Raw genomic sequence first — 57,671 nt, forward strand, 5'->3', positions numbered from 1 at the left:
CCTGGTGCACGCGGTCGCCAGGACCGGTGGGCATCTCGGACCCAATCTGGGGGTGGTGGAACTCACCGTCGCACTCCACCGGGTCTTCGAGTCACCGGTCGACCGCATCCTGTGGGACACAGGCCATCAGAGCTACGTGCACAAACTTCTGACGGGACGTCAGGACTTCTCCAAGCTGCGCGGCAAGGGCGGCCTGTCCGGCTATCCCTCGCGCGAGGAGTCCGAGCACGACGTCATCGAGAACAGCCACGCGTCCACCGCGCTCGGCTGGGCCGACGGGCTCGCCAAGGCCCGCCAGGTGCTGGGAGAGAAGGGGCACGTCGTCGCGGTCATCGGCGACGGCGCACTCACCGGCGGGATGGCCTGGGAGGCGCTCAACAACATCGCGGCGGCCAAGGACCGGCCCCTGATCATCGTCGTCAACGACAACGAACGCTCCTACTCACCCACCATCGGCGGCCTCGCCAACCATCTCGCGACCCTGCGCACGACGGACAGCTACGAGCAGGTGCTGGCCTGGGGCAAGGACGTACTGCTGCGCACCCCCCTCATCGGCAACACCCTCTACGAGTCGCTGCACGGCGCGAAGAAGGGGTTCAAGGACGCGTTCAATCCGCAGGGCATGTTCGAGGACCTGGGGCTGAAGTACGTCGGCCCGATCGACGGGCACGACATCGGGGCGGTGGAGTCCGCGCTCCGGCGCGCGAAGCGCTTCCACGGGCCCGTGCTCGTCCACTGTCTGACGGAGAAAGGGCGCGGCTACGAGCCCGCGCGCTCGCACGAGGAGGACCACTTCCACACCGTCGGGGTGATGGACCCGCTCACCTGCGAGCCGCTCGCGCCCTCCAACGGGCCTTCCTGGACCTCGGTGTTCGGCGACGAGATCGTGAAGATCGGGGAGGAACGGGACGACGTCGTCGCGATCACCGCGGCCATGCTGCATCCCGTGGGCCTCGGCAAGTTCGCCGAGCGGTTCCCCGACCGGGTGTGGGACGTCGGGATCGCCGAGCAGCACGCGGCCGTGTCGGCGGCGGGGCTGGCAACGGGAGGCCTGCATCCCGTCGTCGCCGTGTACGCCACCTTCCTCAACCGTGCCTTCGACCAGCTGCTGATGGACGTCGCGCTGCACCGGTGCGGGGTGACGTTCGTGCTGGACCGTGCCGGTGTCACGGGAGTCGACGGGGCGTCGCACAACGGGATGTGGGACCTGTCCATCCTCCAGGTCGTGCCCGGCCTGAGGATCGCCGCACCGCGTGACGCCGACCAGCTCCGCGCCCAGCTGCGGGAGGCGGTGGCCGTCGACGACGCGCCCACGCTGATCCGGTTCCCCAAGGAGTCGGTGGGACCGGCGATCGAGGCGGTCGGCCATGTGGGCGGGATGCATGTGCTGCACCGGTCCGAGGAGGCCGCCGACGTACTGCTGGTGGCCGTCGGAGTGATGGCGCCGGTGTGTCTGCAGGCCGCCGAACTGCTGGAAGCACGCGGCATCAACTGCACGGTCGTGGACCCGCGTTGGGTCAAGCCCGTCGATCCCGCGCTGCCGGGACTGGCCGCCGGGCACCGCATGGTGGCCGTCGTCGAGGACAACAGCCGCGCGTCCGGGGTAGGAGCCGCCGTGGCGCTCGCGCTCGGTGACGCCGAAGTCGACGTACCCGTAAGGCGGTTCGGGATCCCGGAGCAGTTCCTCGCGCACGCCAGGCGCGGCGAGCTGCTCGCCGACATCGGCCTCACACCCGTCGAGGTCGCCGGACGGATCAGCGCCGGACTGGCCGCCAAGCAAGAGCTGTCCCAGGGGAAGTCCAAGGGGAAGTCCGAGGAGAAACAGGAATGACAACCGCTGAACCCGGGTCGCCGTCGGGGGAGTTCGACCTCGGCGCGCTGCTGGCCGAGCGCGGCGCCGAACGCTACGAGCTGCACAGCAGGCATCTCAACCACCAGCTCCCGCGCATGCTGCACACCATTGGCTTCGACAAGGTCTACGAGCGGGCCGAGGGCGCGTACTTCTGGGACTCCGACGGTGACGACTATCTCGACATGCTCGCCGGGTTCGGGGTGATGGGACTCGGCCGCCATCACCCCGTGGTCCGCAAGGCGCTGCACGACGTCCTCGACGCGCAGCTCGCCGATCTCACCCGCTTCGACTGCCAGCCGCTGCCCGGGCTGCTCGCGGAGCGGCTCCTCACCCACAGTCCGCACCTGGACCGGGTGTTCTTCGGCAACAGCGGCACGGAGGCGGTGGAGACCGCGCTCAAGTTCGCCCGGTACGCCACCGGGAAACCGCGCGTCCTGTACTGCGCGCACGCCTTCCACGGCCTGACCACCGGGTCCCTCTCCGTCAACGGCGAGGACGGCTTCCGGGACGGCTTCGCCCCGCTGCTGCCCGACACGGCCGTACCCCTCGGTGATCTCGACGCCCTGGCGCGGGAGTTGAAGAAGGGCGACGTGGCCGCCCTGATCGTCGAGCCGATCCAGGGCAAGGGTGTGCACGAGGCGCCCCCCGGATATCTGCGTGCCGCCCAGGAGTTGCTGCACAGGCACAAGGCGCTGCTCATCGCGGACGAGGTGCAGACCGGTCTCGGGCGCACCGGCGACTTCTACGCCTACCAGCACGAGGACGGCGTAGAGCCCGACCTGGTGTGCGTGGCGAAGGCGCTGTCGGGTGGATACGTGCCCGTGGGGGCCACGATCGGCAAGGAGTGGATCTTCAAGAAGGTGTACTCGTCGATCGACCGCGTCCTCGTGCACTCGGCCAGCTTCGGGGGCAACGCCCAGGCCATGGCGGCGGGCCTCGCCGTGCTGTCGGTCATGGAGAACGAGCAGATCGTCGCCAATGCCCGGGCCACGGGAGACCAGTTGAGGACCCGGCTGGCGGCGCTCGTCGACAAGTACGAGCTGCTGGCCGACGTGCGAGGTCGGGGCCTGATGATCGGCATCGAGTTCGGGAAGCCCAAGTCGCTGAAGCTGCGCGGCCGTTGGACGATGCTTCAGGCCGCCCGCAAGGGCTTGTTCGCCCAGATGGTCGTCGTTCCGCTGCTGCAACGGCACCGGATCCTGACCCAGGTCTCCGGCGATCACCTGGAGGTGATCAAACTGATTCCGCCGCTGGTCGTGGGTGAGCGGGAGGTGGACCGTTTCGTGGACGCCTTCACCGCCGTGATGGACGACGCGCACAGCGGGAGCGGGCTGATGTGGGACTTCGGGAAGACGCTGGTCAAGCAGGCGGTGGCCAACAGGTAGGGGAGCGGAGAGGGCGAGGTCCTCGCCCGTTTTGCCTCTGAGGCAAGAGATTTGCCTCAGAGGCAATCCTGCGGCTGAATGGAGGCATGAGCCTTCCCGAAGAGTCCGGGCCGGTCGAGAACCTGCCCGACGTCGCTCCGCGGCTTCGGGCGCTGCGCCGCCGGGCCTCCCTCACGCTGGAGGCCGCGGCCCGGTCCGCCGGGTTGTCGCCCGCCCATCTCTCCCGCCTGGAGACCGGGCAACGCCAGCCTTCCCTGCCGATGCTGCTCGGGCTCGCCCGCATTTACGGTACGACAGTCTCCGAACTGCTCGGTGAGACCGTCGCCGACCGGGACGCCGTCCTACGCGCCGCCGACATGGAGCCGACGGCTGCGGGCGGCTGGTCCTACTGGCAGGCCGGTGCGTCCGGGCGCGGAATGCAGGCCCTGCGCGTCCATGTGCCGCACGGGGCGCAGGGCGACATCGTGCGCGTCCACCCCGGCGAGGAATGGCTGTACGTCCTCAAGGGGCGGCTGCGGCTGCGCCTGGGGGACACCGCGCACGTCCTCGCACCCGGCGACAGCGCGCACTTCGACTCGCTGACACCGCACCGCCTCGCCGCCGACGGCCGCGACGGCACCGACCTGCTGTTCGTCCACACCCTGCTGCAGAGCCCCACCGCCGGCCTCTGTATCGGCCCGACCACTGGAGTGACGCCATGACCGACATGGAGGACAAGTTCCCCCGGGCCCTGTGGGTCCGACTGATCATCTACATCGCCGTCGGGCACCTCTTCGCGGGCTTCATCTACCTGCTGTTCGAGGTGGGCGCGAAGCAGTAGCGGTCGTGGACGGCGGGTTCGGCCTCAGTCGAGGAACCGCTCCCGCAGCTGCTCCCGCATCTCGGGGGTGACGCCCAGTCCCTGCTCCAGATAGCTGTCGACGCCGCCCCAGGTCTCCTCGACGGTCTCCATGGCTGACGTCAGATACTCGGGGCGGGTACCGAAGAGCGGGTTGAGCAGATCCAGGACCTCGGGGCTGTAGGCCTTGGCCGCGGAGCCCTTGCGACGCACCCGGTAGCGGCGGTGCTGTGCGTTCGACTCCATGTAGTCGGCCACGATGGCGTCGCGCTCCACCCCGACGGCGAGCAGCGTCACCGCGATGGACAGGCCCGCGCGGTCCTTGCCTGCCGCACAGTGCATCAGGGCCGGGACGCTGTCCTGCGCCAGCGCGTGGAGCATCCGGGAGTGCTCGGCCGTGCGGTCCCGGACGATCTCCCGGTAGGAGTTGATCATCCGCTGCTCGGCCTTGCCGTCGGCCAGGAGGCTGCGCAGTTCGTCGAGATCGCCGTCCCGGACCATCTTCCAGAACTCCGCGCCGTCCGCTGGGTCGGAGAGGGGGATGTTCACGTTGCGCACGCCCGGCAGCTCGACGTCCGGCCCCTCCAGCCCGATGTCCGCCGCGTTGCGGAAGTCGAAGATCGTGTGCAGCCCGAGAGAGCCGAGAAACGCCGCGTCCTCGTCGGTCGCGTGAGCGAGATGACCGCTGCGGAACAGCCGTCCGTGCGCCACGCGACGGCCGTCCACCGTCGGCAGTCCGCCCACGTCACGAAAGTTTCGTACGCCGCCCAGTTCAGGCTCGGTCGACGGGACCTGCTGCGTCACGAGGGCTCCCCTCCCACACCGCCCCGCGGACGCTGCTCGTCGACGGGCGCGCTTCGACGATACGACATCGGTGAACAGGCCAATGAGTTTTCCACAGGCGTTGCCGTCCGGGGCCGTGGCGCTGATGATGTTGATGATTGAGCGTGCCTGTTCGGATCTGTGGGGACATGATGCTGGAAATTGCCGGGACCGGTCGTACATGGCTTCTGTCGGGGCCCACCAGTAGTTACGCCGTTCATCTCACCGAGGACGACGAGCTGCTGCACCTGCACTGGGGCCCGCGGATCGCCCTCGCCGACGCGGAGGCGCTCGCCGTCCGTCCGCTGCCGGACTACTGGCCCTTCGAGGCTCCGCTCGACGGTCACGAGGAGTACCCGGTCGAGGGCGGCCCCCGGTTCGCACGGCCCGCGCTGTCCGTGCGGACCGACGAACGCCGGGGCACCGAGTGGCGCTTCGAGGCGTACGAGACCGGGGACGGCGACGAGGGCGACGAACTGCGGCTGCGGTTCCGTGACGCGGGGCTCGCGATCACCCTTCACTACCGGATGCGCCACGACGTGGTGGAGCGCTGGGTGACGTTCACCCATGACGGGCAGGACGGAACCGGCCCGCTGGAGCTGCTCCGCGCGGACTCCGCCACCTGGACGCTCCCCGAGCGCGACGGCTGGCGCCTCTCCCAGCTCCACGGCCGCTGGGCCGCCGAGTCCCGGCTCGTGAGGACGGACCTCACCTACGGTGAGAAGGTCATCGGCAGCCGGCGCGGTCACACCGGGCACCAGCACCTGCCCTGGGTGGCGCTCGACACCGACGCGACCGAGGAGCGCGGCGAGGTGTACGCGTGCGCGCTCGGCTGGTCCGGCTCCTGGCGGATCGCCGTCGCCCAACTGCCCGACGCGCGCGTGCAGATCACCGGCGGCGCCGGATACGACGACTCGGGCCTGCTGCGCCTGGCAGCGGGCGAGTCCTTCACCACGCCCGTCTTCGCGGGGCTGTGGACCGACGCCGGGCACGGCGGGGCGAGCCGGGCGTGGCACGCGTACCAGCGCGCGTTCGTCGTCCCGGACGCGGACCGGGACCGGCCCGTGCTCTACAACTCCTGGGAGGCCACGGAGTTCGACATCTCCGAGGAGCAGCAGGGGACGCTGGCCCGGCGGGCCGCCGCGATGGGCGTCGAACTGTTCGTCGTGGACGACAGCTGGTTCGGGGCCCGGACCAGCGACCGGGCCGGTCTCGGCGACTGGACGCCCAACCCGGACCGCTTCCCGGCGGGCCTGGCGCCGCTCGCCGAGTACGTGCACGCCCTGGGGATGCAGTTCGGCATCTGGGTCGAGCCCGAGATGGTCAACCCGGACAGCGACCTGTACCGCGCACACCCCGACTGGGTGCAGTTCCAGTCTGGACGAAAGCGGACGGAGTTCCGCAATCAGCTCGTACTGAACCTCGCGCGCGAGGATGTCCGCGAGTACCTCTGGGAACAGCTCGACGGGATGCTCTCCAGCGCCCCGATCGACTATGTGAAGTGGGACTTCAACCGCTGCTTCACCGACGCCGGCTGGCCGGGCGAGGACTACCCGCAGCGCCTGTGGGTCGACCACGTGCACGGGCTGTACGCCCTGCTGGACCGGCTGCGGGCTGCCCACCCGAACGTCGCCTTCGAGTCCTGCTCGGGCGGCGGCGGCCGGATCGACCTCGGTGTCCTCGCCCGTACGGACCAGGTGTGGACCTCCGACAACACCGACCCGCTGGACCGCCTCGCCATCCAGGAGGGCTTCAGCCAGATCCATCCGGCGCGGGTCATGGCCGCCTGGGTCACGGACAGCCCGAACACCCAGCTCAACGGCCGGGTCAGCTCGTTGCGGTTCAGGTTCGTGAGCGCGATGGCAGGGGTGCTCGGTGTCGGCGGCGACCTCACGAAGTGGGCGGAGGGGGAGCTGGCCGAGGCCGGGGAGTGGGTTGGGCTCTACAAGGAGATCCGGCCCGTCGTGCAGCGCGGTGACCTCTACCGGCTGCGGCGGCCGACCGGCGGGCTGAGCGCGGTGCAGTACGTGCTCGGGGACGAGACCGTCGTCCTCGCCTGGCTCCAGGCGCAGCATTACGGCGAGCCGGTGCCGGCGCTGCGGTTGCGCGGACTTGACCCGGCGGCGGCGTATGAATGCCGTGAAACGGGTGAAATTCATCGAGGTGCCGTGCTCCTGCATCGCGGCCTGCGGACCGGCTTGAAGGGTGACCTCGATGCGGCAGTTTTCCGGCTGCGTCGCATCTGATCCTTCTGTCCGTTATGGCGCCTTCATTCCAACTCGCTGGGAAATGGGGGTTGCTGTGAATCCGACGCGTGAGCAGCGTCATATCCGTGACCCTGAGTCGCCGTCATGTTCACGTAATTTCGGTGTGTTTCAAGGGAGTTTCACGGGTTGATGGATCCTGAATTCACGGACAGTGACCGGGAATTCTGGGGAGGATCACAGGAAATCCGTACACAGGGAACTTGAGGCTTGTTCCGGTGCGTCCTGGTCGCTTACGTTCGCCACCAATCCGGACGGACGCCCAATCCTGCCGCCGCCCGGAGCCCGCATCTAACACCCGAAAACGGCAGGAGCGGGGGACCCACAGGTAGAACGCCTGTTCCGGTCTCTGGAACAGGCTTGGGGTTAAGTCACGCTCAGGCGTGGCCGGACATCTCCAGTCCGCACCCGACAGCTCACCCCGCAGGCGACGGAGAAGGAATTCGCCATGCCCGCGAAGGGTAAGCACCGCCGTCCGAAGTCCCAGCGATTCACCCGCTCGATAGCCGTCGCCGGAACCGGCGGAGCGGCTCTCGCCCTGCCGTTGCTGGGAGCCACCGGCGCCCACGCGGCCACGGCGGAGTCCGCGACTCAGTCCGTGTCGTCGCTTTCGGAAACAGCCAAGTCCGTAACGTCCGATTCCGTTTCCGCGAAGACGGTAAAAGCCGAAAAGGCCGCCTCCGCCGCCAAGAAGGCGAGCGTCAGGACCTACGCGGTCCAGGCCGGCGACTACCTCTCGAAGATCGCGCAGGAGCAGAGCGTCAGCGGTGGCTGGCAGGAGCTCTACTCGGACAACCGCACCGCCATCGGCGCCGACCCGAGCCTGATCCACCCCGGTCTGAAGCTGACGATCGGCAAGAAGGCCGCGTCGACCTCGTCGCCTTCCTCGTCGTCCGCGAAGAAGTCCTCGTCCTCCTCGAAGTCCACGCGGACCGAGACGTCCAAGCCGGCCGCCGAGAGCGCGACGGCCGAGACCTCGACGACGACCGAGGCCGCCGACACCGGCAGCTCGAGCAGCGCCAGTGGCTTCACACTCCCCGTGTCCGGTGCCACCATCGGCACCGGTTACCGGGTGGCGGGCAGCATGTGGTCCAGCGGCTACCACACGGGCGTCGACTTCGTCGTCCCGACGGGCACCTCCCTCAAGGCCGTCGGTGCCGGCACCGTCGTCTCCGCCGGCTGGGGCGGTGCGTACGGCAACCAGGTCGTCATCCAGCTCGCCGACGGCTATTACGCCCAGTACGCCCACCTCTCCCAGCTCTCCGTCTCGGCCGGCCAGAGCGTGACGGAGGGGCAGCAGATCGGCTTCTCCGGTGCCACTGGCAACGTGACCGGACCGCACCTGCACTTCGAGATCCGCACCACCCCGGACTACGGCTCCGACGTGGACCCGGTCGCGTACCTCCGCTCGAAGGGTGTCGCTGTCGGCTGACACGCGCACGATGAGGTGGTCCGCGAGTCGCGTCCTCCCGTTATTCCGGGTTGACCAACACTTGACGAGTGGCTTATCTCACCGCGAGTCAACCCCTTCCTACGGTCGCGTAGCTCACATCGGAAGGTGAATCATGGGCCGATGTGGCAGACGATTCGAAGAATGACAGCAGAGCAGTGATCGGGTCGTACGTGGCGGTGGGGGACAGCTTCACCGAGGGCGTCGGCGACCCCGGTCCGGACGGCTCGTTCGTCGGCTGGGCCGACCGGTTCGCGGTACTGCTCGCGGACCGGCGCCCCGAGGGCGACTTCGACTACACGAACCTCGCGGTACGCGGGAAGCTGCTCGACCACATCGTGGCCGAGCAGCTTCCGCGCGCCAGGGAGCAGGCGCCGGACCTGGTCTCCTTCTGCGCGGGCGGCAACGACATCATCCGGCCCGGCAGCGACCCGGACGAGGTCGCCGAGCGCTTCGAGCGAGCGGTGATCGGGCTCACCTCGGCGGTCGGCACGGTCATGGTGACGACCGGCTTCGACACCCGCAACGTCCCGGTGCTGAAGCACATGCGCGGCAAGATCGCCATGTACAACGGACATCTCCGGGCCATCGCCGACCGGTACGGCTGTCCCGTGCTCGACCTGTGGTCCCTGAAGACCATCCAGGACCGCAGGGCCTGGGACGGCGACCGGCTGCATCTCTCGCCCGAGGGGCACACGCGCGTGGCGTTGCGCGCGGGACAGGTCCTCGGCCTGGAAATCCCGGCCGACCCGGACCAGCCCTGGCCCCAGTTGCCTCCGCGGGGCACCTTCGAGATCCGCCGCGACAACGTCCACTGGGCCCGCGAGTACCTGGTCCCGTGGATCGGCCGACGCCTGCGCGGTGAGTCGTCGGGCGACCATGTGACGGCCAAGGGGAGCCTGTCACCGGTCGACATCAAGAGCCGGATCGACTGGGTCGCGTGAGTCGAGCACGGGGCCCGATCACTTTTCAGCGCCGGGTGGGCATCCTCAGCCCGTCCGGCGCTTGAGGACGAGGCCGTCCAGGCCGAAGCGGGGGTCTGGGGGCGGCAGCCCCCGGCAACGCCCACACCAACTCACCCACCCGACGTCAACGCCGCCCGCTCCAACCCCAGTTCCCCAGCCAACGCAGCGTCCACCCACTGCTCGGCCCGCGCCCGCGGCACCCCGTCGTACGCCGTCATCTGGACGGCCAGGCCGTCCAGGAGTGCTGTGAGCCGCAGCGCCGTGCCGGTGGGGTCGGGGCACTCGAACTCGCCCGCGGCCACTCCCTCCGCGATGACCTCAATGATCGCGGCCTTCCAGCGCCGGTCCAGGTCACCGGCGACCTCCCGCAGCGCGGGGTCGCGCAGGGACACCGCCCAGCCCTCGATCCACAGTCGCCAGCCCTTGGCCTGACCTGTCGGCGCGTACCAGCGCACGGCGGACCGCAGTCGGCGCAGCGCCGGGGATCTGCGCCCGAGGAGCTTGCCCAGGTGGGTGAGGTCGGCCTCGGCCGCGTACCGGAACGCGGCGGCGACCAGCTTCTCCTTGGTCGAGAAGTGGTACAGCACCAGTGCGTTGCTCACCCCGAGGACGGCGGCCACGTCGGCGATCCTGACCGCCGCGACGCCCCGTACCTCGATCTGCCCGATGGCGGCCCGCAACAACTCCTCGCGCCGCTCGGCCACGCTCAACCGAACCCTTGCCACGCGGCCACACTATTCCGTCACCGGACACGATGGCGGGGCAGCCCCGTCAATCCCAGCGAATTCCCGTCAATACGGCCGGTTCGCGAACGACGGCACCCGTAGCCGGACACCGTCACCGGTACCACCCGAACCGCTCCGCGATCACCGGCAGCCGGTCCTCGACGATCGCGTGCGCCGCCGCCCGCGGAGTCGTCCCGTCGGCCTCCGCCCGTGCGAGCACCTGGCCGATCAGGGCCCGCATCGAGCGCCGGGTGTACGCGAACGCCTCCTCCGCGTCCGCGCCGATGTCCCCGAACAGCGTCCACCACCACCAGGCGTTCGTCCCGGAGTTGACGACCACGTCCGGCAGGACGACGATGCCGCGCGCGGCGAGCAGTTCCTCGGCCTCCGGCAGCACGGGCATGTTGGCGGCCTCGACGATCCAACGCGCGGTGATCCTCGCCTGGTTCCCGGTGTCGACGGAGTACGAGACCGCCGCCGGCACCAGTACCTCCGCCGCCATGGACAGCCAGGCGTCGCCCGGCAGTTCGCGGTCGTCGGCGCGCAGCACCGCGCGGTCCACGGTGCCGTACGTGTCCCGGGCCGCGAGCAGCGCCTCGATGTCGAGGCCCGCCGGGTTGGCGATCGTGCCCTTGATGTCGGCGACGGCCACCACCGTGAGCCCCGCGCGGGTGAGGAAGCGTGCCGTGGCCCCGCCCATCGTGCCGAGCCCCTGTACGGCGACCCGGGTCCCGGCGTACGGCACCGAGGCCCGGTCGAGCGCCGCGAGCACGGACTCCGCGACCCCGCAGCCGCCGACCAGCTCGTCGAGCCCGATGCCGTCCACCTCGACCGCGAACGCGTCCGCGAGCCGCGCGCGGGCCACCGTCTCGTCGTCCAGCAGCGGATAGACGGCCTGGATCGACGAGACCAGCCCGGCCTCAGAAGCGGCCCGGTCGACGACGTCCTGGCTGAGGCCCAGATCCTCGCCCGTGGTCCAGACGCTCTCGACGTACGGCCGCATCGCGCGCAGGTAGCGCACCAGCAGGCCGTACGCCGCCGGGTCCTGGGGGTCGCAGTCGACGCCGCCCTTGGCGCCGCCCAGCGGGATGTAGCGGCCCTCGGGGTTGTAGTGGAGGGCTTCCTTCATGGTCATGCCACGGGCCAGCCCGGCGACCTCGTCCAGGGTGCAGCCCGCGCGCATCCGCAGCCCGCCGCTGGACACGCCCCGCACCAGTCTGTCCACGACGAGGAAGCCCTGGCGGCCGGTGAGGTGATCGGTCCAGGTGAGGGAGAGCAGGGGAGCGCCCTGGAGGGTTGTCATGCGGGGAATATACTGACTCGTCGTTCAGTTGTGTGCTGCCGTGGGGCATCGGCCCCACACGTACCGCCCACCGTTCCGAACTTTGGTCTTTCCTTGGAATGACCCGGCCGACACACGCACGACGCCGGACTGTCGGAGGGGGCGACCATAATGGAATGTCTGACCGACTCCACCTGGAGGTACCGTGACCGGATTCCCTTCTCCGAACGCAGGGCTGCGCGCGCTGCGGCCCGCGGCCTTCGGTGCGGACCCGAGTGGGGAGCGCCTGGCGCGGATCCGTAGATCGCCGCACTTCGCGGACGGTGTCTTCCAGAATCCGCCGGGTACCCCGCGGCCCGACGGCGCCATGCTCGAGTTCGCCAAGTCCTCCCTGCGCAAGGAGGACCGGGTCCGTCGCGCTCCGGCCGGGACCGTGCCGGTGCACGCCACGACGCTCGCCGACCTGGCGAAGCCCCCGGTCAGCGGTCTGCGGCTGACCTGGATGGGTCACTCCAGCGTGCTCACCGAGATCGACGGGCAGCGTGTGCTCTTCGACCCCGTCTGGGGTGAGCGCTGTTCGCCGTTCGCCTTCGCCGGGCCCAAGCGGCTGCATCCGGTGCCCCTGCCGCTGGCGGCGCTCGGTCCGGTCGACGTCGTCGTCATCTCGCACGACCACTACGACCACCTGGACATGCCCACGATCAAAGTGCTGGCCGGCACGGACACGCTGTTCGCGGTACCGCTCGGTGTCGGCGCCCATCTGGAGCGCTGGGGCGTCCCGGCCGACCGGCTGCGCGAGCTGGACTGGCACGAGGCGACGAAGGTCGGCGGCCTGACCCTGACCGCCACCCCCGCCCGCCACTTCTGCGGCCGCGGCCTGCGAAACACCCAGCACACCCTGTGGGCCTCCTGGGTCGTCGCCGGTGCGGAGCACCGCGTCTACCACAGCGGCGACACGGGGTACTTCGAGGGCTTCCGGGACATCGGCGCCGACCACGGTCCGTTCGACGCCACGATGATCCAGATCGGGGCCTACAGCGAGTTCTGGCCCAAGAACCACACGGATTCTATGCCGTTGCCGGGGGCGTGGCCGGACATTCACATGTCGCCGGCCCAGGGGGTGCAGGCCCACCTTGACCTGCAAGGGCACAAGCCGCACGGGGTGATGCTGCCGATCCACTGGGGTACGTTCAAGCTTGCCGCGCATGCCTGGGCGGAGCCGGGCGAGTGGACGAAGGATGCCGCCGAGGATGCCGGGCAAGCGGTGGCGGCTCCGCGGCCCGGTGAACCCTTCGAGCCGGCTGGGAAGCTTCCCGTTGATCCGTGGTGGCGGGCGGTGTCCGCGCCCATCGCGCACCCGTGGCGCCGTCCGAAGGGCTCGACTGCTGTGCCGGCCGTCCAGGATGAACTTGACCTGGCGGGCGAGCTCTGACCCGGGCATGGATGATCTTGCAGAACTGGCGCGGATGTTGGGTGACATGCCGCGTCAGGAGCGGGAGCGTATGTTGAGGGCCGTCGACGGCCCCTCGCGCAAGGAGCGCCCGGAGATGCCGCAGCAATTCAGGCCGTTACCCACCTCGCGAGGCTCGTCGCGAGTTGCGGTCCGTATCCGAATCGTCGGCTCCTGATCTACGAGCACGTGAGTTCAACGCGTAGCCCGGGTGGGGTGCGATGTGTTTCCGATGACGCGTCATGTTGAGTGCGTCGCGATTCTGGCGCTGGCGGCCAAGGGCGCCTGAACTGCTGTTTTCTTTGTGCCTGCCGATTCCGGGCGGGTTGGGCCGACCTGTTTTCGTGGGTGCATGACGTCGATGACGTTGCGAGACCGGGATGGGTCACTGACCTGCGGCTTCGTGGGGCGGTGCGCGCGAGGACGGACGCGTTGCCATCACTTCGAGGGGCAGGCTGCAACGGCCCTGACGCTGCTTCCAACGCGGCGTCAGGTTTGGCGGTCTGTACCTGTCTGGGATGGCCGAAGTCCCGGAGTCGGGTGCCGACTGCTCCTGAGCTGCGGGCGCTGCCCGCCCGCGTCTCGGAGCTGGGGCGCGGTGGCCGTGTGGAGGGCCTACTTGCCCGATCTCGCTGCGGGACGGCGTGGACTCCTTCCTGGCAGAGCGGGAGCGCGTGCCGTCCCGTCGAGCCCTCGGGAGGTCGGTGCGAGGGCGACAGGACTTTCGGGGTGTGGAACAGGCTTCGACCGCCACCGCCACCGCCACCGCCACCGCCACCGCCACCGCCACCGCCACCGCCACCGCCACCGCCACCGCCAAGGCGAAGACGCTGACTGCGATCGGCGAGGCGGACAGCGTCCATGAAAGCGGACTCGACACCGTGGGCCAAGGCGGCGCCTTCCGACGGGAGCGGATCCAGGTGGCGTCGACGTGATGCGTGGTGGGGCGTAGGAGGCCCCCAGGTTGCCCACCGCGTACACGACCCCAAGGCAACGGAACGGTCAACGGAAATAGGCAAGCCTGTGGGTTGTCCCGTGGCTTGGTAAAGGGAGCGCACAGGTCTTCACAAGGGATCTTGTGGCTTTCTTCACGCTGCGCTTACAACTTGTTTCCGCAGCCTGCGTGATCACGGGGATGACCTGACGCACCGGCTGGTCCTGTTCCGTAGCGGTGCGTTGGTAGGGGTCGGTGGGGTGGGGTGCGTCCGCTGTCGCGGTGGCGTGTGTGGCTGGCTGTGGTGCCGTTGCTGGTGGCTTTCTGGGCTCAGGAGGGTGGGGCGGCCTTCGCGGCGACGCGTCCGTCCGTTTCGCTGGGCGCCGGACTGGGGCAGGTGTGGAAGTGGCTGTCGGGTTCGGATGGTGCTGGGCCGCGGTCGAAGACCGGCTCGGCGCACGACGTGCGGGTGGCGAAGGCCGGCAAGGGACAACCCTCGGGGAAGGCGCCGGGCAAGGGCAAGGGGCAGTTGGCCGCTTGGAAGGCGCCGACTGATCAAGCCAAGCAGGAACGTTCCGGCAGCGCATCCGTGGGCTTCAACGCGAAGACGAGCAAGCGCGTGGCCGCGAAGTCCGGTGCGCAGTTCGACTACTTCCAGAACGCTGACGGGTCCTTCACCCGGAGGATGTCGCAGTCCAGGATCAACTACCGGGATTCCTCAGGCACTTGGAAGTCCATCGACTCCACCGTCACGAAGAGTGCCGACGGCCGTTGGCACGAGAAGGCGAATTCCCTCGGTGTGTCCTTTGCGTCTTCCACGGCGACGGACGGCTCCGTACGGCAGTCCGCGCTGCGGGGGAGCGGTGCGGGTTCGGTCGTGCCCGCCGCCCTGACCTGGAAGACCGCCTCCGCTCTCCAGGTGGACGACGTTGACGACCCGACAGCCACTCCCAGCCCCACGGTCAGCTCCGGGACCTCCGCTCAGAATGACTTGGCGACTCTGACCATCTCCGATTCCGAGTCGGTGTCCTGGTCGCTGGCCGGGGCGAACGCCGTGACCGGCACAGCCGCCGGCTCAGGCGTCGAGTACGACGGCGTCCTGACCGACACGAACCTCGTTCTCGAGCCGACCGTGAACGGTGTGAAGGAGTCCCTGGTCCTGGCCTCGGCGAACGCGCCGACCGGCTGGGTCTTCCCGATGTCCCTGAAGGGCCTCACGCTGACCACGGCGTCCGACGGCACCGTGGAACTGGTCGATGCTGGCGGGACAGTCATGGCTTCCCTTCCGCAGCCCTTCGCCCGCGACTCCTTTGTCGACCCGGCAACCGGTGAGTCCCACGACAACTGGGCCATGACGTACAGCGTCACCGAGGTCGACGGCACCCCTGCGGTGAAGATGTCGCTGGACCCCTCCTGGCTCGCCGACCCGTCGATCCAGTTTCCGGTGACGGTGGACCCGACGATGACGGTGTCGACCGCCGGCCAGACCCTCACGACCTACGCGTACTACCCGAACACCGCCGACTACTCGTCCGACACGATCATGCGCGTCGGCACCCCGGACGGCGGCGCCCACATCGGCCAGGCGTTCATGAAGTTCCTCGGGCTGCCGGACACCGACGGATACCACATCACCGACGCTGACCTGCACCTGTTCGACGTGTGGGCGTACACGTGCAATGCCTCCACGTCGTACAGCGTGTACCCGATCACGGAGCAGTGGTGGGTGACCGGCCAGAAGTCCTGGTCGGACCGGCCCGCGACGGCCGCGGCCATAGGTACCTGGGCGGGCACGGTGTCCGACACGGTGTGCGGCAACACCTCGGTGTCCACCGGCACAGGTCAGTGGCAGACCACTGACCTGGACACGGACTACTTCCAGGAGATCGCCCTGGGCCAGACCAGCAACTACGGCCTGTCCGTGTTCACTTCGCCGACCGTTTCCTCCCAGTGGAAGAAGTTCGACTCCTCCCAGGTCGACTCGCACGCCCCGTACGTCACGGTGACCTACGCCAAGAACTCCGCCCCGGACATCGAACACACCTATCCCAAGGCCAACTTCACCTCGCCCTCCCTGCGCCCGCAGCTTCAGGTCAAGGCCGTCGACCCGGACTCCTGGCCCACCACGCCGCTGAAGTACGACTTCGCGGTGTACTCCTCGGCGGGCAAGCAGATCGACACCTCCGGCTGGCAGACGTCCGCCAAGTGGACAGTTCCGTCAGGCGACTTGGAGTGGTCGACGTCGTACTACTGGACGGTCGCGGCCTACGACGGCTGGTCGACGACCACGAGCAGCAGCCAGCCCCTGTCGACGCTGGTCGCGCAGCCGCTGATCGCCTCACGGCTGGCGCAGAACGGCGGACACGGCTACGACGAGGAGGCCGGCAACTACACCACCTCCACCACCGACGCCTCCGTCTCGACCGTCGGCCCCTCCTTGGACGTGACACGCTCCTACAACTCCCTGGACACCAGCACCGCGGGCGCCTTCGGCGCGGGCTGGTCGGCCCTGACCGACATGCGGGCGGTGATGGACGACGACGGTTCGAAAAACGTGGTCGTCATCGACGACGGGGGACAGCAGCAGCGTTGGGGGTATTCGTCCTCCGGCTACACCTCGCCGACCGGCACCTACGGCACCTTCAAGGCGCTCACGTCCGGCTATTCGCTGACCGAGACCTCAGGCACGACGTACACGTTCGGCACCGCGGGTGGCACCAACATCTGGCTGCTGTCGCAGATCAAGACACACGCCGGGCTGACCGAGACACTCACCTACGACACCTCGCACCGGCTCTCCACCATCAAGAACGACGTCTCCAAACGCACCCTGAACTTCACCTGGACCAAGCCTTCCAGCGCCACCCATTACCACGTCCACACGGTCACCACCGATGCCGCCACAAGCGGCGACACCTCAACTGCGGCTTTGTGGACCTATGGCTACACGGGCGATCGGCTGACCTCCGTGTGCCCGCCCGCCACCGCCAGTGCGTCGACCGCGTCGACGTCCTGCTACGCCTACACCTACATCGCGGGCTCCAACTACTCCTCGGCCGCGCTGGACGCCGGCCCCCGCGGCTACTGGCGCCTTGACGACGCATCCGGCAGCGCCACCGCCGCCTCCTCGGTTCTGGCCAACGAGCAGACGGATGCGGGCAGTTACAAGAACGCCACCCTGGCCAGCACCACTGGCCCGCTCACCGGCTCGACGGCAACCGCCCTGACCCTCGCCGGCACGGGCTACGCGAAGGTCCCCGCCGGGCTGCTGCACGCCAGCACTACCCGCGCACTGTCCCTGTGGTTCAAGACGTCCAAGAAGGGCGTCCTGATCGGTGACCAGTCCAAGGCGGTCACCGGCACGACCGCCACCGGCAGTTGGACACCGGTCCTCTACGTGGGCTCGGACGGCAAGCTGCACGGCCACTGGTGGAGTGTGAGCGGTTCGGGCAGCGCCGACTGCGGCTCCACCGGCACGGTCACCGACAGCACGTGGCACCACGCCGTCCTCAGCTCCGACGGCAGCACACAGACCCTCTACCTGGACGGAACCAAGCAGGACACCTTCGCCGGCACCCCGGACGACCAGGACAACGCCTACACCTACGTCGGCGCCGGCTTCGCCGACTCCTGGCTCGACTCGCCCGGCGACGTCAGCTACTTCACCGGCTCCATCTCCGACGTCTCCTTCTACAGCCACCCGATCACCGCCTCCCAGGTCGACGACCTGTACGCCGACGGCACCACCAGCGCGGCCCTGCTCACCAAGGCGGCGAGCCCCGCCGGGCGCACCACCGCAGCCGTCTCTTACGACACCGACGCCGACCGTCTGACGCAGGTCACCGACGAGAAGGGCGGCACCTGGAAGCTCGGCACGCCTGCAGTGGCCGGCTCCAGCGCGGTCTACCGGGGCACGGTGCTCGGCGCCGACCCGGCCGGTTACTGGCAGTTGGGCGACGACAACGACGACGGGACGGCCACGTACGCGGCCGACGAGGTCAACGGCGGCGACGGTACGTACAACAACGTCACCCTCGGCGTCAGCGGGCCCTTCAGCGCCAAGGACAGCACCGCGAACACCGCCGCCTCCTTCGACGGCTCCAGCTCCTACGTCTCCGTACCGGCCGACCTGCTGCACACCGACACCAAGCGCAGCATCGGCATGTGGTTCAAGACCTCGACCTCCGGCGTTCTGGTCGGCGACCAGTCCACGGCGATCGACGGGGCCACGGACGCCTCCGGAAGCTGGACCCCTGTCCTCTATGTCGGCTCGGACGGCAAGCTGCACGGTCACTGGTGGAGTGTGAGCGGTTCGGGCAGCGCCGACTTCGGCTCCACGAGCACAGTCACCGACAACGCCTGGCACTACGCGGTTCTGAGCTGCGACGTCAGCAGCCAGGCATTGTTCCTCGACGGCACCAAGCAGGACACGTTCGCGGGCACACCGGCCGACCAGTCCAACACCCTCACCTACATCGGCGCGGGGTTCGCCAAGAGCTGGATCGACTCACCCGGCAGCGTCAGCTACTTCAAGGGCTCTATCTCCGACGTCGCCTTCTATGACCACAACCTGACCTCCGCCCAGGTCGCCCTGCAGTGGAACGCCTACAAGCAGTCCACCGGCGCCATCGCCACCGAGTCCGTCGACGTCACCGATCCCGGCGGCAACACCCTGACCAGCACCTACGATCTCTCCAACGGCGGGCGGATCCTCACCGAGACCGACGGCACGGGCGCCACCACGTCGTACGGCTACGACACGGCGGGTTTCCTCTACACCACCACCGACGGCAACGGGAACGTGACCACCACCGGCCACAACTCGCGCGGCGACGTCGTGTCCCGGACGACCTGTCAGGACCAGTCGGCCTCGAAGTGCTCGACGTCGTACTTCACGTACTACCTCAACGCCGACTCGGACACCGATCCGCGCAACGACCAGCTCCTGACCTCCGCGGACGGCCGCTCGGCGAGCTCGTCGGACACGACGTACCGCACCGTCAACAGCTATGACAGCAACGGCAACCAGCTCACCACGACGACCCCCGCGGTCACAGGCCACAGTGCGGGCCTGACGACGAAGAAGACGTACAGCGGCTCCGGCACAGCCGGTTACGTCTCCGGCACCACCGCTCCGTCCGGCCTGCTCACCTCGACGACGACACCGGGCGGCGCGGCGACGTCGTACCTCTACTACGCCAACGGCGACATCGCCCAGGAGACCTCACCGCTGGGCCTGGTCACCAGGTACACGTATGACGCGCTCGGGCGGGTCCTGACGAAGACCGAGATCTCCGACACCTACCCGGCCGGCCTGGTCACCCACTACACCTACGACCCGCTGGGCCGCGTCCTCACCGAGCTCGCCCCCGGCACGACGTACGCCGTCAACCAGGCCGTCGTCCACACGGCCCTGACGACCAAGACCTACGACGCGGACGGCAACACCCTCACCAGCACTGTCTCCGACACCACCGGCGGCGATACAGCCCGCGCCATGAGCACCGTCTACAACGACTTCGGCGAACCGAAGACCATCACCGACGCCGAACAGCACACCACCACCTTCACCTACGACGCCTACGGCAACAAGCAGGGCGAGACCGACGCCGACGGTCAGACCTACGCCTTCACCAGCGACGCCAACGGCCACCCGCTGACCACCACCCTCACCAACTACACCGGATCTTCGGCCACTTCACAGACGGCCGCCGCCAAGCTGATGGAGAAGCGGAGCTACGACCCGGGTGGCCTCCTCCACACCATCACCGACGGCATCGGGGTCACCACGACGTACGCGTACTACGACAACGGGCTGACAAAGCAGAACACTCGCACCGGCTCCTCGGGTACGGCCTACGTCGACGAGCAGGACTCCTACGACGACGCGGGCAACCTCACCGGGAAGACCACCGCGAACGGCTCCCTCACCACGTCGTACACGCTCGATGCCGCCGACCGCACGACCGCCACCACGACCGACCCCGGCACGCTGGCGCAGACCACCGCGTACACCTTCGACGCGGACTCCCACGTCCTGACTTCGACCGGGACCGACGCGGCCGGTGACCCGGCACAGAAGTGGACATACACCTACGACGCTGCGGGCAACGCGTTGTCCGCGGCCCAGTACGTCTCCAGCTCCCTCACCCTCACCACCAAGGCGACCTACGACGACCGCGGCCTGAAGACCACCGCGACCGACGCCCAGAACAAGGTCTACTCGTTCGCCAACGACGAGGCCGGCCGGCCGACCTCCACGACGAGCCCGGCGATCACGACCACCACACCCGGCACCGGTGCGACCGAAACCCTGTACCCGACCACGATCAACGGCTACGACACGTTCGGTGACCGCATCGCGGTCGAGGACGCCGACGGCCACATCACGGCCACCGCATACGACCGCGACGGCCGCAGGACTGGCACCACGCTCCCCGCGTACAACGGCACCTCCGCCACCACCGCCTGGACCTACAACGCGACAGGCGACGTGCTGACCGAGACCGACGCCAAGGGCGAAACCGACTACACCTACGACCAGTTGGGCGACCTGCTCCAGCAGACCAACCCGGCGATCAGCATCTCCGGCACCGCCACCCGCGGCACTCTCACCTACTCCTACGACCTGGCCGGCAACCGCCTGACCGAGACCTCGCCCTATGGCGCCGTCACCCACCACACCTACGACGACCTGGGCCGCGACAGCAGCACCTGGGCGTACGTCTACACCTCCATGAGCGCACAGACGAAGCAGGAGACCGACATCGCGTACAACGGTGCGGGCCTGGTCGCCAGGACCACGTCCGTCACCGGAGTCACCGCCAACCGCACGTACGACGCGCTCGGCCGCACCCTCACCACGTCCGACACGACCGGCGACACCAGCGCCTACAGCTACGACCTGCGCGGCGACGTCATCAAGACCGTCCTGCCGGACCAGAGCATCCAGACCGCGACCTACGACGCGGCCGGCCGCAAGACCGCGACCGCGAACACGACATCGGCCGGCACCGTGCTGTCCTCCACGTCCGCGACGTACACCGACAACGGCCACCTCAAGACGGTCACCGACGCCCGTCAGCACACGACGAGTTACGAGTACGACGACCTCGGCGACCTGACGAAGCAGACGGAGCCGGTCACCGACAACGCCTCCATCGTCACCACGTACGGATACGACGCGGCCGGTCACCAGACCGCCTACACGGACGGCAACGGCGACACCACCTACTACACGTACAACTCGCTCGGCCTGCCCGTCAGTAAGAAGGTCCCCGCGGTCACCGGCTACACGAGCGATGCCGACCGGACCACCACCTACACCTACGACGAGCGCGGCCGACTCGTGACCCAGACCGACCCCGGCGGCGTCACGCTCACCAACACCTACGACGCCCTCGACGACCTGACCGCGCAGAGCGGCACCGGCGCCGACGCGACCACGGCCGACCGCCACTTCACCTACTCACTCAACGGTGACCTGGTGGCCTCAGCCGCCGGTGACACGTGGGAGTACTACGACACCAACGCGCTCGGCGACGTCCTCACGACCTCCGGCCAGGCGGGCAGTTCGTCCTTCACCTACAACGCCGACGAGAGCGCGCTCACCCGCACCGACGCGTCCGGCACCAGCAGCTACGTCTACGACACCGACGGCCGGCTGAGCACCGACACCGACGCGTCGACGGGCACGATCCTGAACTACCAGTACAACTCGCTGTCCCAGCCCAAGGCGGTGACGTACGGCACCTCGGGCAACGTCCGCAGCTACGGCTACGACTCCCTGCACCGCCTCACCTCCGACACCCTCACCACCGCCGCCGGCACCAAGGTCGCCTCGGTCGGCTATGACTGGGACACGAACGACAACCTCACCTCCAAGACCACCACCGGAGTCCAGAGCGCCTCCACGAACTCGTACGCCTACGACTACGCGAACCGCCTCACGTCCTGGACCTCGGGCTCCACGACCACCGGCTACACGTACGACGCCGACGGCAACCGCCTGACGTCCGGTTCGACGACGTCCACCTACAACGCCCGCGACCAGCTGACGTCCGACGGCACGCACACCTACAGCTACACGGCCCGCGGCACGATGTCCGCCAAGGACTCCACGGCGTACACCTTCGACGCGTACGGCCAGCAGCTGACCGCCGGTTCGGCGGCGTACACGTACGACGCGCTGGGCCGGGCGATCACCGCCGGACCGACCACCCTCGCCTACTCCGGCACCGACAACACAGTCGCCTCCGACGGCGCAAGCACCTACAGCCGTGGCCCGGGGGGCGCCCTCACCGGCGAGTCCTCGGCGACCGGCGCCACCCTGACCTGGACCGACCTGCACACCGACGTCATCGGCCAGTTCACGGCGACCGGCACCACGCTCACCGCCTCCGCGAGCTACGACCCGTGGGGCACCACCACCGCCTCCACACTGACCGGCAGCGCCGGCTACCAGAGCGAGTACACCGACCCGACAACCGGCAACGTCAACATGCACGCCCGCTGGTACAGCCCGAGCACGGGCGGCTTCGACTCGGCGGACACGGTCGACAACTCGGCTGTCGGAGACAGCACCAACGCGAACGACTACGCCTATGCGAACGACGCGCCGCTCACCGGGACCGACCCGAGCGGGCACTGCATCGAGGACCTGTGCATCGGAGAGTTCTTCGCCGCCGCCGCAGCAGCCGACGCGCTCTACAACGTCTGCGTGGAGTACTGCTCCAGCCTCACCAACAGCCTCTCGAACGTGTTGGGCTCGCTGACCTACAGCTCGTCCGGTTCCTCCTCCCACAGCCATGCTTCCTCCTCGTCCGCAGCGGCCACCCAGAGCAGCGCGGCGAGCAGCAGCTACGGCATGTGCGCGGAGGTCTGGTCGATGTCCTGCGAGCAGCGCTACAGCCGCACCCGCTCCAGCAGCGGCAGCCGGTCATCCGATGGCGGACGAGGCAGTGGTGGCAACGGTGGCAACAATGGCAGTGGTTACTGCAGCTCCTGCGGCGGTGTAAACGCCGCGGATGCCGCCGCAGCCGCCAGGGCTGCCGCAGCGGCAGCCGCTGCCGCGGAGGCCGCCCGCCGAGCCGCGATCCGCGCCCACGCCATCAAGATCACGGCCTCGATCGGCAAGAGCACTCTCACAGTCCACTCGATCTCGTCCGCGGCCGAACCCCCGACCGTCGGAATCAACGTCGGCAACTCCGTCCGCAACGCCGCCTCCGCGATCGCGGCGGGACTCACGACGGCGGCTGTGTGCGTCGTGACCGGAGGCTGCGGTGGGGCGAAGAAGGGGAAGAGCGGCACGAACTGCTCGCTGGGTACCGGAATCGGCTACCAGCTCCCGATGCCGCTGGACGACGAGGGACGGGCCACCGGGATGTACGCGTGTGTCACCAAGAGCAGTGTGCGCGCATCCGGTACCTCGCCGGTGACCACCTCTGCGCGTGACCGACTGTCCGGATACAACGAGGCCCAGGACTATGCGGAGTCAGCGGGGCTTCGGGCGAACAGGACGATCAACGCCTGTCACCTCATCGCTGACACTCTCGGGGGCTCGGGAAGCGACCAGCGCAATTTGGCGACCTGCTGGAGGGGAGTGAACACGTTCGACCGGACGCCGGGCAGCCTGGGTCGGAACAACATGGCTGTCATGGAACGTGAGGTGAAGGCTGCTGCCAACCAGGGCCAGAGCGTCTCATACACGGTGCTCCCGCAATATCGTTCCGCGAGCAACAAGGTGCCCTACCAATTCGTCCTGACGGCGCGGGGCTACTACCGCAATGGAACCGCCGGACTCCGCGACACAATGGCGGTGGACAACACCTACGGAACGACAGGGGTGAACCTCGGTGACGTCATCAAGTGAAGATGGAAGGTGCACGGAAAGTGAATCGGTGTCAGGGCATTCGATGCGGCGTCTGACGGCACTGGTCTCTCCGCCGACTCAAGGAGGAAACAGCGTTGACTGGTCAGCCATGGCGACTGAATACTCACATGGTTTCCCGGACGACTACCGCGAGTTCATGGGTATCTACGGGCAGGGATTCTTCGACGACTTTCTGGGAGTGGAGCCGCCGACTCAGGATGTCTATCCGCTGGAAGTCAGTGCGACCGTTCGTGGCAGGACTGCCGATGCCCGGTTCACAGGCGAAGAATGCGAATACGATCGGCCCGACCTGCTGATCGCATGGGGACTGACCGTTGATTCCGACCTGCTTTGTTGGCGGGCTGATTCACCTGACCCCAACATGTGGACCACGGTGCTCTGGCGTCGGCAGTGGCTGTCGTGGGAACAGTTCGACTGCGGAATGACGGAGTTCCTGTGTCGCTACGCCACACGTGATCTACCCGACGTGTGGACTTTTGACCTGCCGTACGACGGCTGCCGCTTCGTCCACGACCGAGACTACAAGAGGCTCCGGGCACTGAAGATCGACCCTTGGGGACCCGAACCGGTAGCGGGGACATGACGAGAGGAAGCAGCCATGCCACACCCCACGGTGACGTGGCCGGCGCGGTGCATGTGAGCCCGGACTTGGTGAGTGCGCGGATTCTGGCCCGTCTGGTGCGGGGATGACGGAGTACGACCGCAGCCCTCCGGAAACCTGAGAACTCGCCGACCGTTCCGCACCGAATGCTGCCATCGCTGATAACAGGCGAGGACGAGTGCCAGGACGCGCCCGAGTCGCTCATCGGCTGGGGCGGGACCGTCGAGGCGGACGGTCTGTTTCGTCTCTCCACCCGAAGACATCGATGCCATCCATCTCTTGCCAACGCCTGTCGGCCCTGCTTCTACACCCGGATTCCGGCGCTGACAGGACGTACTCGCACCATGACCAACTGATCTGACCGATACGAGGGCACCATGCACTGGGCTGTGGAAGAGCTGAGCCGCGTTGTACAGCCGCCCGCGGACGGCGGTGACACGGTCGACTGGGATGCGCTGCGCGCCGAGACGGGATGGGAGTTCCCTGCGGACTATCGCGACTTCGTCGCGGCGTATGGGCTGGGCGGGATCAGCGACTCGATCGGCATCCTTACACCTCCGTTCGACGGCTATCCACACGGGGACCACCTGCTTCACGGCGCTCAGTGGCCGCCGGTGGACGGGACGTTGACCTGGGCGTCAAACGAAGCCGGCGACGACCTCCTGTGGCGGTGTGCCGGTGAGCCCGATGAGTGGCGAGTGGTCTTCCGTCCGAGAGATCGCCGTCGGGACCACGAGTACGACATGGGAATGGCGGAGTTCCTGCTTCGCCTGGTGCGGCGGGACATCCGTCCGCCGCTCGGTGCCGAACTGGAGTTGCCGGCCACGTTCGAATCATGGCGTGATGAAGATCGGCGTCTGCTCGACGAGGATGGCGATCTTGAAGGCTTCTGAGCGTGCCCACCACCTTCCTCCCAGCTGTCGGTGGCCGATACTCGGTGCGGTCGCCGTCGCAGTGCTGATTGCGACCGGCGTCGTCACGCTGCTCCTGCGCCCGGATTCCGGTAGCGGGGCGACGCCACCCGCGCCGGTCTCACATGTCGATACCGCTGTCCGGGCCTGTCTCCTGACCTCCACGGACACGGATACGACGGGTACTTGGGCGACGATGCAGGAGTTGGCCGGGACGAGCACCTCGAAGGTCGTGGTCCAGCGGTACCGTCTGCCTGCCGGGGTGGATCCCGTCGCCTACGTCAACACCCTCGTTCAGTTGCGCTGCTCCACGGTCGTCACCACCGGCGCTGCGGCACGCTCCGCCATAGCCTCCCGCCTCGCAGCGGGACTGGTCCCGCACGTCCGCTTCGTGGTCGTCGCCGATGGGCCGGTATCCGGTGCAACGCGTCTGAGCCCGGATGCTGTGAGCACGTCGTCCCTGGCCCGGGCGGTGAGGCGCTGAGCGGTGCGAACCGGTTCACCAGATCAGGGGAGCCCGGGGCGGGACATATCCGACTCTGCTGGGTCGGCGTCAGCCCGCAGCAGCTTGCGGGAGGCGAGACCGGGGAAGGCAGCTTCCCACACGGTGCGCACAGTGCGACTGACAAGGTTCTGCAACACCGGCCACATCTGGAGAAGCAGGTCGAGGTAGCGGGGCAGGTCGTCGCAGAGGCCCTCGTGTAGGACGGTGCGGTACAGGCCCATGCGAGCTCTCCGCTATGTCCACCACGGTGAGCGCATCTCGGATTCTGAGGGCTCGTCAGTGCTAGGGCCTCGTGAGCGACCAGGTGCTGGCTCGTGCGTGGCCGAAGTTGTCACGCCTGATAGGGCGTCATATCGCCGGACATCCACATGACCCCGGAGGAGGGCATGCGTGCCCACCTCGACCTACAGGGCGGGGCGGCCGGCGGGCTGATGCTGCCGATCCACTGGGGCACCTTCAACCTGGCGGCGCACGCGTGGTCGGACCCCGGCGAGGGCACGATCACCGCCGCACGCAAGGCGGACGCGCGGATCGCGCTGCCCCACCCGGGTGAGCCCTTCGAGCCCACCGCCGAGACCGTCCCCTCGGAGCCCTGGTGGCGGGGCGTGGCCGTGATCCCGGCGGGCGGCTGGCCGGCGGTCGACGCCCCTCGTACGGCCGACATCACTCGTACGGCTGATGTGGACGGCACCCGGACCGACACGGCCGGTGACATTCAGGGCGGAACTATCGACGGCGGCGGAGGACCCAAGGCGGTTTCCGCGAGCTGACGGTGACGGGCGAAAACGGACGACGGACGGACAACCGTACGAACGATGAGGGCCGGGGAGTAGGCGACTCCCCGGCCCTCATCGTCTGTTCATGACCGGTTCTGACCAGCCCTGATCGATTTGGTGGGGCCAGGGAACGTGCGTCCGAAGGGCTTATCGGTCTGCCGTACGAGATGTCATACCAGAGCGGGACCTCGTTCGGGGGAGTTTGTCAACTGCCCACCGCACGTGATGCGTTGCCGACTACTGTGAGTGGTCGCCGGGCAACACAGGGCCGTTTTCTTCGGCTCTCGACCGGCACCGCCATGGCGCACGCCCGGGTCGCGCAGACGCGCGGTCCCCGGGTCCCGACGCACCAGTACGAGGACGAAGATGTCTCACCTCCGAGCACCGGCCCCCCGTGCAGACCGCCGTGAGGGCGGGCGGCACGGTCGGCCGGTCGCGCGTACTGTCCCCCCACTGCCCGAGACCCAGATACGGCCCCAGCTCATGCGGCTCGCCGTGCTGCCGCCCCTCGCGGTCGCCCTCAGCGCCTGCGCGGCCGTCCTGTTCATCGTCCGCTCCGGCGAGGTGCGGCCCAGCCTCACTCTGTTCACCGTTCTCACCGGGGCGGTCGGCGTGGCTGTCGGGGGCGTCGTGTTCGCCCTGGTGGCCGCCGACCGCGCCGCCAGGTTCGTGCACGACCGCCTGGGCGCCCTGCGCCGTACCAGCGCCCGTGGCGAGGTCGAGCTGCGCGCCCTGGTCGAGGGGCTGCGGCGCGGCGACCCACCGCCGGCCCGCAGGACACGGGGCGTACCCGCTGCCGACGCCGACGACTTCGAACTCCTCGGCGCCGACCTCGCCCGGGCCCACGACAGCGCCCTCACCGCGGTCGTCCAGGCCGCGCAGCTCTCCAGCCAGACGGGCAGCGAACAGAAGGTCGAGGTCTTCGTCAACCTCGCCCGGCGCCTCCAGTCCCTCGTGCACCGCGAGATCTCCATCCTCGACGAGCTGGAACACGAGATCGAGGACCCCGACCTGCTCAAGGGCCTCTTCCACGTCGACCACCTCGCCACCCGTATCCGCCGGCACGCCGAGAACCTCGCCGTCCTCGGCGGCGCCGTCTCGCGCCGACAGTGGAGCAACCCGGTCTCCATGACGGAGGTGCTCCGCTCGGCCATCGCGGAGGTCGAGCAGTACTCGCGGGTCAAACTCGTGCCCCCGATCGACGGCACCCTGCGAGGACACGCTGTCGCCGACGTCATCCACCTGCTCGCCGAACTCGTCGAGAACGCCACCGTGTTCTCCGCCCCCCACACCCAGGTGCTGCTGCGCGCCAACCTCGTGACCTCGGGGCTCGCCATCGAGGTCGAGGACCGCGGCCTCGGCATGCCCGTGGACGAGCAGCACAAGATGAACACGCTGCTCACCGACCCCGACCAGGTCAACGTCGCCAGCCTGCTCCAGGACGGCCGCATCGGCCTCTTCGTGGTCTCCCAGCTCGCCCGCCGGCACGGCATCCACGTCCGTCTCCAGACCAACATCTACGGCGGTGTGCAGGCCGTACTCGTCGTACCGCAGGGGCTGCTGGGCACGGACACGGCAGCGGGCGGAGTCGTGGGCGTAGCCCAGTCGCGTCCCCAGGTGACGGCTGAGCCACCGGGGCCGGCCCAGGCCCGGACCCAGGAGACCGGGAGCATGCGGAGGGTGGCCGAGCCGCCCAGGCAGCGTCCGTCGGCCGCCGGCCACGAGGGACGGCACCCGGCGCCCTCGACGCCCGGCCCCGGCATCCAGCCCGGCGCCTCGACGATGCGGCGCCCGGAGGCACCCCGGCCCACCGCACCGGTGCCGAACGGCCGGGGCCCGGCCCCGCTGCCCGTACGCGGGGCCCGCGTGGAGCGGCCCAACCCCGCCGAGGCGATGCCGGGCGTCCGCCCCGACGACCGGCGGACCGTCGCGGAGAACGTGGCCGCGCCGCCCACCCCCCGCAACAGCGCCGTGCGCGGCACCATGGGCAAGCCCCAACTGCCCCGCCGCCGCGCCCAGGAGCACATCGCGCCCCAACTGCGCGGCGGCCCGGCGGCCCCCCGCCCGGAGGGCGAACACGTCGAGCACGACCCCGGGCTCATGGCCGCCTTCCAGCGCGGCATCGGGCTCGCCGAGGCGCGCCAACTGGAGTCGGACTACACGGACCCGGCCGTGGCCGCGATGGAGAGGGCGTACGAGGCGGAGTACGGGGAGTCGGCGCGCACCCGGACGCCCGCCAGGCAACCGGCACCCCCGGAACAGACGTACGCGGAGTCCTTGTACCCGGCCGAGTACGTGGCAGCGCGCCCCGAGCCGGTGATCATCCCCCCGTCCGGCGAAGACGCGGGCCGCACCGATGTCACCGTGCCCGCCATGGACCCCATGGACGTACCGCCCATGGACACGTCCCCCATATCCGAGGCGCACCGGCTGCGCGCGCCCGGACACGACCTGGACCTCACTGCCCGGCACGACGGGAGCGCACCGGCCGGATGACCACCCCCCGCAGCACCACCCCTGCCCCCCACCCCAACGCTCCCGCAGACCTTCGTACCCCAAGGAGTCGATCCACCATGGCGAGCGATGTGCCGACCGGCCATGTATCAGATCTCGACTGGCTGATGAGCGGTCTCGTCCAGCGCGTACCGCACACCACGAGCGCGGTACTCCTGTCCTGCGACGGACTCGTCAAGTCCGTGCACGGGCTCGACCCGGACAGCGCCGACCACATGGCCGCCCTGGCCTCCGGTCTCTACTCCCTCGGACGCAGCGCGGGCGTCCGCTTCGGCGACGGCGGTGAGGTGCGGCAGGTCGTCGTCGAACTCGACTCGACCCTGCTGTTCGTCACCACCGCCGGCTCCGGCACCTGTCTCGCCGTGCTGGCCGGCCGCGAGGCCGATGCCGCGGTCCTCGGCTACGAGATGGCGATGCTGGTCAAGAGCGTCCGCCCCTACCTGATGACCGCCCCCCGGCAGGCCGCGGTCGAACCCACGGCGATGAGGCCTTGAGCGTGACGGCGGCCGGCGACGGGCCATGGCTCGACGACGCGGCCGGACGGCTCGTGCGCCCCTACACCGTCAGCAACGGCCGGACCCGGCCGACCACCGCCCTCGACCTCATGTCACAGGTGATGGCCACCGGAGCCACCCCTCTCGGCTACCTCGGCCCCGAACACGCTCAGGCGCTCGACCTGTGCCGGGAGCCCGTCTCGGTAGCCGAGGTGTCCGCCCAGCTGAAACTGCCTGCGGCGGTCACCAAAGTGCTGCTTTCCGACCTGGTCGACTGCGGGGCACTCACCACGAAACCGCCCGAGTTCTACCACAAGCCCACTGACCGGTCACTTCTGGAGGCAGTGCTCGATGGACTACGACGACAGCTCTGATCCCTTCCCCACCGCACTGAAGATTCTGGTGGCGGGAGGATTCGGAGTCGGCAAGACGACCCTCGTCGGCGCGGTGAGCGAGATCGCGCCGCTCAGCACGGAGGAACTGCTCACCACGGTGAGTGCCTCGACCGACAGTCTCGAAGGCATCGAGAACAAGGTCGAGACCACCGTGGCGATGGACTTCGGCCGCATCACCCTGGACCCTGAACACGTCCTCTATCTGTTCGGCACGCCCGGACAGGAGAGGTTCTGGTTCATGTGGGACGAGCTCTCCGAGGGCGCGCTCGGCGCGGTGATCCTCGCCGACACCCGGCGCCTGGAGGACTGCTTCGCGGCCGTCGACTTCTTCGAACAGCGCGGCCTCGGCTTCATCGTCGCGATCAACGAGTTCGACGGCTCGTACCGCTACGACCCCGAGGAGGTGCGCTCCGCCATCGATCTCGACCCCGACATCCCGATCGTGCGCTGCGACGCCCGGATCTCCAGTTCGGGGGTGCAGACCCTGCTCACCCTCGTACGGCATCTGCTCGCCCACGCGCCCGCGCCCGCACCCAGTGCCCACAGTGAGGGAGCCCGCCCATGACCTACGACCCGCCCCGCCCGGCCGGTCGTCTCCTGCTTACCCCCGAGGACGACGAAGCTCCGGCCCGCACCCGACGGCTGCACGGACTGGGCTTCGGGGAACGGCCCGAGCCCGCCCTCGACGCCTTCGCGGACCGCCTCGCCGAGCTGGTCCGCGCGCCGTACGCGATGGTCAACTTCATCGGCGAGGAGCGGCAGTTCTTCGCCGGGCTCCATGTCCCGGGCGATGCCGACACGGGCAGCGGTCGGGATGCCGGTGCCGACTCCGACGGAGTGAAGCCGCGGGTGGGCCGTCGGCTGCCGCGCGACCACGGGTTCTGCCCGCATGTGGTGGTCCGGCGCAAGGCACTCGTCCTGGAGGACGTCCGCGACTATCCGCGGTTCGCGGGCAACCCGGTCGTGGACGAGTTCGGCATCCGCTCCTACCTGGGCGCGCCGCTCATCGACAGCGCGGGCATGGCGCTGGGCACGGTGTGCGTCGCCGACTTCGAGCCGCGCCCCTGGGGGAGGGCGGGGCTGGAGACCATCAAGGCGATGGCGGCGGAACTGGCCGGGCAGCTCGCGCCGGGGGAGGTCCCTCTCTGAAGGGCGTCTCCGTCATACGGAGAGACTCAGTCGTAGAGCGTCATGTGGAGACCGTCATACGGAGACCGTCTCGCCGTCCGGGAACATGATGAGGGCGCGGCCCTCCTCCGTCACCGCGCACGACACCGCCTCACGAAGGGCCTGCGGATGCACGGCGTCCCGGGTCAGCGCGACCAGGGTCACGAACAGCCTGCTGGCGCCCGGGGATTCGGCGGCGCGCTGGAGGTACGGTGTCGCCGAGTGCGGGCCGAAGGCGTTCGCGTCGACCTCGCGGGCCACACCCGTGGCCTCGTCCCAGCCGTGCAGCGCGACGACCACACTGGTCAGCCCCGAACCGGTACGGGTCAGGGCCCAGCCGTCACCCCGCTCCGCCTCGGGCAGGGCGGTGTCGGCCACCGCGTAGCCGCCCTCCCGGACCGCCGCTTCGGCCGGCGTCTGTACCCGGTGCACGCGGATCTCCCAGGTACCGTGCAGCACGCTCGTCGACTCGACTTGGAACTCCCCTTCCACGCCAGGGAGTTCGGCTTCGTACCGGGAGGCTGCGACCCGCCCCGAGCAGTGCAGCGGAAGGATTCTGCGCCGGCGTGACGCCGTGCCGTCGGGGGCGAGGAGCGCCAGGTGACCGTCCACGTTCCGTTCCCAGGCCGACGAGCCCGTCTCCGGTGCGGTGGCCGACGAGTAGCCGAACTTGGCGTAGTGCGGATCGTCGTCGGCAGGTCCCTCCATCGGGTTGTGGTCGCTGCCGTGGTTGACGAGACGAACGATGCCGTCGTGCCGGGTGCCGTGCAGCAGCCAGCCCGGTCCCGGCAACGCCGTGTACTGGTCGGACTCCTCGATGGGCAACGGGCGTTCGCGCGCGGTCCACACCGAGTGCTCCGGGGGCAGCAGCAGCCCCAGGAAGGCCGTGCTCGACCAGTACGGCGATCCGGGCCCCGAGGAGGCCTGGGTCGCCGGCAGGAACGTGCCGTACCAGCCCAGCGGCAGCAGCCCGCGCTCGTCGGGCACCCCGCGCTCCACGAAGTGCGCCACCGCGCCCGAGGCCAGCCGCCTGGTCAGCCCCGGCGCCAGCGGAGTGCACTCGGCCAGCGCTCCCAGCCAGACGGGAGCGGTCGCGGCGAAACGGTACGTCAGGGAACGGCCCTGGTGGACGGGGGCGCCGTCCGCCCCGAAGAAGTGCGGGTAGGAGGCGAGGTACTGGGCCAGTCTGCGTTGGTGGACCCGGCCGCGCCCGCCGTCCTCGCCGCCCGTCATCCGGCACCACAGCAGCGGATACAGATGCAGGGCCCAGCCGACGTGGTAGTCGAACGTGCGGCCGTCGCCGTCGCTGTACCAGCCGCCGCCGACATACCAGTCGTCGATCCGGTCGAGTCCGCCGTCGATGTCCTCCTGGCGGTGCGGCGCCCCCACGGAAGCCAGGAACTGCTCGGCCACCACCTGGCAGAGCCGCCCGCTGTCGTCCCGGGTACGACGGCCGACGAAACCCCACAGCCAGTCGACGATCCGCTCCTGGACGTCCACGTCGAGCCGGTCCCAGATCCACGGCCGGGTCTCGTGCAGCCCGATGGCGATCGAGGCCGCCTCGGTCATCGGCTGGGAACAGTCGGTGAGTTCGGGCCAGGCCTCGCCGCTGTCACGGTTCGTGCCCGTTGTCAGACCCTGCGCGTAGCGTTCCACGAGACGTGGATCGGCCTCGCCCGCCGCTCCCGCGATCCGGAAGGAGGCCAGCAGGAACGACCGTGCGAAACCCTCGAGGCCGTCCGACACCACGCCCGCCGAGGAGTTCCGGCCCGGCAGCCGGTACTGCGCGAGACCCGGCGTCGCATAGGGGACCAGCGCCTCCAACTGCCGGTCTGCGAGAGCCTCCCAGTGTGCCCGGGTCCAGCCGGTGAACAGGGACAGGACCCGGTCGTTCGGCGGAAGCGTCAAGTGCGGTGCGGGCATGACGGGTTCCTGACTCCTTGGACGGCCCCGGGCGGGGGCGGTTGCCGGTCCAGCCGGTTCACATGTCGTTCGCGCGGTTTCCCAGAAGGGATACGGCTGATCGTTCCGGTCGGATCAACAGGTGTACGGCTGTTGTCGTTCTTCCGGCCAATTGGGATATGCCAGTCGTCGTCCGGCGTGAAGGAAAGCTGCGGCGGCGCTTAAGAAATCCTCGATGGACCTGGGAGCCGTCGTACGGCAGATTTCGTCTCGCGACCCGCGTTCTCGCGGTCTCAGGCTCGGGATCTCGCCGGTCCCGTCGGTCCTGCCGTCGACGTCACCACTCTCCCCGCCACGGGCTCCTTCGGCGTGCCCTGCCCCGGGGTCCTACCCACAGGAGCGTTGCGTTGAAGGCGCTGGTCAAGAAGAAGGCGGAGCCCGGACTGTGGCTCGCGGACGTACCGGAACCGGCGGTCGGCCACGGTGACGTGCTGATCAAGGTGCTCAGAACCGGGATCTGCGGCACCGACCTGCACATCCGGGCCTGGGACGGCTGGGCGCGGCAGGCGATCCGGACGCCACTGGTGGTCGGACACGAGTTCGTCGGCGAGGTCGTCGGAACCGGACGCGATGTCACCGACATCGGTGTCGGCGATCTCGTCAGCGGCGAGGGGCACCTGGTGTGCGGGCGGTGCCGCAACTGCCTCGCCGGGCGCCGCCACCTGTGCCGGGCCACGGTGGGGCTCGGTGTCGGCCGGGACGGTGCCTTCGCCGAGTACGTGGCGTTGCCCGCCGCCAACGTGTGGGTGCACCGCGCGCCCGTCGACCTCGACGTCGCCGCGATCTTCGACCCGTTCGGCAACGCCGTGCACACCGCACTGTCCTTCCCGCTGGTGGGCGAGGACGTCCTGATCACGGGAGCCGGCCCGATCGGGCTGATGGCGGCGGCGGTTGCCCGGCACGCGGGGGCGCGGAACGTGGTCGTCACCGACGTCAGCGAGGAAAGGCTCGAACTGGCCCGCAAGATCGGCGCGAGCCTGGCGCTGAACGTCTCCGGCGCGACCATCGCCGACGGCCAGCGCACCCTCGGTCTGCGCGAGGGCTTCGACATCGGCCTGGAGATGTCCGGTCGCCCCGAGGCACTGCGGGACATGATCGCCAACATGACGCACGGCGGACGCATCGCCATGCTCGGCCTGCCGGCCGAGGAGTTCCCGGTCGACTGGTCCCGGATCGTCACCTCGATGATCACCATCAAGGGGATCTACGGTCGTGAGATGTTCGAGACCTGGTACGCGATGTCGGTGCTCCTGGAGGGCGGCCTCGACCTCTCCCCGGTCATCACCGGCCGCTACGACCACCGTGACCACGAGGCCGCGTTCGCGGACGCGGCGAGCGGCCGGGGCGGCAAGGTCATCCTCGACTGGAACACGTAACCCCCTTATAGCTTCAGGAGCCTCTTCATGTTCGACTCCGTGCGCGACGACCTGCGCGCCACCCTCGACGAGATCCGCGCCGCCGGTCTGCACAAGCCCGAGCGCGTCATCGGCAGCCCGCAGTCCGCGACCGTCTCCGTCACCTCGGGCGGGCGCCCCGGCGAGGTGCTCAACTTCTGCGCCAACAACTACCTCGGCCTCGCCGACCACCCCGAGGTCGTCGCCGCCGCCCACGACGCACTCGACCGCTGGGGCTACGGCATGGCCTCCGTGCGGTTCATCTGCGGTACGCAGGAGGTGCACAAGGAACTGGAGGCCCGGCTGTCGGCGTTCCTCGGGCAGGAGGACACAATTCTGTACTCCTCCTGCTTCGACGCCAACGGCGGAGTCTTCGAGACCCTCCTGGACGCCGAGGACGCGGTGATCTCCGACGCCCTCAACCACGCCTCGATCATCGACGGCATCCGCCTGTCCAAGGCCCGCCGCTTCCGGTACACCAACCGCGACATGGCCGACCTGGAACGGCAGCTGAAGGAGGCCACGGAGGGCGGCGCGCGCCGGAAGCTGATCGTCACCGACGGCGTGTTCTCCATGGACGGCTACGTGGCCCCGCTGCGGGAGATCTGCGACCTCGCCGACCGCCACGACGCCATGGTCATGGTCGACGACTCGCACGCCGTCGGGTTCGTCGGTCCCGGCGGCCGGGGCACTCCCGAACTGCACGGCGTCATGGACCGCGTGGACATCGTCACCGGCACGCTGGGCAAGGCGCTGGGCGGTGCGTCCGGGGGCTACGTGGCCGCTCGCGCCGAGATCGTCGCTCTGCTGCGTCAGCGCTCTCGGCCGTATCTGTTCTCGAACACGCTTGCCCCGGTGATCGCCGCCGCCTCACTGAAGGTGCTCGACCTGCTGGAGTCGGCGGACGACCTGCGGACCCGACTCACCGAGAACACCGCCCTGTTCCGCCGACGGATGACGGAGGAGGGCTTCGACATCCTCCCCGGCGACCACGCCATCGCGCCCGTGATGATCGGTGACGCCACGAAGGCCGGCCGGCTGGCGGAGCTGCTGCTGGAGCGGGGGGTGTACGTGATCGGCTTCTCGTACCCGGTCGTCCCGCAGGGCAAGGCCCGGATCCGCGTCCAGCTGTCGGCGGCGCACTCCACCGAGGACGTGAACAGCGCGGTCGACGCCTTCGTCGCGGTCCGGACGGAGCTGGAGGGCTGACCGGACGGTCCCTGCCATACCTTCCGGGACACCGTTCCGGACATACCGTCCCGGACGTACTGGATAATCGATCGCATGATCGAAGCGCGGCGGCTCCACATCCTGCGTGCGGTGGCAGACCACCGGACGGTGACGGCGGCTGCCGCCGCGCTGTATCTCACCCCCTCGGCCGTCTCCCAGCAGCTCACGGCCCTGGAGCAGGAGACCGGCCACCGGCTCGTCGAGCGCGGCGCCAAGGGGGTACGGCTGACCCCGGCCGGCGAGATCCTGCTCGCGCACACCAACATGGTCCTCGCCCAACTGGAGCGGGCCGAGGCCGAGTTGGCCGCGTACGACTCGGGCGACGCCGGCACGGTCACCGTCGCCGCCTTCGCGACCGGGATCGCCCTGGTCGTCGCCCCCGCCCTGGCCCGTCTCGCCGTGACCGCCCCCGGCATCCGGGTCCGTGTCCAGGACGCCGAGGGTGACGCCAGCCTGCCGATGGTGCTCGACCGGCAGGTCGACGTCGCGGTTGCTGTCGAGTACCGGGGAGCGCCGCCCGCCGACGACCCGCGCCTCACCCATGTTCCCCTCTACGCCGAGCCGTTCGACGCGGTCGTCCCGGTCACGCACCGTCTCGCCGGCGCCCACGAGGTGCCGCTCGCCGAACTGGCCAAGGACGCGTGGATCGGGCCGTACCCCGGCAACCCCTGCCATGAGGTGGTCGTCCTGGCCTGCGAGAACGCCGGTTTCCGGCCCCGCCTCGAACACTCCTCCGACGACTTCCGTGCGGTCGTGGCCCTCGCCTCGGCCGACGCCGGCGTGGCCCTCGTACCGCGTTCGGCGCTGCGCGGCATGGAGCTGACGGGCGTGGTCGTGCGGCCGGTCGACGGGGTGGCGCCCACCCGGAGGGTCTTCGCGGCCGTACGCCGGGGAGCGGAGGAACACCCCCTGATCCGCCCGGTGCTGGAGGCGCTCGGCACCGCCTCGGAGGTGTAGGCGGGCGTCCTGGCAGGGGGCGGGCCCTCCCGCCGGATGACTGCGGGTGATTGTCAGTGGCATTGGCTACGGTGCGTTGCATGCCGGAAGCCGAAGACGTACGCCGTATCTCCCTCTCCCTGCCGGACACGACGGAGAAGATCGCCTGGAGCATGCCCACGTTCCGGGTCGCGGGCAAGATGTTCGCCACGCTGCCCGAGAACGAGACCTCCATCGCCGTCCGCTGCCCGAAGGAGGAGCGCGACGAACTGGTTCTGGCCGAGCCCGAGAAGTTCTGGATCGCCGACCACGAGGCGGGCTTCGCCTGGGTCAGAGTGCGCCTGGCCGCGCTGGAGGACGAGGGTGAACTGCGGGACATCCTCGCCGACTCCTGGCGCCAGGCCGCCCCGACCCGGCTGCTGGACGCCTACCCGGAGCTGGGGGCGCCGGACGCCGACTGAACCCGGACGGCGAGCTCAGGCCACGAACCCCCGGATCCGCTCCCGGAGCGTCCGCGCGTCGAGCCCGTGCGCGGCGACATGCTCCTCGATGTCCCCGTAACGGCGTAGTTCGCGGCGGCCCACGCCGAGGCCCAGCACCCGGTGGGGCACGTCGGAGAGCGCGTCGTTCACGACGGCTGTCGACGTGCCCGCGAGGTACGGCTCGACGAGGACGACATCGGTGCCCGCCGCCTCCGTGGCCCGGCGCAGCGCTGCCGTGTCGAAGGGCCGTACGGTCGTCGCGTACAGGACGGTGACGTCGAGCCCTTCCGTGGCGGCGAGCACCGTGTCGAGCATCGGCCCGACGGCGATCACGACACCGGCGCGGCCCTCGCGGACGGTGAGGAACCGTTCCCCGTCGACCGCGAGCCCTTCCGCGTTGGACTGCGCCGACAGCCGTACGTACACCTTGTCGTCGCCCGCGGCGACCGCGTGCCGCAGCAGTGTCTCGGCCTCGTCGGGGTGCCCCGGTACATGGACGGTCCAGCCGTCCAGGGTGTCGAGGAGGGCCACGTCACCGGGTGCCATGTGCGTGTAGCCGCCCGCCGGCCAGTCGAAGGAGGCGGCGGCGCTCACGAGTACGGCGCCGACGTCCTGGTGGCCGAGGTCGAGCTTGACCTGCTCGAAGGGGCGCTCCACGAGGAAGCTCGCGAACGTGTGCAGGACGGGGCGCATCCCGGTGAGCGCCAGGCCGGCGCCCGCGCCGACGAGGAGCTGCTCGCGGATGCCCACGTTGATCACCCGGTTGGGATGCCGGGCCTGTGCCCGATCGAACGCGTCCGCGCCGATCTCGGCGAGGACGACGGCGACGCGTGGGTCCTCGTCGAGCAGCCTGGTCAGGACAGGGGCGAAGCGGTCACGCATGGTGTCCATGGGGGAGTGGATCCCTTCGGGTCGGTGAGATGGTCAGTGAGATGGGTCGGTGAGACGGGTCGGGCAGGTCGGGTGCGCCCGGGTCAGTCGGACTTCGGTTCGACCCGCGCCACGACCGCGTGCGGGCGGCCGGGATGCGGCACGGTGAAGGCGGTGTACAGGGCCTCGTGGTCACGGCCGTCGACCGTTGCCGTGGACCAGCCCGCGGCCTCGAAGCGGGCGGCGATACCACCCGGCCGGGCATGGCTGGCGGACGAGTTGTCGACGACGACGGTGTGCAGGCGTTCGAGGCCGGCGGGACCGGCGAAGGCGATCGCCTCGTGGTTGCTGCCCTCGTCCAGTTCGGCGTCGCCGGTCAGCACCCACACCGCGGGCCCGTCGAGCCCCTGGGCGCGCAGCCCCAGCGCCGTTCCGACGGCGATCGGCAGTCCGTGCCCGAGCGAGCCGCTGCCGATCTCGGCCCCCGGCACCAGCACCCGGTCGGGGTGGTGGCCCAACGGCGAGTCGTACGCGCCGAAGCCCGGCAGCCAGTCCACGGGCAGGAAGCCCTTGGCGGCGAGTACCGCGTAGTACGCCATGGGCCCGTGCCCCTTGGAGAGCAGGAACCGGTCGCGCCCGGCGTCCGTCATCCGGTCCGGTCCGACCCGCAGGACCCGGTCGTAGAGGACCCAGAGCACGTCAAGCGTGGAGGTCGCAGCGGGCCCGTGCTTCTCGTCGCCGGTCATCAGCCCCATGAGCCCGGTCAGCTCGGCGTACTCGTGTCGGGCGTGCGTGTCCTGTGCGTCGCGTGTCTCGGACATGTCGGCGTGCGTGGCTGTGGCTGTCATGAGGACGATCGTGCGACCTCAACCAAACTTGAGGTCAAGGGCCGAGTGTGCGAATAAAGGAGTGCGCGACCATCGACTGGAGTGCGGTATTGTTTCCATGCGTGTTCCGGCCAGGGGAAACCCCAGGTCAGACCGCATCGGGACGTGGCGCAGCTTGGTAGCGCACTTGACTGGGGGTCAAGGGGTCGCAGGTTCAAATCCTGTCGTCCCGACTTTACGAAGTCGGAAGTCGGAGGCCGTTCTCCCCGTAAATTGGGAGAACGGCCTCCGGCGTTTTCGCGCAGCGGTGTCAGCCGCCGCCGTCGAGGTCGTCGCGCCGTCGGAGTACGCGCAGCTCGTCGCCGACGCACTCCATCTCGTACAGCTTGCCCCGCGCGTTCTCGAAGGGGCGGTGGAGCACCATCATCAGTCGGCCGTCGAACGTGTGGAAGAGCATGCCGTGACCGCTGTCCTCGCGGACCAGCGGCCGGTGCTGCCGCCACGGCCCGGTGATGGTGCCGGACTCCGAGGTGGCGTACGTCTGCACATAACCGCCGCTGATGGCCCCGTCCCCGCCGACCACGTTCTTCTCGTACGTCGACCACAGCATGAGCAGCGACCCGTCAGGGGTGCGGTGGAGCTGAGGGCCGTCGGTGATGTACGGCGGGAGCTGGTTCGGCAGGCCTGCGGGGATCTCCTCGGTGAGCCAGGACGCGTCCGAGGCCTTGAACAGGAAGACCGGATCCCCGATCGTCCGGGACAGGTCCGGGGCCAGCCGGATCGCTTCCATGGTTCCGTCGATGGTCTGCAGCCACTCGTGCGCGTACACCATCCACGGCTGTCCGGACAGGTCGACGTGGAGCGTGCCGTCGAGCGTCATGAGGTTCGCGGGCGGGGTGGGGCGTGCGGGGTCGACGACGGCGAACGGGCCCAGCAGCGAGGAGGAGACGGCCGTGATCGTGCCGCGCATGTAGGCCGGGATCTGGAACGGCGTACCCCACTGGTTGGGCGGAGGCACCGGAAGCGGTCTGTCCTGGTTGTGCAGCGTGGTGAACAGGTAGTACCTGCCGTCCCATTCGTGCACCTCCGGCGCCCAGCCGCCGTCGGTCGCCCAGATCTCTTTCTGGTCGGCAGCCAGGAAGACCACCACGGGGCGCGTCCAGTCGCGCAGGTCGTGGCTGCGGTAGACCATCGTGCCGGTGCCGTCCACGCCCGATACGGACGGGTCGTTGGACGTGTAGAGGTAGTAGGTGCGGGTCTTCTCGTCGGCGACGACGAACGGATCGTGCAGCGGCATGTCGGGAAGCCGCATCGGGTCGGTGTCGGTCTCGGTGTCAGCCACGGTGTCAGCCACGGTCGAAGGATAAACGCGCCTGTCCGGCCCGGGCTCGCACCCGTGTTCGGGCCTGCCGTTGGCCGAGAAAAACGCTTGGACCGGGCGGGCGCCGTCGCGGGACACTGGGACTTCTGGCCTGCCCGTACTCGCACTTCGGCGCCGCCGCGAACCTCGCGGGGGCTCCGTCGTCGTGCCCGCCTGTCGGGACGACCCCGGCGACGGCGTGTGGCGGGCCGCCCTACGACGACACAGGGACGACACAGGGTGGGAATGGGATCGCCTGAATCTCGCGAGGTCCCACCGGACAAAGGGCCGGTGCTCCTCGCGCTTCGATATTACGTACGGGAGTTGGCCCGACTCAGGTGGCTGACGCTCCCCGCGATGCTGCTGCCGGCGCTCGGCAACATCGGCCTCGCCTACATCGCGCCGCTGGTCGTCGCGAAACTCGTCGGCCGAATCGCCGACGAGGGCGGCATCACCGCCGGCTCGGCCATGCCCTACGTTCTCGTCTTCGCCGGCGTCATGCTGCTCTCGGAGGTGCTGTGGCGCTTGGGCCTGCACTGCCTGAACCGCGTCGATGCCCGTGGTATCGAGCATCTGTACGTGATCGGTATGGACGAGCTGTTCGCCAAGGACGCCGCGTTCTTCCACGACAACTTCGCCGGGTCGCTGACCAAGCGCGTCCTGAGCTTCGCCTCCCGGTTCGAGGAGTTCGTCGACACGCTGACCTTCCAGGTCGTGGGCAGTCTGGTGCCACTGGTGTTCGGGTCGGTGGTGCTGTGGCGCTACGAACCGCTGCTCGTGGTCGGCCTGTTGGCGATGCTCGCCCTGACGGCGCTGTGTGTGGTGCCCCTCATCCGGCGTCGCCAGGCGCTCGTCGCCAAGCGTGAGGAGGCGATCGCCCGGGTGTCGGGCCATGTCGCCGACAGCCTGATGAACATGGACACGGTCCGGGCGTTCGCCGCCGAGGAGCGTGAGGCCGCCGAGCACCGGTCCCGGGTCGCGGCGTCGAGGCGGCTCATGCTCAGGTCGTGGGACTACGGCAACCTGCGCATCGACACGCTGGTCGCGCCGCTGTCCGTACTGACCAACGCCCTGGGCCTGCTTCTCGCGGTCACGCTCGCCGGGGGCGGGCACGGCGTGGAGACGGTCGTGGTCGCCTTCACGTACTACGCGAACGCCACGCGGATCATGTTCGAGTTCAACCAGATCTACCGTCGGCTGGAAAGCTCGATGACGGAGGCCGCGCAGTTCACCGAACTGCTGCTGACGTCGCCGACCGTGCTCGACCCGGCCGCGCCGGAGGCCCTTACGTCCCGGGCCGCCGACGTCCGCTTCGAGAACGTGACCTTCGCCCACGCGGGCGCCGGGCCGCTCTTCGAGGGCCTCGACCTGGCGGTGCCCAGCGGGGCGAAGATCGGCCTCGTCGGCCGTTCCGGCGGGGGCAAGACCACGCTCAGCAGGCTGCTGCTGCGGATGACGGACATCGACGGCGGCCGGATCATGATCGGGGGCCAGGACATCAGCCAGTTGCGCCAGGCGGACCTGCGCGGCCTGATCGCCTACGTGCCGCAGGACCCGGCGATGTTCCACCGCACGCTGCGGGACAACATCGCGTTCGCCCGGCCGGACGCCTCCGACGCCGAGATCCGCCGCGCGGCCGAGGCGGCGCACGTCACGGAGTTCGCCGACGTGCTGGCGGACGGTTTCGACACGATGGTGGGCGAGCGCGGAGTCAAGCTGTCCGGCGGTCAGCGCCAGAGGGTCGCTCTGGCCCGGGCGATCCTGCGCGACGCGCCGATCCTGCTGCTCGACGAGGCCACCAGCGCCCTGGACTCCGAGAGCGAGATCCTCGTCCAGGAGGCGCTGTGGCGGCTCATGGAGGGCCGGACGGCGCTTGTGGTGGCCCACCGGCTGAGCACGGTCGCCACCATGGACCGACTCGTCGTACTCGACCGCGGCCGGATCGTCGAGCAGGGCACGCACCACGAGCTGCTCGCTACGGAAGGTGCCTACGCGAAGCTCTGGCAGCACCAGTCGGGCGGCTTCCTGGACGACACCCCTGCCCGGGCCGATCTCCACTGAACGCGACCCCGTCAGGGGTGAGTGGCCCGGCTCACATGGCGCGAGCCGGGCCGGGCCGACACCATGGGGCGCGTCACCGGCAGGCTGAAGGGATCCATGATGTTCCGCAAGGTGCTGGTCGCCAACCGAGGTGAGATCGCGATTCGCGCGTTCCGCGCCAGCTATGAGCTGGGCGCGAGGACCGTGGCCGTCTTCCCGCACGAGGACCGCAATTCACTGCATCGGTTGAAGGCCGACGAGGCCTACGAGATCGGCCGGCCGGGACACCCGGTCCGGGCGTACCTCTCCGTGGAGGAGATCATCCGCGCCGCGCGACAGGCGGGCGCGGACGCCGTGTACCCCGGCTACGGGTTCCTCTCGGAGAACCCCGATCTGGCGAGCGCCTGCGAGGAAGCCGGCATCACCTTCGTCGGGCCCAGCGCCGACACGCTGGAGCTGACCGGCAACAAGGCGAGTGCGGTGGCCGCCGCCCGCGCCGCCGGCGTACCGGTGCTGGCCTCCTCGGCGCCCTCCGCCGACGTGGACGAGCTCGTCCGCGCCGCCGAGGACATCGGTTTCCCGGTGTTCGTCAAGGCTGTCGCCGGCGGTGGCGGGCGCGGCATGCGGCGGGTCGAGGAACCCGCACAGTTGCGCGAGTCCATCGAGGCCGCGGCCCGCGAGGCGGCCTCCGCGTTCGGCGACTCCACGGTCTTCCTGGAGAAGGCGGTGGTCGAGCCACGCCACATCGAGGTGCAGATCCTCGCCGACGGCCAGGGCAATGTCATCCACCTCTTCGAGCGCGACTGTTCGGTGCAGCGGCGCCACCAGAAGGTGATCGAGCTGGCCCCCGCGCCGAACCTCGACCCGGATCTGCGCGACCGGATCTGCGCCGACGCCGTCCGGTTCGCCCGGGAGATCGGCTACCGCAACGCGGGCACCGTGGAGTTCCTGCTCGACCGTGACGGCAACCACGTCTTCATCGAGATGAACCCGCGCATCCAGGTCGAGCACACGGTGACCGAGGAGGTCACCGACGTCGACCTCGTGCAGTCGCAGCTGCGCATCGCCTCCGGCGAGACACTCGCCGACCTGGGGCTCTCCCAGGAGACCGTCACCCTGCACGGGGCCGCGCTCCAGTGCCGTATCACCACCGAGGACCCCGCCAACGGCTTCCGCCCGGACACCGGCAGGATCAGCGCCTACCGTTCGCCCGGCGGTTCCGGCATCCGGCTGGACGGCGGCACCACCCACGCCGGTACGGAGATCAGCGCGCACTTCGACTCGATGCTGGTCAAACTCACCTGCCGGGGCCGTGACTTCGAGACCGCGATCAGCCGGGCCCGGCGTGCCGTCGCCGAGTTCCGGATCCGTGGCGTGGCCACGAACATCCCGTTCCTGCAGGCCGTGCTCGACGACGCGGACTTCCGCAACGGCCGGGTCACGACATCGTTCATCGAGCGACGGCCTCACCTGCTCACGGCACGTCACTCCGCCGACCGGGGCACGAAACTGCTCACCTACCTCGCCGACGTCACGGTGAACAAGCCGCACGGTGAGCGGCCCGAGCTGATCGATCCGGTCGGCAAGATCCCGCCCCTGCCGAATACGGAACCGCCCGCCGGCTCCCGGCAGCGGCTCGTGGAACTCGGCCCGGAGGGCTTCGCCCGGTGGCTGCGCGAGTCACCGACCATCGGCGTCACCGACACCACGTTCCGCGACGCCCACCAGTCACTGCTGGCCACCCGGGTCCGTACCAAGGACATGCTCGCCATCGCCCCGGTGGTGGCACGGACGCTGCCCGAGCTGCTGTCCCTGGAGTGCTGGGGCGGCGCCACGTACGACGTCGCGCTCCGCTTCCTCGCCGAGGACCCCTGGGACCGCCTGGCCGCTCTGCGCGAGGCCGTCCCGAACATCTGTCTGCAGATGCTGCTGCGCGGCCGTAACACCGTGGGCTACACGCCGTACCCGACCGAGGTGACCGACGCCTTCGTGCAGGAGGCCGCGGCCACCGGTATCGACATCTTCCGGATCTTCGACGCGCTCAACGACGTCGGGCAGATGCGGCCCGCGATCGACGCCGTACGCGAGACGGGAACGGCGATCGCGGAGGTCGCCCTGTGCTACACGTCCGACCTGTCCGACCCGTCCGAGCGGCTCTACACGCTGGACTACTACCTCCGGCTGGCCGAGCAGATCGTCGAGGCCGGAGCGCACGTTCTGGCCGTCAAGGACATGGCGGGCCTGCTGCGCGCTCCGGCCGCCGCGACCCTCGTGACGGCGCTGCGCCGCGAGTTCGACCTGCCGGTGCACATCCACACCCACGACACGGCGGGCGGCCAGCTCGCCACCTACCTCGCCGCGATCCAGGCCGGCGCGGACGCGGTCGACGGCGCGGTGGCGTCGATGGCGGGCACCACCTCGCAGCCGTCGCTGTCGGGCATCGTCGCCGCGACCGACTACTCCGAGCGGCCCACCGGGCTGAGCCTGAAGGCCGTGGGCGACCTGGAGCCGTACTGGGAGAGCGTCCGGAAGATCTACGCACCGTTCGAGGCGGGCCTCGCCTCGCCGACCGGGCGCGTCTACCACCACGAGATCCCCGGCGGACAGCTGTCCAACCTGCGCACCCAGGCGGTCGCGCTGGGCCTCGGCGACCGCTTCGAGGCGATCGAGGCGATGTACGCCGCCGCCGACCGGATCCTCGGCCGGCTGGTGAAGGTCACCCCTTCGTCGAAGGTGGTCGGCGACCTCGCACTCCACCTCGTCGGCGCCGACGTCTCGCCGGACGACTTCGAGGCGACGCCGAACAGGTTCGACATCCCCGACTCCGTCATCGGCTTCCTGCGCGGTGAGCTGGGCAACCCGCCCGGCGGCTGGCCGGAGCCGTTCCGCACCAAGGCACTGGAGGGCCGCGCCGCCGCCAAACCCATGGCGGAACTGACCGCGGACGACCGCACAGGGCTGGCCAAGGACCGGCGGGCGACACTCAACCGGCTGCTGTTCCCCGGGCCGACGCGCGAGTACGAGACGCACCGCCAGACCTATGGCGACACCAGCGTGCTGGCCAGCAAGGACTTCTTCTACGGGCTGCGTCCCGGGACGGAGTACGCCGTCGACCTCGAACCGGGCGTACGGCTGCTCATCGAGCTGGAGGCCGTGGGTGAGGCCGACGAGCGCGGCATGCGCACCGTGATGTCCACGCTGAACGGCCAACTCCGGCCGATCCAGGTGCGCGACATCGCGGTGTCCTCCGACATCCCGGCGACGGAGAAGGCGGACCGGGCCAACCCCGGGCATGTCGCCGCGCCGTTCGCCGGAGTGGTGACCCTCGCCGTCGCCGAGGGGGACGAGGTGGCGGCCGGCGCCACGGTGGCCACCATCGAGGCGATGAAGATGGAAGCCGCGGTCACCGCCTCGAAGGCCGGGAAGGTCACGAGGCTGGCGATCAACAGGATCCAGCAGGTGGAGGGCGGCGACCTGCTCGTCGAGATCGCCTGAATCCGGGGCGGCCCGGCTCCCGGGCACCAGCGTCATCCTCGGGAGCCGGAGTTCAGGACGCCTGTCCGCCGTAGTAGTAGCCCTCGGGGTCGCCGACCACGGCGTACGGGGGAAGCGCGAGCAAGGGCGGGAACGGTTCGGCCGAATCCGTGGACGTCTCCCTTCGGGAGCTGTGCAGGCGGGCGTAGGTGCCGCCCAGGGCGAGGAGTTCGTCGTGGCGGCCGGTCTCGACGACGCGGCCCTGGTCGATGACCAGGATGCGGTCGGCGTCGGGAGCCAGGTCCAGGTCGTGCGTGATCACGATCGTGGTGCGGCCTGCCATCAGGCGGCGCAGCGGTTCGACGATGCGCCGGGAGGCGATCGCGTCGAGGCCGGTGGTGGGCTCGTCGAGGACGAGGACCGGCGCGTCGCGCAGTACGGCCCGGGCGATGGCGAGGCGCTGCAACTGGCCGCCGGACAGCCGTGCCGAGTTGGGGTCGACCTGGGTGTCGTACCCGTCGGGGAGCGCGGAGATGAATTCGTGCGCGTCGGCCGTGCGGGCCGCCTCCTCGATGGCGTGGTCGCTGGCGCCGGGCCGGCCGCAGGCGATGTTGGCGCGGACCGTGTCGTGCAGGACCAGGGTCTCCTGCGGCAGCAGGGCGACGTACTCACGCAGCCGGTCCAGCGGGAAGTCCGTCAGTGGGGTGCCGTCCAGCAGGACGGCGCCGGAGTCGGGGTCGTAGAAGCGCAGCAGGAGTTTGGAGAGGGTGGACTTGCCGGCGCCGCTCGGCCCGGTGACGATCACCAGCTCGCCCGGGTGCACGGTGAACGACAGCGCGTCGAGCGCCGTGGCGTCGGCGCCCGGATAGCGGAAGGTGACGTCGCGCACCTCGACGCTGCCGTCGGGCCGCCCGGTCCCGGTGCGCGCGGGGCCGGGTGGGTCGGAGACGGCGGGCCGGGCGTCCAGTACCTCGATGAGCCGTTCGGCGCCGGCCGTGGCGGCGGTGACGACAAGGCCCAGCTGGGCGAGGCTGCGGATCGGCGGATAGAGGTAGCTGAGGAGCGCGGCGAACGCGAGCAGCTGGCCGAGCGTCATCTGTCCTTCGGAGATCTCCCAGACACCGATGCCGATCACGGCCAGCACGCAGATCGTCTCGATGACCTGGACCAGCTGTCCGTACGCCTGGTTGAGGCGGGCCGAGCGCACGGAGGCCCGGAACCACGCCGTCGCCTCCGTCTTCAGCTTGCGCCGTTCGGCGTCCTCGCGACCGTACGCCTGGGTGAGGACGAGATTGCCGAGGGATTCCTCCACCACGGAGGTGACCGCGCCGTCGGCGACCCGGCCGTCCCGGGCGACGGACTTGACGCCGGCGGAGAACCTCCGGGCGGCCAGCCAGAACAGCGGGGCGAGGGCGAAGGTCACCGCGGCGAGGTCCCACTGCAGCCAGAACGCGGCCGCCGCGTAGAAGACGGCGCTGAACAGCGCGGACGCGGTGCCGATGAGGCCGGAGACGGCCATCTGCTCGATGGACTCGATGTCACCGGTCAGCCGGGAGAGCAGATCGCCCTGGCGGTGGCGCTGGAAGAAGTGCGGGGGCAGCTTCTGCACATGGTCGAAGACCCGCTCACGCAGCCGCATCACGAACCGCTCCGACACCCATACGGACAGGGAGCCGCCCGCGTATCCGATGGCCGCGCCCACCACGGCGATACCGAGCCACTGGACGGCGGGCGACCAGAAGGCGTCCAGCGAGCCGTTCTGGAGCGCGTTGTCGGTGAGATCGCCGAAGAGCAGGATGGCGGACGTCTCGGCGACCGCGCCGAGCACGGTGCACAGCCACACGGCCACGAGCCAGCGCCGCAGCCCTTTCGTCAGGGGCCAGAAACGGCGGAATGCGGTGCGGGCGGGGACGGTGGGGGTGGCGTGCGGTTCGTACTCTTCGGGCCTCTCGCTCTTTTCGAAATTAATGGGAAAACCGTATGCGGACAATTCAATACCCGGCGGGACGCTTCGAGGGTGATCAATCCCTGAAAAACTCTTGGTCGCACGCATAATTCTCCTGTTTTGCATGACCAGGAGCATGCTTCGAATACCTTACGAACCAAGCTCCCGCAGTTTCCGGGACTTTGCCCGATCGCCAGGTGTTTCCGAGGAGATCCACAGTCTGCGCACAGTGGTGCGGAGCGGAGCGGAAACGCCGGGAGGGCCGGTGGAACACCACCGGCCCTCCCGTGTGAGCAGGGCTTGTACGTCAGAAGCCGAACCGGGGCGGGCGGGGATCGCCGGGGCGCGGGCGTCGGCGGCCCGCCTGCTGAGCGTCCTGCGGGTTCTGCGGGAACTGGTTCGCGTTCGGGTCCGCGTTCGGGTCCGGGTTCCGGCGGGGGGTGAGCGGGGCAACAATCCTGAAGCTCATACTGACTCCTTCTGAGTTTCCAGTACTGCACGGGACGAATTCCGCGTGAACGAGTAGGTGGACCAGGGCTTTTGCCCCGGGCCGCTTCGCCGTTCGATGAAAGGAAACTTAACACGAGCCTGCGCGGCGTCAATCGAAATCTCAGAATTCAGTTCCCATGGAAATGCTGTGAAAACCTTGGTAATTCCTGGGTTCTGATTGTCCGCCCTGTTCAGGACAGGCGGCCGACATGAGCCAGGGCCTGCTTGAGGAGGACTCCCTGGCCGCCCGGCATCTCGTTCTGTACCACGGGGGAGGACGCCTCCTCCGGGCTGAACCAGACCAGGTCCAGGGCGTCCTGGCGGGGACGGCAGTCGCCGGCCACCGGGACGATGTAAGCGAGGGACACCGCGTGTTGGCGCGGGTCGTGGAACGGTGTGACCCCCAGCGTCGGGAAGTACTCCGCGACGGTGAAGGGCTGCGGGGAGGCCGGGACCCGGGGCAGCGCCACCGGGCCGAGGTCCTTCTCCAGGTTGCGCAGGAGGGCGTCGCGCACGCGCTCGTGATGCAGGACGCGGCCCGACACCAGAGCACGGCTGACCGTGCCGTCCGAGCTGATGCGCAGGAGCAGGCCGATCTTGGTGACTTCGCCGTTGTCGTCGACGCGCACCGGTACGGCTTCGACGTACAGGATCGGCATCCGTGCGCGAGACTGTTCGAGCTCGTCGGGTGCCAGCCAGCCGGGCGTGGTTTCGATCATGTCAGACATTTGCTGATCGTACTTTCAACTCGTCCTGTTTCTGCATAGCCGCTCCACGTCGAACGCGCCACATCCGGGTGACCCGCCACCCTCACGCCTCCGGGTGCGCATGTCCGTTCTGCCATGCCCAGGCCGCGATCTCCACCCGGTTCCGGGCGGCCAGCTTCGCCTGCACGCTCGACAGGTGTGTCTTGACCGTGGAGAGGGAGACGAACAACGCGGAGGCGATCTCGGCGTTGGTGCGGCCCAGGGCGACCAGCCGGACCACGTCGAGTTCCCGGTCGGTGAGCGGCTCCCTGAGCGTCGCCGTGGAAACCGGGGACGGGGCCGCCGGGCGGAACGCCGTGGCCTGTGGGGCGGTGATGTGCTGGAGCAGGCGAACCGTGATCGACGGCGACACCAGGGAGTCACCGGCCGCCGCGGCCCGTACCGCCTCCGCGAGGAGGACGGGCCCCGAATCCTTGAGCAGGAACCCGCAGGCGCCGCCGCGCAGTGCCCCGTACACGTACTCGTCGAGGTCGAAGGTGGTGACCACGACGACCCGCATCGGGTCGGTGACACCGGGACCGGCCAGCAGCCTGGTCGCCTCCAGGCCGTCGAGCTTGGGCATCCGGATGTCCAGCAGGCACACGTCAGGGCGCTCACGGCGGGCCAGCGTCACGGCCTCCTCCCCGTCGGCGGCCTCGGCGACCACGGTGATGTCGGGCTGGGCGTCCAGGAAGAAGCGGAAGCCGGTACGGACCATGTCCTGGTCGTCCGCGATGAGGACACGGATCGGGGCGCTGGGCTGGGCGGCGGTCATGGCTCGATCATGCCTCAGAGGTGGGAGGGGAAGAGAAGGAGAGGAGAGGCCGAGAGGGAGAGGCCGGGTCTGGCCTCCTGCTGTCGGCCCTGACGTCGTACTTCGTCCTCAGTCCGCCGTCTGCGCCGCATCCTCCGTGACCGCCCGCAGCAGGGGTCTGCTCGCTCCGATCGCCGCGAACATGGCCAGCGCGCCCACGGTCACGCACACCGCCAGGGTCATCGCCCCGGAGGCGCTGATCGTGCTGTCGAACAGCTTGTTGACCTGGAAGGCAGCGTAGATTCCGGCGGCGGTGGTCCCGCCGGCGAGGACGACCAGCGGGAGGACCGTCTCACGGAACCTGGCCCGGTCGAGGAGCTTCAACGGAGTGCCGGCCAGCCGCAGCAGGGCGTAGACGCGTCGCCGGTCGAGCACGTTCGCGGCGGCGGTGAGCCCTGCGGAGGCGGTCGCGACGAGGAAGCTGACCGCAAGGGCGGCGGTGCCGAGTTCGCCAAGCCGGCCGGTGAAGGCATCGTTCTCGGCGGTGGCATAGGCCTGGGTGTAAGGGAGCTTGCCGGGCACCAGGCCCGACAGCGCGGTGACCGCCGTGTCGACCTGCGGGGCGCTGCCGGAGACATGGGCGATCACTCCGGGGGTGCCGAACAGTATTCCGTCGTCGCCGTCGCTCGTCGTGACGGTCGCCTTCACTCCGGCCGCGTGGAGCAGCGTGCGGGCCTCGGCGGTGGCGGTGCGGGCCTTGGCGGCGCTGGTGGTGGGTACGGCGACCTGGCCGGGGAAGCGGTAGTCGTCGATGCTCACGTTGCCCACGGTGAAGAACCCGGCGACGAAGCCGGCGAGGACAAGTCCGCTGACGGTGCGCCAGGAGCCGCGCGGGTCGTCGGTGAGCCGGCGCGCGGCCAGCAGGGTCGCCGGGCGGCGGGCGAAGCGGGCCGTGATCCGCCCGAGTCGGTCCACGACCCACGGGCCGAGCAGCCAGAAGGCGCCGTAGAACATGAGCAGCATCGCCAGTTGCTGACGGGCGCTGGTGCCGCCCGACGAGGCTGTCACATAGATATAGACCAGGACCGCGGCGAAGAGGACCAGGCGGACGAGGCGGGTACGGCTGGGGTTCGCCTGCTGGGCCACACCCAGGGGAGAGACCGCCACCTGACGCAACGTCGTCATGGCGCTCACCGCGATGAGACCGGCCACGAACGCCACGACCGCCAACAGCCAGGGCAGCCCCACCCACAGCCGGCCGGTGTACCAGGTGCCGATGCCGAACGGGATCTCCGCGAGAGCGGGCAGCAGCAGACAGTACGCCAGCGCGCCCGCCAGGGCCCCGGCCGCGCCGACGACCGCCGACTCCAGGCCGGTCATCGCGAGGATCTGGCGCGGTGTCGCCCCCGCCAGCCGCAGCGCGGCGAGCCGTTGCTCACGCCGGGCTGCCCCGAGCCGTCCGGCGGCTGCGGCGAGCACGATCACGGGGACGGCGACGATCGCCACACCGATCGACACCACGGCCTTGTCCGCCGAGGTGAACACACTGACCTCGGTTCCGTCGAAGCCGGAGACCACCGCGCGTGCGGTCTGACCGCCGAACTGGCCGAAGAGGCCGAGCGGTTCGGCCGCTGTGGAGACCGCCGGGTCGGAGGCATCCCTCCCTATGACCGCCACCAGCTCTTCGGGCGCCGCGAGACCGGCGTCGCCGATGGTGCCGTACGAGGACACCTTCGGGAAGCGGTCGGCGAGCTGGTTCGCCGGGGTCTTGTCCAGCAGGTCGGCCAGGGCGGGCGAGACGTAGACCTGCCCCGGCTCGGGGAACCCGGTCAGCCCTGGGGGTGCCGGAGTCGTATGGCGGCCGGGCAGCTGGGCCAGTGACACGACGGTGACCGGGCGGTCGCCGAGGTACGTCGTCCCGAGTGTCTGTACGGCGGTGCCGTGCCGGTCGGGGGCCGGGGTGCGCCAGGCCGTGTCCTGGGCGCGGGCACCGCTGCCGAAGTAGGCGGCCGTCAGCACCAGCAGGATCAGTGAACCGACGGCCGCGGCGCCGGCCGCCAGCAACTGGCTGTGCAGGCCGCGGCGGCCGGAGCGGCGCGCGAGGAACCACGCCAACTGTGGGACGGGCGAGGACATGAGGGCTCCGGGTTGATCGGATGGGTGAGGCGGGGGCCGGCGCTCTGGGCAAGCGGGCGCGGCGGGGTGGACCGGCGTTAGGAGGGAGGGGCGTTGGCGCGGCAGGGCCGGTGGCTCAGGGCGCGACGGTGTACTGGTGGTGGCCGGTGATCCGGCCGTCCCGGACCTGGAGGACGCGGTCGCAGTGGGCGGCGACGTCCGGGTCGTGCGTGACCATCACCAGGGAGGCGCCCTGCTCGCGGGTGACCGAGGTCAGCAGTCGGACGACCTCTTCGCTGGTGACCTGGTCCAGCGCGCCGGTCGGCTCGTCGGCGAAGACCACGTCGGGCTGGACGACCAGCGCGCGGGCTATCGCGACGCGCTGGGCCTGACCGCCGGACAACTGACCCGGGCGGCGCTTCTCCAGACCGTCGAGGCCGAGCGGGGCGAACCAGCGGCGGGCGAGGGAGACGGCCCGGCCACGGGGTATGCCGTCCAGCATCAGCGGCAGGGCGATGTTCTCCTCGGCGGGCAGTTCGGGCAGCAACTGGCCGAACTGGAACACGAATCCGAACCGTTTGCGTCGCAGTTCGCTCAGCCGGTTCTCGCCCAGGTTGTCGATGCGCTCACGGTGCAGGAGGACCTCGCCGCCGTCCGGGCGGACGACTCCGGCCAGGGTGTGCAGAAGGGTCGACTTCCCTGACCCCGACGGGCCCATGATCGCCAGCGACTCGCGGACGCCGACCTTCACGTCCACGCCGTGCAGCGCGACGGTGGAGCCGTATTTCTTGGTGAGGCCGAGACCGGCCAGGACGGTGCTCATGATCTTCTCGTTCTCCTTGGTCTCCTCGCCGTCGCTCAGCGCTCGAACTTCCAGGTCACGGAGGTGTTCGTCGCCGCGACCACCGTCACCGGTATGTCTATGTCCTTGCCCGTGCCGGTGCGGCCCGTGCACGTGATGCTCGCGCCGGCCACGGCCTTCAGACCGGTCGGACAGGACACTCGGGAGACCTTCGTGCCCACCCAGGGCAGCGGGTGGAACTTGCTCTGGGCGCGACCCGCGACGATGTTCGCCGCCAGGGCCTTGTGGCCGTCGACCGCCACCGTCGTGTACTTGTCCAGGGAACTCGTCGACTCGGTGCCCGCGAGCAGATGGGTTCCGAGGCCGGCCAGCGCGACCGCGGCGGTCGCACCGCCGATCACACTGATGAGGGCTTTGCGCTGCATCTCGTACTCCTGAATGTGGGTCGGGGCGGGCAGTGGCTCCACTCTGTCCCGCCGGAACGAGCGCGCGCCTCGGCCGTCCGGCCACCCTTCACGGATCCGGGCCTCGGCCTTTCGGCCGATCCGGCCGCGGCCGTCCGCGCATACGGTGATTCGCATGAGATCGGATTCGCCCCGCAGCTGCGCCCGGGCTTTCGTCGTCACGCTCCTGGTCATGGCCGGGATCTTCGACGTGTTCAGCGCGAGCGAGAGCGGCTACGCGATCTGGCCGCATGCGGTCGTCCTGGTTCTCGGGTTCGCCGCCCTGCTGTGGCCGGCCCGGCGGCTTCCGGACTGGCTCACGCCGCAGCTGCGCACGGGCGCACCGGCCGTCGCCTCGCTGTTGTTCACGGCGGGTTCGCTGCTGCTGGGCAGCCAGGCCTCGTTCGGCCCGGCCGAGACAGTCGTGCTGCTGAGTCTGCTGTTCGTCGCGGTACGGCACTGTCCCCAGCCCTGGGCCGTCGTCTGCGGGGTACTGAACGGCGCCGCGCTGCTCGGCACACCCGCGCGCTTCTACCAGGACGACATGTCCAGCCTTATGGCTTTCATGATGGTGGCGCTCGTCCTGATCGGCCTCGTCGCCGGTCTGGCCGCGTTCCTGCGCTCACAGGACTACCGGCGGGCCGTGGCGGTCGTCGAGACCCGGCGGGCGGAACGGGTGGCGATCGCCGCCGACCTGCACGACTTCGTCGCCCACCATGTCACCGGCATCCTCGTCCAGACCCAGATGGCCCGGATGATGGCCACCACCCAGCCGGAGAACCTGGACACCGTCCTCGCGGGCATAGAACGCGCGGCCACGGAAGCCCTGGCGTCGATGCGCCGTACCGTCGGCGTGCTGCGGGACACCGGCCCGGACGCTGCCGACCGCAGACCCGTCGGTGACCTGGCTGGCATCGCCGAACTGACGCACGGCTTCGCGAGCCCGGTCCAGCACGTCACCCTCGACCGCGGCCCCACGGTGCCGGACGACCTTCCGCACGAGGTGCAGGCCGCCGCGTTCCGGGTGGTGCAGGAAGCACTGACGAACGTACGACGGCACGCGGCCGACGCCGGCGAGATCACCGTCCGGCTCCGCCACGACGGCCGCCGACTGGAGGTCGGTGTGACCGACGACGGCCGGGGAGGCACTCAGCTTCCGGCCGCCGCGCACGGTGGCGGTTTCGGCCTGGTCGGTCTCACGGAACGGGTCACGGCTCTCGGCGGTGACCTGCGCGCGGGGCCCCCGGCCGGACAGACGCAGGGGTGGGAGGTACGGGCACTCTTCCCCACGGGCAGGACATGACGCGGCGGAGTTCTCCGGTGGCACGACCGGGATCTGCTGTCCAGGCTCCAGGCGCCGAACCAGTCCGAACTGGACGTCGTGCTCCGCTTCGGCTTCGCCGACATCCGCTGCGTGGCGTTCACCCACGTCGGCACCTGGGCCATGGACAAGCTGATCCGCTTCGCGCTGCTGGTGCGCGGCGGCGAACCGGTCCTCCGGGACTTCGGCTCCCCGGCCGGCACCACCAGCTCTACAACCCCTGGGCCGACTGCGGCCACGGCAAGGGTGACCCGCCGGCCGGCGCCCGCGCCGGGATCTCCACCCTGCGCGGCGCCTTCCACCCGGACCCGGGCATCACCGAGGACGTGGCCCCAAGATCGCCATCGAACTGCGCGCCCACGGCCTCGGGGACGAACCACGAGGCGTCGACCTGGCCGCGATGCCGATTTTGATGGCCCTGCGCGCCGAGGGCATTGACAGCGGCGACGGCCGGCAGGTCTTCCTCCAGGCCGTCGACGCATGAACCCGGACGTGCTCTCCCTCCTCACCCAGGCCCGCGCGATGGTCGACGGGACCTACGAGGACCTGTACGGGCAGCTCCGCCCTGGCGTCCGCGAGAACGAGTGCGTGGGACTCGTCAGCAAGGTCCTCCGCTGAGGACATGGACTCGACCTGAGCGTGGACGGGGGGACGGGGCGGCTGTCGGGGCGAGGAGGGAGAGGGGAGAGCGGAAGGAAATCGGGTCAGGCGCCGCGGGTCGCGTTCTCCGCCTCGAACATCCAGCGCTGCTTCTCGAGCTCGGCCGTGATGCCGATCAGCAGATCCTGGGTCACCGGATCGGCTTCCTCAGTCACGCCGATGCGTTCACGCAGGCGTTCGATCGCCGTCGCCAGCGCCTCGACAAGGAGCTGGACGACCTCCGTGTCCTGGATCCAGCCGTCCTTCGGGCTCTGGAACACGGAAGCCGAGGCGACGGTTTCCGGGCGGCCGTCCGGCGACACGCCGAGCGCCGCCGCGCGCTCCGCGACGGTGTCGGAGAACGCGCGGGCCGCCGACACGACCTCGTCGAGGTGCAGGTGGATCGATCGGAACCTGGGCCCCACGATGTTCCAGTGGGCCTGCTTCCCGATCAGTGACAGCGCCAGCAGATCCACCAGGGTCGCCTGCAGGGCGTCGCCGGTGATCCGGCGCGCCGGCTCGGGCAGGCTGCTCTTCACGACGGTCATGGGGTGCTCCTCCTCGTTTCGCGGTCCGGATTCTCGCTACCGGACCCGTTCTCGCGTGGTGCGGAGCAGCGCGGCGCGTTCCTTTTCGCAGGTGCCGCCCCACACGCCCGAGGTCTGACCGCTGCGCAGTGCCCAGTCCAGGCACTGCGGGGTCACCGGGCAGTGGGCGCACACACGCTTCGCGGCGGCGATGTCCCGCACCGCCGGCCCCTTCGTGCCCGCGGGGAAGAACAGTTCGGGGTCCTCTCCCGTGCAGGCCGCTCGCCGCAACCACTCCATGGAAACGCGGGTGCCCAGGTCGGAGGGGCGGAAACGTGACGGAACCGGCCACCGGTGACGACGGAGAGCGATCAGGGCCCGGAGGGGAGGTGAACAGGCGGGGGAGAGGCTGATCATTCGGCGCGGGGCGTGAGCACGCGGTCCACGAAACCGGTCAGCTCGGCGAAGGCCGCCGCCCTGTCCGTCTCCAGGAAGACTTCGTGCCGGGCGCCCGGCACGATCCGCTCGGTCCAGTCGGTGCCGCGCAGTTCCTCGACGCCGACGCGGCTCCCGGCGAGCGGGACGAGCCGGTCGTCGTCGCCGTGCAGCCACAGCAGCGGCAGCGGTCCGACGTCACCGCTTTTCGCGACGGTCCCCAGTGTCCGTACGAACGCCTCCAGCGTCGGCCGTTTCATCGGGCCGTGCCAGACCAGCGGGTCGGCCGTGTACGCCGCCCCGACCGCGGGATCGCGGGACAGCGCGGCCGGGTTGATGGGCCGGTCGGGGATCTCGTCGAGTTCGAGCAGCCGCCCCGGGAGGTCCCAGTTGCCGAGCACGGGCGCGGACAGGACGAGCGCGGCGAGTTCGTCGCCGTACCGCTGTGCGAAGCGGGCCGCGATCAGGCCGCCGGCGGAGTGGCCGATCAGTACGACCGGCACATCCGGGTGGGTGGTCCGGGCGTGGTCGGCGACGGTGCGCAGGTCGGTGACGACGTCCTCGAAGTCCACGATCACCGCCCGTTCGCCCGCCGACCGGCCGTGTCCCTGGTGATCGGGGCCGAGGACGGTCGCGCCGTGGGCCACGAGGACGTCGGCGAGCTCCTCGTAGCGGCCCACGTGCTCGCCGTACCCATGGGAGAGGAGGGCGAGGTAGCGCGGCGGGCAGAGTGGACGTTCGGAATCGCTGCGGGCGGGTGGGGACCACTCGCGGACGGCGATCGCGCCCCTGGTGCCGGTGAGGACGTACTCGCGGGACTCGGCCATGGCTGCTCCGGGTGCGTCGTTGAACGTGTGCCTGGTGTGTGTGGATCTTCTCAGGGGCCCAGTTGCCGGTCCACGGTGACGCGTCGGGATGGGGCAGGGGTCACCTGGCGAGACGGTGCTTACTGCAGCAGTTTGGTGGGCTTAGCATCGGTGTCCGCATGAACACGATGACGCTCTGGCACATGACGCACTGGGAGTTCGCCGCGCTGGCCGCCGCGGCGGTGCTCGTCGGCTTCTCCAAGACCGCCGTGAGCGGGGCCAACACGGTCAGCCTGGCGATCTTCGCGGCCGTCCTGCCCGCCCGCGAGTCCACCGGCGTACTGCTGCCCATTCTGATCGCGGGGGATGTCCTCGCCGTGCTGACATACCGCCGGCACGCTCACTGGCCGACCCTGTGGCGGCTGTTCCCGGCGGTCGCGGTGGGTGTGGTCGTCGGCACCGTGTTCCTGGTGTGGGCGGACGACAAGGTTGTACGGACCTCGATCGGGGCGATCGTGCTGTTCATGGCCGGAGTGACGGTGTGGCGCCGACGGAGGGCGGAGCCGGAATCGGAGCCGGAATCGGACGGCGACGAACCGGAAGCGGTGAGCACACCCGCAGGCCGCTTCAAGGCCCGCTCCTACGGCGTCCTCGGCGGCTTCACGACGATGGTCGCCAACGCCGGCGGCCCGGTCATGTCGATGTATCTCCTCTCGGCCGGTTTCCGGAAGCTCAGCTTTCTGGGCACGTCGGCGTTCTTCTTCCTGATCGTCAACGTTTCGAAGGTCCCTTTCAGCGCCGGTCTGGGCCTGATCGACGGCCACTCGCTCCTGCTCGACGCGGCGCTCGTGG

Annotated in this window: 44 protein-coding genes, 1 tRNA gene, 2 pseudogenes and 1 riboswitch (2 of these 48 running past the window's edge); of the genes and pseudogenes, 29 read left to right on the forward strand and 18 right to left on the reverse strand. The window is 69.7% G+C overall.

The annotated features are described in order from the left end of the window. The 4 genes from dxs to G3I71_RS08905 form a co-directional block, all read left to right on the forward strand. Positions 1–1,831, forward strand: partial view of a 1-deoxy-D-xylulose-5-phosphate synthase gene (gene dxs, locus G3I71_RS08890; RefSeq protein WP_164313398.1) — the 3' portion only. It extends 92 nt beyond the left edge of the window; 1,831 of the gene's 1,923 nt are visible here — the last part of the coding sequence; its start codon lies off the left edge, out of view; the stop codon is at positions 1,829–1,831. Next, entirely contained in the window at positions 1,828–3,237 is a 1,410-nt protein-coding gene (locus tag G3I71_RS08895) for an aspartate aminotransferase family protein (RefSeq protein WP_164313399.1), read from the forward strand. Before dxs ends, G3I71_RS08895 begins: the two co-directional genes overlap by 4 nt. 86 nt (positions 3,238–3,323) lie before the next feature. Continuing rightward, positions 3,324–3,938 carry a helix-turn-helix domain-containing protein gene (locus tag G3I71_RS08900; RefSeq protein ID WP_164313400.1) on the forward strand — a complete coding sequence of 205 codons (615 nt, stop codon included), beginning with the start codon at positions 3,324–3,326 and terminating at the stop codon, positions 3,936–3,938. Next, positions 3,935–4,057, forward strand: coding sequence for a DUF6126 family protein (locus G3I71_RS08905; protein WP_164313401.1), 123 nt, complete (start codon positions 3,935–3,937; stop codon positions 4,055–4,057). The genes G3I71_RS08900 and G3I71_RS08905 overlap by 4 nt, the downstream gene beginning before the upstream one ends. A 24-nt stretch (positions 4,058–4,081) precedes the next feature. Here the strand turns inward: G3I71_RS08905 and G3I71_RS08910 are convergent, their stop codons facing one another. After that, positions 4,082–4,879 (reverse strand): tyrosine-protein phosphatase, encoded by a 798-nt coding sequence (locus G3I71_RS08910; protein ID WP_164313402.1) that lies wholly within the window; start codon positions 4,877–4,879, stop codon positions 4,082–4,084. A 170-nt stretch (positions 4,880–5,049) separates the two neighbouring features. Here G3I71_RS08910 and G3I71_RS08915 point away from each other — a divergent pair, with 170 nt between their 5' ends. The 3 genes from G3I71_RS08915 (at position 5,050) to G3I71_RS08925 (ending at position 9,555) form a co-directional block, all read left to right on the forward strand. Next, entirely contained in the window at positions 5,050–7,143 is a 2,094-nt protein-coding gene (locus tag G3I71_RS08915; protein WP_164313494.1) for an alpha-galactosidase, read from the forward strand. Between the two features lie 303 nt (positions 7,144–7,446). Then, positions 7,447–7,606: riboswitch (cyclic di-AMP (ydaO/yuaA leader) on the forward strand. Between the two features lie 3 nt (positions 7,607–7,609). Further along, a complete protein-coding gene (locus G3I71_RS08920) occupies positions 7,610–8,593 on the forward strand; it encodes a LysM peptidoglycan-binding domain-containing M23 family metallopeptidase (RefSeq protein WP_164313403.1) in 984 nt (327 codons plus the stop codon). Between the two features lie 176 nt (positions 8,594–8,769). Next, complete coding sequence (locus tag G3I71_RS08925) at positions 8,770–9,555, forward strand: SGNH/GDSL hydrolase family protein (protein WP_164313404.1); 786 nt, start codon at positions 8,770–8,772, stop codon at positions 9,553–9,555. Positions 9,556–9,686: 131 nt separating this feature from the next. On the opposite strand, the gene G3I71_RS08930 is transcribed toward G3I71_RS08925, so the two are convergent. Continuing rightward, positions 9,687–10,301, reverse strand: coding sequence for a TetR/AcrR family transcriptional regulator (locus tag G3I71_RS08930; RefSeq protein ID WP_164313405.1), 615 nt, complete (start codon positions 10,299–10,301; stop codon positions 9,687–9,689). Between the two features lie 112 nt (positions 10,302–10,413). Further along, on the reverse strand, positions 10,414–11,604 hold the full coding sequence (locus tag G3I71_RS08935) for a Glu/Leu/Phe/Val dehydrogenase dimerization domain-containing protein (protein ID WP_164313406.1): 1,191 nt from the start codon (positions 11,602–11,604) through the stop codon (positions 10,414–10,416). 184 nt (positions 11,605–11,788) lie between these two features. On the opposite strand from G3I71_RS08935, the gene G3I71_RS08940 reads away from it, so the two are divergent. The 6 genes from G3I71_RS08940 to G3I71_RS08965 all read left to right on the forward strand — a co-directional run bounded on the left by G3I71_RS08940 (position 11,789) and on the right by G3I71_RS08965 (position 25,855). Beyond that, positions 11,789–13,015 carry an MBL fold metallo-hydrolase gene (locus G3I71_RS08940; RefSeq protein WP_164313407.1) on the forward strand — a complete coding sequence of 409 codons (1,227 nt, stop codon included), beginning with the start codon at positions 11,789–11,791 and terminating at the stop codon, positions 13,013–13,015. A 749-nt stretch (positions 13,016–13,764) separates the two neighbouring features. Further along, positions 13,765–13,968: a hypothetical protein gene (locus tag G3I71_RS50260; RefSeq protein ID WP_203729719.1), complete on the forward strand. Its 204-nt coding sequence runs from the start codon at positions 13,765–13,767 to the stop codon at positions 13,966–13,968. Positions 13,969–14,283: 315 nt separating this feature from the next. Further along, positions 14,284–23,838: a LamG-like jellyroll fold domain-containing protein gene (locus tag G3I71_RS08950; protein WP_164313408.1), complete on the forward strand. Its 9,555-nt coding sequence runs from the start codon at positions 14,284–14,286 to the stop codon at positions 23,836–23,838. A 109-nt stretch (positions 23,839–23,947) separates the two neighbouring features. After that, on the forward strand, positions 23,948–24,442 hold the full coding sequence (locus G3I71_RS08955; protein WP_164313409.1) for a hypothetical protein: 495 nt from the start codon (positions 23,948–23,950) through the stop codon (positions 24,440–24,442). 407 nt (positions 24,443–24,849) lie between these two features. Beyond that, a complete protein-coding gene (locus tag G3I71_RS08960; protein WP_164313410.1) occupies positions 24,850–25,353 on the forward strand; it encodes a hypothetical protein in 504 nt (167 codons plus the stop codon). A 61-nt stretch (positions 25,354–25,414) separates the two neighbouring features. Then, positions 25,415–25,855, forward strand: coding sequence for a hypothetical protein (locus G3I71_RS08965; RefSeq protein WP_164313411.1), 441 nt, complete (start codon positions 25,415–25,417; stop codon positions 25,853–25,855). A 23-nt stretch (positions 25,856–25,878) separates the two neighbouring features. On the opposite strand, the pseudogene G3I71_RS08970 reads toward G3I71_RS08965, so the two are convergent. Continuing rightward, a pseudogene (locus G3I71_RS08970) lies at positions 25,879–26,106 on the reverse strand (hypothetical protein); the annotation flags it as partial. 126 nt (positions 26,107–26,232) lie between these two features. Here G3I71_RS08970 and G3I71_RS08975 point away from each other — a divergent pair. The 6 genes and pseudogenes from G3I71_RS08975 to G3I71_RS09000 form a co-directional block, all read left to right on the forward strand. Beyond that, a pseudogene (locus tag G3I71_RS08975) lies at positions 26,233–26,646 on the forward strand (MBL fold metallo-hydrolase); the annotation flags it as partial. A 372-nt stretch (positions 26,647–27,018) separates the two neighbouring features. After that, a complete protein-coding gene (locus tag G3I71_RS08980; RefSeq protein ID WP_164313413.1) occupies positions 27,019–29,148 on the forward strand; it encodes a sensor histidine kinase KdpD in 2,130 nt (709 codons plus the stop codon). Between the two features lie 77 nt (positions 29,149–29,225). After that, positions 29,226–29,660, forward strand: coding sequence for a roadblock/LC7 domain-containing protein (locus G3I71_RS08985; protein ID WP_164313414.1), 435 nt, complete (start codon positions 29,226–29,228; stop codon positions 29,658–29,660). Between the two features lie 2 nt (positions 29,661–29,662). After that, a complete protein-coding gene (locus G3I71_RS08990) occupies positions 29,663–30,034 on the forward strand; it encodes a DUF742 domain-containing protein (RefSeq protein WP_164313415.1) in 372 nt (123 codons plus the stop codon). Next, the gene (locus tag G3I71_RS08995; RefSeq protein WP_164313416.1) at positions 30,012–30,620 is read left to right on the forward strand and encodes an ATP/GTP-binding protein; all 609 of its coding nucleotides are present in this window, start codon (positions 30,012–30,014) and stop codon (positions 30,618–30,620) included. Before G3I71_RS08990 ends, G3I71_RS08995 begins: the two co-directional genes overlap by 23 nt. Beyond that, entirely contained in the window at positions 30,617–31,204 is a 588-nt protein-coding gene (locus G3I71_RS09000) for a GAF domain-containing protein (RefSeq protein WP_164313417.1), read from the forward strand. The genes G3I71_RS08995 and G3I71_RS09000 overlap by 4 nt, the downstream gene beginning before the upstream one ends. Before the next feature lie 54 nt (positions 31,205–31,258). On the opposite strand, the gene G3I71_RS09005 is transcribed toward G3I71_RS09000, so the two are convergent. Next, positions 31,259–33,145 carry a DUF2264 domain-containing protein gene (locus G3I71_RS09005; protein ID WP_164313418.1) on the reverse strand — a complete coding sequence of 629 codons (1,887 nt, stop codon included), beginning with the start codon at positions 33,143–33,145 and terminating at the stop codon, positions 31,259–31,261. A 386-nt stretch (positions 33,146–33,531) separates the two neighbouring features. Here G3I71_RS09005 and tdh point away from each other — a divergent pair, with 386 nt between their 5' ends. The 4 genes from tdh (at position 33,532) to G3I71_RS09025 (ending at position 37,205) form a co-directional block, all read left to right on the forward strand. Continuing rightward, the gene (tdh, locus tag G3I71_RS09010) at positions 33,532–34,560 is read left to right on the forward strand and encodes an L-threonine 3-dehydrogenase (protein ID WP_164313419.1); all 1,029 of its coding nucleotides are present in this window, start codon (positions 33,532–33,534) and stop codon (positions 34,558–34,560) included. 27 nt (positions 34,561–34,587) lie between these two features. Continuing rightward, entirely contained in the window at positions 34,588–35,787 is a 1,200-nt protein-coding gene (locus tag G3I71_RS09015) for a glycine C-acetyltransferase (RefSeq protein ID WP_164313420.1), read from the forward strand. Between the two features lie 75 nt (positions 35,788–35,862). After that, entirely contained in the window at positions 35,863–36,765 is a 903-nt protein-coding gene (locus G3I71_RS09020; RefSeq protein WP_164313421.1) for a LysR family transcriptional regulator, read from the forward strand. Positions 36,766–36,845: 80 nt separating this feature from the next. After that, a complete protein-coding gene (locus tag G3I71_RS09025) occupies positions 36,846–37,205 on the forward strand; it encodes an MmcQ/YjbR family DNA-binding protein (RefSeq protein ID WP_164313422.1) in 360 nt (119 codons plus the stop codon). A 15-nt stretch (positions 37,206–37,220) separates the two neighbouring features. Here G3I71_RS09025 and G3I71_RS09030 read toward each other — a convergent pair whose 3' ends face one another. Next, positions 37,221–38,117 (reverse strand): transketolase family protein, encoded by an 897-nt coding sequence (locus G3I71_RS09030; protein ID WP_164313423.1) that lies wholly within the window; start codon positions 38,115–38,117, stop codon positions 37,221–37,223. A gap of 83 nt (positions 38,118–38,200) precedes the next feature. Further along, complete coding sequence (locus G3I71_RS09035) at positions 38,201–38,917, reverse strand: transketolase (protein WP_164313495.1); 717 nt, start codon at positions 38,915–38,917, stop codon at positions 38,201–38,203. 165 nt (positions 38,918–39,082) lie between these two features. Here G3I71_RS09035 and G3I71_RS09040 point away from each other — a divergent pair. Beyond that, a tRNA-Pro gene (locus G3I71_RS09040) sits at positions 39,083–39,156 on the forward strand. A gap of 77 nt (positions 39,157–39,233) precedes the next feature. Here G3I71_RS09040 and G3I71_RS09045 read toward each other — a convergent pair. After that, a complete protein-coding gene (locus tag G3I71_RS09045; RefSeq protein WP_164313496.1) occupies positions 39,234–40,235 on the reverse strand; it encodes a glycoside hydrolase family 43 protein in 1,002 nt (333 codons plus the stop codon). A gap of 294 nt (positions 40,236–40,529) precedes the next feature. Between G3I71_RS09045 and G3I71_RS09050 the strand changes: the two genes are divergently transcribed. Together G3I71_RS09050 and G3I71_RS09055 are read left to right on the forward strand one after the other, a co-directional pair. Then, the gene (locus tag G3I71_RS09050) at positions 40,530–42,344 is read left to right on the forward strand and encodes an ABC transporter ATP-binding protein (RefSeq protein ID WP_164313424.1); all 1,815 of its coding nucleotides are present in this window, start codon (positions 40,530–40,532) and stop codon (positions 42,342–42,344) included. Positions 42,345–42,443: 99 nt separating this feature from the next. Next, complete coding sequence (locus G3I71_RS09055; RefSeq protein ID WP_203729783.1) at positions 42,444–45,818, forward strand: pyruvate carboxylase; 3,375 nt, start codon at positions 42,444–42,446, stop codon at positions 45,816–45,818. A 52-nt stretch (positions 45,819–45,870) separates the two neighbouring features. Here the strand turns inward: G3I71_RS09055 and G3I71_RS09060 are convergent, their stop codons facing one another. The 7 genes from G3I71_RS09060 to G3I71_RS09090 form a co-directional block, all read right to left on the reverse strand. Next, positions 45,871–47,766, reverse strand: coding sequence for an ABC transporter ATP-binding protein (locus G3I71_RS09060; RefSeq protein WP_343242894.1), 1,896 nt, complete (start codon positions 47,764–47,766; stop codon positions 45,871–45,873). A 283-nt stretch (positions 47,767–48,049) separates the two neighbouring features. After that, positions 48,050–48,211: a hypothetical protein gene (locus tag G3I71_RS09065; RefSeq protein ID WP_164313425.1), complete on the reverse strand. Its 162-nt coding sequence runs from the start codon at positions 48,209–48,211 to the stop codon at positions 48,050–48,052. 211 nt (positions 48,212–48,422) lie between these two features. Continuing rightward, positions 48,423–48,950 carry an NUDIX hydrolase family protein gene (locus tag G3I71_RS09070; protein WP_164313498.1) on the reverse strand — a complete coding sequence of 176 codons (528 nt, stop codon included), beginning with the start codon at positions 48,948–48,950 and terminating at the stop codon, positions 48,423–48,425. Positions 48,951–49,041: 91 nt separating this feature from the next. Continuing rightward, positions 49,042–49,752 (reverse strand): response regulator transcription factor, encoded by a 711-nt coding sequence (locus G3I71_RS09075; protein ID WP_164313426.1) that lies wholly within the window; start codon positions 49,750–49,752, stop codon positions 49,042–49,044. A gap of 108 nt (positions 49,753–49,860) precedes the next feature. Further along, entirely contained in the window at positions 49,861–51,867 is a 2,007-nt protein-coding gene (locus G3I71_RS09080; RefSeq protein WP_164313427.1) for an FtsX-like permease family protein, read from the reverse strand. A gap of 115 nt (positions 51,868–51,982) precedes the next feature. Next, the gene (locus G3I71_RS09085) at positions 51,983–52,669 is read right to left on the reverse strand and encodes an ABC transporter ATP-binding protein (RefSeq protein ID WP_164313428.1); all 687 of its coding nucleotides are present in this window, start codon (positions 52,667–52,669) and stop codon (positions 51,983–51,985) included. Positions 52,670–52,704: 35 nt separating this feature from the next. After that, positions 52,705–53,073: a DUF4333 domain-containing protein gene (locus tag G3I71_RS09090; RefSeq protein ID WP_164313429.1), complete on the reverse strand. Its 369-nt coding sequence runs from the start codon at positions 53,071–53,073 to the stop codon at positions 52,705–52,707. 154 nt (positions 53,074–53,227) lie between these two features. On the opposite strand from G3I71_RS09090, the gene G3I71_RS09095 reads away from it, so the two are divergent. Then, complete coding sequence (locus tag G3I71_RS09095) at positions 53,228–54,394, forward strand: sensor histidine kinase (protein WP_164313430.1); 1,167 nt, start codon at positions 53,228–53,230, stop codon at positions 54,392–54,394. Between the two features lie 498 nt (positions 54,395–54,892). After that, a complete protein-coding gene (locus tag G3I71_RS52645) occupies positions 54,893–55,030 on the forward strand; it encodes a hypothetical protein (RefSeq protein ID WP_343242890.1) in 138 nt (45 codons plus the stop codon). Between the two features lie 86 nt (positions 55,031–55,116). Here G3I71_RS52645 and G3I71_RS09105 read toward each other — a convergent pair whose 3' ends face one another. From G3I71_RS09105 to G3I71_RS09115, 3 genes are all read right to left on the reverse strand, one after another. After that, positions 55,117–55,599: a Dps family protein gene (locus G3I71_RS09105; protein WP_164313431.1), complete on the reverse strand. Its 483-nt coding sequence runs from the start codon at positions 55,597–55,599 to the stop codon at positions 55,117–55,119. A 36-nt stretch (positions 55,600–55,635) separates the two neighbouring features. After that, positions 55,636–55,878: a WhiB family transcriptional regulator gene (locus G3I71_RS09110; RefSeq protein WP_203729725.1), complete on the reverse strand. Its 243-nt coding sequence runs from the start codon at positions 55,876–55,878 to the stop codon at positions 55,636–55,638. A gap of 113 nt (positions 55,879–55,991) precedes the next feature. Further along, on the reverse strand, positions 55,992–56,840 hold the full coding sequence (locus G3I71_RS09115; RefSeq protein ID WP_164313433.1) for an alpha/beta hydrolase: 849 nt from the start codon (positions 56,838–56,840) through the stop codon (positions 55,992–55,994). Positions 56,841–56,998: 158 nt separating this feature from the next. Between G3I71_RS09115 and G3I71_RS09120 the strand changes: the two genes are divergently transcribed. Further along, positions 56,999–57,671 carry the 5' portion of a sulfite exporter TauE/SafE family protein gene (locus G3I71_RS09120; RefSeq protein ID WP_164313434.1) on the forward strand. Its footprint extends 122 nt past the window's final position, so only the first 673 of its 795 coding nucleotides appear in the window; the start codon lies at positions 56,999–57,001; the stop codon falls past the right edge of the window.

This window comes from Streptomyces sp. SID12501 (assembly GCF_010550245.1).
Taxonomy (GTDB): domain Bacteria; phylum Actinomycetota; class Actinomycetes; order Streptomycetales; family Streptomycetaceae; genus Streptomyces.

Coding starts and splice junctions, on each gene's coding strand:
- G3I71_RS08895 (WP_164313399.1), top strand. CDS start 1,828: ATGACAACCGCTGAACCCGGGTCGCCGTCGGGGGAGTTCGACCTCGGC.
- G3I71_RS08900 (WP_164313400.1), top strand. CDS start 3,324: ATGAGCCTTCCCGAAGAGTCCGGGCCGGTCGAGAACCTGCCCGACGTC.
- G3I71_RS08905 (WP_164313401.1), top strand. CDS start 3,935: ATGACCGACATGGAGGACAAGTTCCCCCGGGCCCTGTGGGTCCGACTG.
- G3I71_RS08915 (WP_164313494.1), top strand. CDS start 5,050: ATGCTGGAAATTGCCGGGACCGGTCGTACATGGCTTCTGTCGGGGCCC.
- G3I71_RS08920 (WP_164313403.1), top strand. CDS start 7,610: ATGCCCGCGAAGGGTAAGCACCGCCGTCCGAAGTCCCAGCGATTCACC.
- G3I71_RS08935 (WP_164313406.1), bottom strand. CDS start 11,604: ATGACAACCCTCCAGGGCGCTCCCCTGCTCTCCCTCACCTGGACCGAT.
- G3I71_RS08955 (WP_164313409.1), top strand. CDS start 23,948: ATGGCGACTGAATACTCACATGGTTTCCCGGACGACTACCGCGAGTTC.
- G3I71_RS08980 (WP_164313413.1), top strand. CDS start 27,019: ATGTCTCACCTCCGAGCACCGGCCCCCCGTGCAGACCGCCGTGAGGGC.
- G3I71_RS08985 (WP_164313414.1), top strand. CDS start 29,226: ATGGCGAGCGATGTGCCGACCGGCCATGTATCAGATCTCGACTGGCTG.
- G3I71_RS08995 (WP_164313416.1), top strand. CDS start 30,012: ATGGACTACGACGACAGCTCTGATCCCTTCCCCACCGCACTGAAGATT.
- G3I71_RS09000 (WP_164313417.1), top strand. CDS start 30,617: ATGACCTACGACCCGCCCCGCCCGGCCGGTCGTCTCCTGCTTACCCCC.
- G3I71_RS09005 (WP_164313418.1), bottom strand. CDS start 33,145: ATGCCCGCACCGCACTTGACGCTTCCGCCGAACGACCGGGTCCTGTCC.
- G3I71_RS09015 (WP_164313420.1), top strand. CDS start 34,588: ATGTTCGACTCCGTGCGCGACGACCTGCGCGCCACCCTCGACGAGATC.
- G3I71_RS09020 (WP_164313421.1), top strand. CDS start 35,863: ATGATCGAAGCGCGGCGGCTCCACATCCTGCGTGCGGTGGCAGACCAC.
- G3I71_RS09025 (WP_164313422.1), top strand. CDS start 36,846: ATGCCGGAAGCCGAAGACGTACGCCGTATCTCCCTCTCCCTGCCGGAC.
- G3I71_RS09030 (WP_164313423.1), bottom strand. CDS start 38,117: ATGGACACCATGCGTGACCGCTTCGCCCCTGTCCTGACCAGGCTGCTC.
- G3I71_RS09035 (WP_164313495.1), bottom strand. CDS start 38,917: ATGTCCGAGACACGCGACGCACAGGACACGCACGCCCGACACGAGTAC.
- G3I71_RS09045 (WP_164313496.1), bottom strand. CDS start 40,235: ATGCGGCTTCCCGACATGCCGCTGCACGATCCGTTCGTCGTCGCCGAC.
- G3I71_RS09050 (WP_164313424.1), top strand. CDS start 40,530: ATGGGATCGCCTGAATCTCGCGAGGTCCCACCGGACAAAGGGCCGGTG.
- G3I71_RS09055 (WP_203729783.1), top strand. CDS start 42,444: ATGTTCCGCAAGGTGCTGGTCGCCAACCGAGGTGAGATCGCGATTCGC.
- G3I71_RS09065 (WP_164313425.1), bottom strand. CDS start 48,211: ATGAGCTTCAGGATTGTTGCCCCGCTCACCCCCCGCCGGAACCCGGAC.
- G3I71_RS09070 (WP_164313498.1), bottom strand. CDS start 48,950: ATGATCGAAACCACGCCCGGCTGGCTGGCACCCGACGAGCTCGAACAG.
- G3I71_RS09075 (WP_164313426.1), bottom strand. CDS start 49,752: ATGACCGCCGCCCAGCCCAGCGCCCCGATCCGTGTCCTCATCGCGGAC.
- G3I71_RS09080 (WP_164313427.1), bottom strand. CDS start 51,867: ATGTCCTCGCCCGTCCCACAGTTGGCGTGGTTCCTCGCGCGCCGCTCC.
- G3I71_RS09085 (WP_164313428.1), bottom strand. CDS start 52,669: ATGAGCACCGTCCTGGCCGGTCTCGGCCTCACCAAGAAATACGGCTCC.
- G3I71_RS09090 (WP_164313429.1), bottom strand. CDS start 53,073: ATGCAGCGCAAAGCCCTCATCAGTGTGATCGGCGGTGCGACCGCCGCG.
- G3I71_RS09095 (WP_164313430.1), top strand. CDS start 53,228: ATGAGATCGGATTCGCCCCGCAGCTGCGCCCGGGCTTTCGTCGTCACG.
- G3I71_RS52645 (WP_343242890.1), top strand. CDS start 54,893: ATGAACCCGGACGTGCTCTCCCTCCTCACCCAGGCCCGCGCGATGGTC.
- G3I71_RS09105 (WP_164313431.1), bottom strand. CDS start 55,599: ATGACCGTCGTGAAGAGCAGCCTGCCCGAGCCGGCGCGCCGGATCACC.
- G3I71_RS09110 (WP_203729725.1), bottom strand. CDS start 55,878: ATGGAGTGGTTGCGGCGAGCGGCCTGCACGGGAGAGGACCCCGAACTG.
- G3I71_RS09115 (WP_164313433.1), bottom strand. CDS start 56,840: ATGGCCGAGTCCCGCGAGTACGTCCTCACCGGCACCAGGGGCGCGATC.